The organism is Acinetobacter sp. YH16040_T (assembly GCF_024605785.1).
In the GTDB taxonomy this organism is placed as follows: Bacteria; Pseudomonadota; Gammaproteobacteria; order Pseudomonadales; family Moraxellaceae; genus Acinetobacter; species Acinetobacter amyesii.
The window spans coordinates 2940496-2997395 of record NZ_CP094541.1 but is presented as its reverse complement, the minus strand read 5'-3'; the positions used below and the strand labels follow the sequence as shown (position 1 = coordinate 2997395).

Here is a 56900-nt window from a genome sequence, read left to right as displayed (position 1 = left end):
TGACCAAAGCTTTAAATGAAGGCTATGAATTGTATGGCTCGCCAACCATGAGTTTTAATGGGACAGATGTGATCGTCGGGCAGGCGATCGTGAAAGACGTAGAAGACGCCAGCCAAGTGCCACAAGGTTTAAAAAATGCCATCGAGGCGCTTAATTAGTTGGTTTTGCTGCTCCTGTAACTTCACTGATGTTATGCCTGTAAAAGTAATTACGCATTTTTAAAAAGATTTTTAATTTTATTAGACGGAGTCTTTCATCTAGGGGTTGAATAAAGGGATTAGCCTTCAGCTGGAGGTACTTTTGTTTCGGCAAAAGTACCCAAAACCATTGTCATCCGCAAAACTCGTTCACTAGCGTCTAATTATTTAAAGTATTGCAAAAACATTTTTGTTTTGAGGTAGTCCTGTCTCAAACAATTGCGGATGACATTTCCGCGTATCGTTCTTTTATTTGAATCAAATTGTGCAACTGAAGTTACTGCGTAGCATTAGTTGCTTCAGTTTTTTCCAGTTCTAAATGTGGACTGAGATATTTACTGCATTGGTTATGGTGTAAATTTTCATTCAAGGTGATGAGGTTTTGCGTCACGATAAAATCCTGATCATCCGCAGAGGCAAACTTTTGATTGGCCTTGATGAAGTCCTGATAGGTATATGCCATACCAGACTGCTGACAACTTAATTTTAAACGTGCAGTATATGAGTCCGCTTGTTGTTCATGATAAAAGCGAAAGGCTGTCCAAAGTGCTTGATTGATGTAATCAAATTCGGGTTGTGATTGGACTTTAATGGGTGCGTGATATAAAGGAAATTCATGTCGGTTGATCGTTTGTTCAGCTTGTAGTGACATGGAAAAGCCTAAGCTCAGACAGAGACTGATCGAGCGAAATACATGGGACATGTTTATTTTCCTCTTCTTCATGCTTTTTATTTATGGCATTGCTATGCAGGGTGTTAATTTGCATTAATCTTCTGCATAGCGTAGCCGTATTTTTAAGTAACTTTTTAGATGATTTTTTAGGGCTTATCCCGCTTGAGCTAAACGTTTATTCATCATAAATAAACGTGTAAGTAGCAGTATACAGGCGACAGTCAGACCCACAATTAGGCCAATCCAAACGCCTGCAGCACCAGTCGTGGTGAAGCGTGCAAGATAGATCCCGACAGGGAAGGCAATGATCCAATACGCGATCATGGTGATCCACATTGGTCCTTTGGTGTCTTGCATACCGCGTAAGCACCCTGCGGCACTGACTTGCCATGCGTCCATCAACTGATAGGCAATCGCGAACAACACCAAGTACACCGCAAGCTGAGTCACATCATAGTCATTGGTATACAGTGACACAATTTCATTACGTAAAAGCCAAAGCAGCAACATGGTAATCAGGGCAAATACCGTCCCTGTCAACATACCGACTTTCTGGACTTTTCGCATAGCCAGCCAGTTCTTTTCCCCATAATAAGTACCGACCCGAATGGTCAGCGCAATCGCTAGTGACATTGGAATCATAAACAATTGCGAGGTAATCGAAATGGCGACTTGATGCGCTGCAATGGTGACTTCGCCCAAGGGACTCAACACAATAGCGGCTGTACTAAAAATACTGACTTCAAAGAAAATAGCTAAGCCAATCGGAAAGCCGAGTTTTAAAATACGTTTGATCCATTCACTGTTCATTTTTTCAAAAGCAGCGAAAGGTTGGGTTTTTTGATAGGCCGATCCTTTGAAAACGTACATCGCCAAAGCAAAGAACATTAACCATTGCAAAATCGCGGTGGCAAAACCACATCCTGCTGAACCCAGTTCAGGGACTGGGCCTAAACCATACATAAAAATAAAGTTCAGTGGAATTAACACCAATAAGGCCAGCAGACTCAGCACAGTGACTGGACGTGGATGCCCCAATGCTTCTGAGTAACCACGTAAAGCTGCGTACATGGTGACAGCAGGCATACCTAAACTAATGGCGTGTAAGAATAAGCTCGCCTTCGGAAGTAATACTTCAGGGACACCCAATAACGGTAAAAGCAGCGGCATAGCTTGTAAGACTAATGCGGCAATGATCCCTAAAAATAATGCGACCCACAAAGACTGACGGGCGATGGTGGCAATTTTTTCAGGCGTGCGAGCACCATTGGCTTCTGCCACTAATGGGGTGGTTGCAATCATAATGCCGCTGAACAGCAGCATGACCGGTATCCATAAACCGACCCCGACCGCAATGGCTGCAAGGTCATTGGCGGACATGTGTCCAGCCATGATGGTATCAATGAGACCAAATCCCGCTTGCGCAAACTGCGTGATCAATATCGGGATCATTAAATGAAACAGTTGTTTTAATTCATACTTGCTGCTTGTTACAGCCGTGACAGTAGACACAGAATGTACTCATTTCTTGTGAGGTGCTTAGGAATGAGGTCTTAGCGTTGGAAAGTGAGAAGCACACCAATAAAAATCACCACGCCACCCAATAAGCGTTGCCAGTTAATCGGGGTTTTTTCAGTGCCGAGCAAGCCAAAATGGTCAAATACCATCGACATTAAGATCTGTCCAAAAATAATCAGACCGGAGAGGGATAAAAAACCCAGTTTCGGTGCGGTATAAATACTGATACTGATGGCATAAACACCCAAAAATCCCCCCAACCATAAATACCAAGGGATTTGAGCAAAACTTGCAAAGTCCGGTTTTTCGGCCGATTGAAAAAACACCATAAAGGCGAGGACTATTGTACCAACCAAAAAAGAAAAAAGGGCAGCTTGCAGCGGTGAATATAAATATTCACGCAATTGGCTGTTGATCGCTGTTTGAATGGTCATGGCGATGCCAATACCCATCGCGAGCGGCAGTAAGTACAATAAATGGCTGCTTATTTTCATCTTGTTATCAGCAAATTCTTTTTTAATATGATCAGTCTACTGTATTCGATCAGAGTTTTCACAAGCACTCTGATGCAGTCATGTTAAAATAAACAGTATTCTTCAACGCATTTTGAGCAATCTCCTTGGCTGAATTAAATCCTGCACTCGTTCCTTTGTCTTTATACATTCACATGCCGTGGTGTGTGCGTAAATGTCCATACTGTGACTTTAATTCGCATGCGGTGCCGAATGGTGAATTGTCTCTGGACTTAGAACAAGAATATTTACAGGCGTTGGTTGAAGACTTTAAAACCCAAGTCGATTTTGCTCAGGGCCGCCTGATTCATAGTGTATTTATTGGTGGCGGTACACCATCTTTGATTTCTGCCCAAGGTTATCAATGGTTATTTACTCAGCTCAAAGCATTGGTGCCATTTGAAAAGGGCTGTGAAATTACCTTGGAAGCCAATCCCGGTACGGTTGAGCACGATCCTTTTTCAGGTTATTTAGAGGCAGGGATTAATCGTTTATCTATCGGTGTGCAGAGTTTTAATACCGAGCAACTGAAAAAACTGGGTCGGATTCACTCGAATGACGATGCCATTTCTGCCATTCAGCATGCACGGGAAGCAGGTTTTGAACGGGTGAATGTCGATTTGATGCATGGCCTGCCTGAACAAGCGATTGAGCAAGCACTGTTGGATTTAAAACTTGCTGTTGAAAATGGCGCAACACATGTGTCGTGGTATCAGTTGACGATTGAGCCGAATACGGTCTTTTTCCGCACCCAGCCGATTCTGCCTGTCGATGATGTGCTTGAAGAGATTCAAGCGCAGGGCGAAGCCTATTTAACAGCGCAAGGCTTTATCAATTATGAAGTGTCGGCATGGCGTAAAGAAAAGCCGTCGGCACACAATTTAAATTACTGGCAGTTTGGTGACTATTTAGCGATTGGCGCAGGCGCGCATGGTAAAGTGACCATGCCAGACGGGGTGTATCGTTTCCAAAAAACCCGATTGCCGAAAGACTATTTAGCCAAAGTACCTGCTGAACATCTTCAGTTTAAGCGCATCGAAGCAGCCGACATGCCTTTTGAATTTATGATGAATGCACTTCGTTTAAATCATGGGGTGGAAGCCAAGCTATATAGCGAGCGTACAGGGGAAAGTTTAGAGCCGATTGCCGAGTTATTGAACTCATTACGTGAACGTAAATTGATGGTGAATGATCCTGCGCGTTTGTCTTGTACCGAGCAGGGACATATCTTTTTAAATTCAGTATTGGAAGAATTCCTGTAATGAAAGCTATGTCAAACTTGTTTTAAAATTTGAGCGACAAGTAATTTTTCATATTTCGAATGTAATTTGCAGAATGTGTATGAAATTATTCAGTTGATAATTGAATTTACATGGCATAAAGGAACTTCAGAAAATGAAATATATTTTAACTGCGACGTTATTAACTATAGCTTTGGTGGGTTGCACCGATAAAAAAGCACCATCAGAACAAAATGTTGCAACAGAGGCAACGGCCACAACTGCACAAACAAACGATGTTGCAGTAGCTCAAGATGAGCAAGTGATTCACTTTACAGGGCCACAAGATCTAAGCCTTGAGTTAAAAACCAAAGATAATTTTGAAACCGCACAATTGACTGATAATTCTGATCGTGTGTATGAATTGAAACGAGGAGTTTCAGGAAGTGGTGTACGACTTGCCAACGACCAAGGTGTTTCAATTCACTTTAAGAACTTTAATGGTGTGAATGAAGGCACTGTTGAGTTGGTAAAAGATAAACCCATAGAGATTAAAGAATTTATTGCTGATAAAGCAAAGTAAATATTAAAAAAGACCGCATGAGCGGTCTTTTTTTAATTTAGCTTAACGATGTTTCGGTGGCATTGGCGGTAATTTATGCTGCGAAACAGGTTTGTGTTGATTGCCTTTAAAAGCTACTGCCTTATGATTTTGTTTGGCAAATTTTGCATGAGCGTGTTGATGCTCTTTTTTCACCATTTGCGGCCCAGCAGGTTTGTGATGTGTTGCTTTAGGCGGTACAGGTTTTTTTTCGAAGTGTGCAGCAGGTGGCGGATTTTTATGATCGAATGCAGGCGCTGCCATTGCAGACATTGTCGCAGTTGTTGCAATTAGACAAATCATTAATGAAGACATCAATTTTTTCATGGTTACGCTCTTTATGAATCAATGAAGTCATCATAGGGGGAGGCTATGGAGAAGATATGAAGTTGTATGAGATACAAATGTAAAGCTAAAATCATCGAGTGAAATTTACTTTAAGTATTTAATATTTAACCCGAATCCCGCTTAAGCCAATGATTCCATAATTTGAATTGTTGGTTTATTTTGATGATTAAGTTGATATGCACATAACGATGCGTAAATCCCACTCAGAAATCCATGAATACTACGAGCTTTACTCGTCACTAAATTGTATTGTCCTTTCAATAAGCTGAATAACGTTTCTATCTTATTTCGTTGTCTTAAGTGATATTCATCTGATGCAGATAGTTGGATGGATTGCATGTTTTTTCGATGGTAAGTAATTAAATCAATACCTTGATCTTTTAACCTGCTTTTTAGTTCCTGGCTGATATAACCACGATCTCCATATAGCTTTGCTTCTAAGCCGTCAGCCAATTGCTCAACCATTTTTATGTCAGCTATATGCCCATTTGATAAAGCAGAACAAGCGATTTCACCAAATGGGTTCATCGCAATATGTAGCTTACAGCCATAAAACCAGCCCATCGAGCTTTTACCACGAGATGCTATTTGAGCTAATGATTTATGGCGTTGAATACGTTGATTTTTACAGACTGGCAAAGTCGTTGAATCAATCCACAAATATTGGGTATTTTGACCTTTCATCAGAGCCACATGTAAAGCATGTATTGCTAATTGGTGCATATTGATCAGATGAATCATCCGTTGGTAACATGGTAAGCTTTTAAACAAATGTCTTTTATCTTCTTTTAACCATGTGAAAAAGGCTTTGAAATTGCTGAAATAAGAACATTTATACCAAATGGCAATAAAGCAGATTTCTGAGATCGTCAGATGAGCACGTCTGATTCTTAAAGAATGGCTATTTTGTTTGAGAAAGTTCCAATAAGTTGCTTCAAATTTAAGAAAGAAATCATCAATTACGCAGAATAATTCGGTACTATTGAACATTAGGACTAGAGTTGTGAGTTTTGTGTGGTAACTCAACTGATGGCTCTAGTCTTCTTATTTTCAAGTTTATTTCTTATCCGCGATTCGGGTTATTTATTAAATAAAATTATGTTTAGCGATAAGGTGTTCTATTTTTGTTGAAAAATACAACAATATTTCTCCATATAAAGTTCATCTTTATACATTGTTATTACCTCATGAAGAAATTAAGAATACTACTCGTAATTCCTATAGATCAAAATTAAAAGAGAAGACAAAAAAGACCGCCGAAGCGGTCTTTTTATAGAGTCATTTAACTCGGTTTAAAGCTTAGTAGTCAAAGCTAAAGTGTTCAGGAGCCAAAGAAGTCATGGTCTTCGATGGGTTAACCATTGCTTCAGCGTGACCTTGTGAGCGTGGTAATAGACGTTCAAAGTAGAAGTCAGCCACTTTGATTTTTGCTTTATAGAACTCAGGAACTTCTGCACCATTGCCTTCTGCTAATTTTTCAGAAGCTACGGCAGCTTGTTGTGCCCAGAAATAAGCCATCATCACGTAGCCAGAGAACATTAAGAAATCGACAGAAGCAGAAGATACGATGTCACGGTCTTTACGTGCTGCAAGCATGATACGAACCGTTAATGCATTCCACTGTGCGCAAAGCTTCGTTAAGTCCCACGCAAAACGACGCATGTATTTGTTACGTGCATGTTGACCACAGAACTTCAAGATTTCAGCTGTGTAGTCACGAATCACTTTACCTTTAGAGGTCAACAGAACTTTACGACCAATCAAGTCTAGTGCTTGAACGCCTGTTGTGCCTTCGTAGAGAGTAGAGATACGTGAGTCACGAACAATTTGTTCCATGCCCCATTCTTTAATATAACCATGACCGCCGTATACTTGCATACCATGGTTTGCAGCTTCATAACCCATTTCGGTTAAGAAACCTTTGAGAATCGGGGTGTAGAAGCCTAAGTGGTCATCATGTGCTTCAAACGCTGCTGTATCACCGCGGGTTAAAGCATCAGTCATTTTGTCCGCAATTTGAGCTGCATAGTAAATCATTGAACGGCCGCCTTCAGCGATCGCTTTTTGAGTTAAAAGCATACGACGTACGTCTGCATGGTGAATAATCGCATCGGCTACTTTTTCAGGATCTTTTTTACCTGAAAGTGCGCGCATAGACATACGTTCTTTGGCGTATGGAAGTGCGCCTTGGAATGCCAATTCAGCATGTGCAATACCTTGAATTGCTGTACCAATACGTGCAGTGTTCATGAAGGTGAACATTGCATGTAGGCCTTTGTGTTTTTCACCGATCAAGTAACCAATGGCATTGTCAAAGTTCAGCACAGCTGTTGCTGAAGCACGGATCCCCATTTTGTGTTCAATCGAACCACACGTTACAGGATTGCGTTCGCCCACAGTACCATCTGCATTCACAAGGAATTTTGGAACGATGAATAATGAAATGCCTTTTGTACCTGCAGGTGCATCTGGAAGACGTGCAAGAACGATATGTACGATGTTCTCTGTTAAATCATGCTCACCCGCAGAGATGAAGATTTTTGTACCAGAAATTGCATAGCTACCATCAGCTTGAGGTTCCGCTTTGGTTTTTACCTGACCTAAGTCGGTACCGCATTGAGGTTCAGTTAAGCACATGGTGCCTGACCAAGTTCCAGCAACAAGGTTCGGTAAATATTGGTTTTTCTGTTCTTCTGAACCAAATTGTAGAATGGTGTTGATACAACCTACGCTGAGACCCGGATACATTTGGAATGACCAGTTTGCTGTACCCATCATTTCAGATTTGATGAGATTCAACGACTGTGGCAAGTTTTGACCGCCAAATTCTTCAGGGAAAGACAGACCTTGCCAGCCACCCTGTACAAATTGGTCATAGGCTTCTTTAAACCCTTTTGGTGTTTTCACATCACCATTTTCAAAATGACAGCCTTCTTCATCACCCGTTTGGTTCAAAGGCGAAAGGATATTTTCACAAAAATCTGCTGCACCTTCTAAAATCATGTCGACAGTGTCTGCATCAGCAGCTTCACCATTAGACAAAGTTTTGTAATGTGCTGGGTAATCGAGCACTTCATTCATTAAGAAACGAATATCGTGTAAAGGCGCTTTATATGCAGGCATAGTCTTAATCCTAATATCTAAATTTTTTTGGATTATCTGTATTGATGCTTTGATTATTCATAATTTCATCAAAAAAACATTGATGAATACGCCCTTAAAAAATGTCAGAAAGGCGAATTGTAATATTTAACCAACATGTGAAAAATAAACTTCTGATAGACTTGATGTTGATCTTTTGATCATTTTTTTCTTTTAATAAATCATAAAGAACTTAGGTCTTTCGTACAATTATGCGATTAAAATATATAACACTTTGTTTACTGGGTTTGAGTATTACTGGGTGTGCTCAACATGTCATAAAAACCAATTCAACGGATCAGTCTCTCGGGCAACAAGCCACTCAAGGCTTAAACGCAATGTTTGAAAATGCCAGTTATGACATGAAAGGGCAATTTTCAATTCAAACCGATATTCAGTTCGATGAAAAAAAGCCTGAAACCAAGTCAAAACCTGCAACTAGTACACAGCCAGAGCTGGATCCTAAACTTAAAAAACAACTTGATCAGTTGATTAAAACCCAAAATATTCCGTTTAGCCAAAAAGAAAAGAAACAGCTCTATCAAGCCATTGCCAATGAATCGATCCCACCATCAGCGCGTTATAGCGATGAAGAGGATGGCGTTTCTCCGCAATCTAAAATTGCTCAATCACTGCTGAATGTGTTGAATGATTTACAGTTTAGCTATAGCGGTTCAGTACATTTTAGAGAAAAACTTGCTGCCTTAACCTTGCAATTGAGTTATCAAAAACCGACTTTGCAGGTCAATGCACAGTTGCCGATGATCATTGATTTTAATCAACATAAATTTTATACCAACTACTTTGCGTTCATGCCGTTTATGGTAAATCGTGAAAGCCAAAGCAGCTTGGCTTATGTGGATTTTTCAAAACATAAAGAGACGATTGCTCAGTACGATTTGAAAAAATTTGCTGACTATTTAAAACAAATGAATGCTTTGCCCTATGTCTTGGCAGAGCCGAATCAAGTGCAAAATATTGCTTTAACACGTGATGAAAAAAATGCAGGGCTGACTAAAAAAATCCGCTATGTGGGTGATCTTAATGCGCTTTACACCCAGCTTGAACTTTTTGATTTTGTGAACGCCAACTATTACATCACGCAAATCAAAGGTCAGCGTAATAGTGACGCCGAGCAAGATGAATCTGTGGACGCTGCTGTGCATCTTAGTGCTTCCGAAGAGGCGATGGCTGCGGCTGAAGCGGCGGGAGGGACTGCAGTAGCGGCAGCAGTTGAGGATGAAGACGATGATGCGGCTTATGCATCTGTAGAACGTGTGAATGAGCTGCTCAATGCGAAAATGCATGGCCTGATGTATCACCAACATGAAACGGAAGAAGAACAAACGTCTTCTGCAGCTGAATCTGCTGAGTACGCGATCGATACTGCAAGTGCATATGCGGAGGCGACCGCGGGTGATGACGAAGAAACCTATAGTTCGGATACTGAAGTAACCGAAGCTTATGCGGCTTCCGAAGAAGATGACGAAACAGCGAATTTATCTGAGGAAGTCTGTCAGGCCTTGATGAACACCAAACAGGTGCCGATTGGTAAAGTCACACTGTGTCAGGATTATCAAGATGTTCGGGTGATACCGCTGCAAGAAGATTCTGTACCATCGGCTTCTGATGCGGACACATCCAATACAGATTCAGAGATTTCGGACGCTGTTGAGCAGTTAAAACCAGTATTCCAGCAATATCAAAGTGAACAACTTGTCGATGTAAAACAATTCCAGCAATTATGGCAAAAGCATCAAGCTGAAATTGCGCAGGTGCTGAATGCACAGGATAAATCATCTTCGAATGTGGTGATGGATGTAGGCTTAGATCACAAAGGCCGCGTCCAAGTAATGGACTATCAATTGGCCTTTAATGAGCCACGTTTAGGTCAATTAAAGCTGAAAAGTAGCAACCAAATTTTGAATTATGGCAATGCGACTCCAATTGATCGTCAAGCCATGAAACAGGCAAAATCCATTGAGGAAGTCAGTAAAGATTCACTCTTTGAAAATATGTTGAAAGGCCTGCTTGCGCCAATCACGGGAAATGATCCTCTGCTTGTTGAAGCAGAAACTGCATCGGTCGATGATGTCCGTGCTGCAAATGAAGAAGTCGAACTTCCTGAATATCTCAGTACAGTTGCTTTGCAAAGTTATAAACGCCATCAATCTGAAGTGAAAGCCTATCAAGCGGCATTTGTCGTGGCATTTGCTAACTATCGCGCTCAGTATGTGCGTTATTACTCAGCCAATGATTTGAATGAAATTGCAGAAGTTTATGCATATCGATTTGTTGATGGCTTAAAAGAACCAACAGGCAATGCGCTGAAACGTTTAAATCAATTACGCGATAAGCATGCTTTGCATCGCTATCAAGACTTTGATGACTTAGGTTCTTCGGTCAACCATTATGTACAGTCAGGAATTGGCGAGTACAAAGCTCAGGTTGAATGGAAGCAGTTGCAAAAAACCTATAAAACTGATCAGGCGATTTTTGCACATTTATATCAACAAAACTTTTTAGCTAGCTATGAACTGGAAGGAACTGAAAAAGCGCATTTGGTGAAAGCATCAAAAATCTACGCGCAAGCCTTTGCTGATGATATCAAAGGAAAATTATCAGAAGCGTCATTGCAAGGCCTAGCAGCAGAACACAAAGAGTTGTTCAGCCAATCGGCTTATTATGAAACCTATAAGGCCATTCAAAAACACAAGAACTAAGTTGGATAAAAAAAGAACCTCAATCGAGGTTCTTTTTTTAGGTGTTTCGACTGCTCTGAAAGTAAATTGAGCAAATCATTTTGAATTATAGAAAGTCTTTTAGATCAGGTTTGACGCCATTCCAAATGGAAAAAGATTCGATCGCTTGACCAACCAACATGCCAAAACCTTCTGAGGTTGGAACATGGCGTGCTTTGGCTTGATCCAAAAATGTCGACGGCTTGCCATAGGCCATTTCATAGGCGTGCGTGAATTGTAATGCTTCAGGCAAAATTAGCGGATCACCCGTTAAGCTTGCCGATGTGGCATTAATCACCAGATCAAATTGACCTGCTAAGTCAGTGAGGGCAATGGCTACAAGTTCGGCATTGGGGACAGCAGTTTTTAAGTCAGCGACCAATTGTTCAGCACGCGCTAAAGTACGGTTGGCAATGACGATTTTTTTGGCCCCAGCTTGTACCAGCGGATAAATCACGCCACGTGTTGCACCACCTGCACCAATGATCAATATATCGCTCTGTTCTAAATTCCAATCTAAGGCATGAATGGCATTCACCAAGCCTTGACCATCAGTATTATCACCGTGTAATTGACCATCTTGCATCCAAAGTGTATTGACCGCACCTGCAATTTTGGCACGTTCAGTAAGCACGGTACATTGTGCATACGCTTGTTCTTTAAACGGAACAGTGACATTCATACCGATACCACCTTCGGCAAAGAAGGATTCGACACTGTGCTGAAAACCATCAAGTGGCGCAAGTCGTTTGCTGTACTGAATGTCGAGGCCTGTTTTTTCAGCGAAGGCATGATGAAGTTCAGGTGAGCGTGATTGTTCAATCGGGTTGCCAATCACGGCAAATTGTTTGCTCATTGCACAGCGTCCATGTAGATGTGAAAGAGCAGACAATATACGCCAAATCTGATGATGGCTAAAGTTCGGGCAGTCTTAAAATCGTGAAATAAAGGGGGAAAATTAAGGATTACAAATATCTAAGACGCTTTGAATCAAGATGCTGGCAGCACTAATGACTAAACCAATGAGGGCCACGACCATGAAGCCAATGGCCAAATTATCATTCAAAGACGTTTCGGAAAAAATATTAGTACTGATAGCGCTGATCAGCACAACAGCAAAGCTCCAAAACACCAAGGCAGTAAGACTGACTGCTTTTTTATTGAGTGTTTGATGTGTCATGTGCGTTGTACTCCGTACAAGAAAGTTACAGCCATGAGTTTATTGACACATTGTGCAATGACATAGCGTAAAGCTGTTTAAAAGATGTGTCATTGTTGAGCAATATGATTACAAAGTAAATGCTTAAAAAATTTATTTATGCATCAAGATATTACCTAGAAATACAAATACTTTAATTAAAAGGCAATCAAAAGCCCCTGATGGACAGAGGCAAATACATGTCTATCTATTTTATTTCAATATATTAAGCCAATCATGCGGTTTTAAATAAAAGTCGGTGAGCTTTTTCTCTGGAGAATTTTCTTCCCATTCAGGACGATACGACCAGCCCGCCAAAGGTGGCATACTTACTAAAATGGATTCAATACGCCCACCAGTTTGTAAGCCAAATAAGGTGCCACGGTCATACACTAGGTTATATTCAACGTAACGACCACGACGGTAAAGTTGGAAGTCTCGTTGTGCTTCGGTATAGGCTTTGTCTTGGTTTCTTTGGAAGATTGGTAAAATCGCCTCTAAATAACCATTACCGACGGCCTGCATATATTTGAAACAGGTTTCAAAGTCCCATTGGTTGAGATCATCAAAGAATAAACCACCCACACCACGTTGTTCATCACGGTGTTTTAGATAGAAATAGTCATCACACCATTTCTTATGTTCATCATAGAGTGTATCACTAAATGGGGCACAAAGATCATGGGCAGTTTGATGCCAAGACAAGACATCTTCATCATTTGGATAAAATGGAGTGAGGTCAAAACCACCGCCAAACCACCAAATCGGATCTTGTCCTTCTTTTTCGGCGACAAATAAACGCACATTGGCATGTGAGGTTGGGACGTTGGGGTTTTTCGGGTGAATTACCAACGACACGCCCATGGCTTGCGCTTTTGCACCTGCAATAGCGGGATGGCGTTCAGTCGCAGAGGCGGGTAATTTTGAAATGTTAATGTGCGAGAACATCACGCCGCCTTTTTCAATCACCGTTCCATTTTGAAGAACACGTGAGCGACCACCACCACCTTCAGGGCGTTCCCAGTCATCGATCGCAAATTCGGCACTTCCGCCACCAGCACGTTCTTGCTGTTCCAATGCGGCACAAATCTGTGCCTGTAAATCGCGAAGGAATTCATCTACACGTTGTATATCGGCTGAAGTTGGATTCTGCATGGTGACCTTTATTAAAATAATTTAAAGATAAGTGTCATCAAAGCATAAATTAGGTGAAAACTTAAGGCATTTTTCCCGATACTCAGCATCGGCTCTTTACTTTAAATCTGGAAATCTAGTGATTAAACCAAAAGATCATGCAAAGTTAGCAGCAATTGCTCAGACTGAAATTGGGACTATTCCGACAAATTTGCTAGGTTGAATTCACATCTGAAGCTCAGCACAATAATCATCAGGTAGATTTAAATTGAATCTCATTGATTGAAATGGTGCATCGATGTCTCAGCAGGCGAGTTCTTTAATTCAAAAATACAATGTACCGGGTCCACGCTATACCAGTTATCCAACCGTGCCGTATTGGGAGGAAGCTGAATTTTCATTGCAACAGTGGAAACAGGGATTGAAGCGTTCATTTGATGAGACTAATCACAGCGAAGGCATCAGTCTGTACATCCATCTACCATTTTGTGAAAGCTTATGTACGTTTTGTGGTTGCCATAAAAAAGTCACGAAAAAACATGAGATGGAGCTGCCTTATATTCAGGCGGTGCTGAAAGAATGGGACTTATATTGTCAGCTCTTGGTCGACCGGCCAATAATTAAAGAAATTCATTTGGGCGGGGGAACGCCTACTTTCTTTTCTCCTGAGCATCTCACCCAGTTGATTCAAGGCATTCTAGTGCATGCTGATATTGCTGATGCACATGAATTTAGCTTTGAAGGGCATCCGAACAATACCACACGTGAGCATTTACAAGCTTTGTATGATGTTGGTTTTCGACGCGTAAGTTATGGAGTGCAGGATTATAATGAGAAGGTGCAAAAAGCCATCCACCGTATTCAGCCCTTTGCACATGTTGAACAAGTAACACAGTGGGCACGTGATATTGGCTATACCTCTATTTCGCATGACTTGGTTTTTGGTCTGCCATTTCAGGATTTAAACGATGTGTTGCATACCATTGAACAGACCACTCGTTTGATGCCAGATCGTCTAGCCTTTTATAGCTATGCACATGTACCATGGATTAAGGGCAATGGTCAGCGTGGTTTTAAAGATGCCGATGTCCCGAAAGATGATTTAAAGCGTCAATGCTATGAAGAAGGTAAAAAACAGCTACTGGCGCAAGGCTATCATGAAATTGGGATGGATCATTTTGCATTAACCCAAGATCCGATGTATCAAGCTTTTCAGCAGGGCAGTTTGCACCGTAATTTTATGGGCTATACCGCATCGAAAACCCAAGTGATGATTGGTCTCGGCTTATCTTCGATCAGTGATAGTTGGTACAGCTTTGCACAAAATGAAAAGAAAATTGAAGACTATTATGCACGTTTAGAAGTGAATGAAATTCCAGTCTATCGGGGGCATGTGCTGACAGATGAGGACTTAATCATTCGTAAACATATTCTCAATTTGATGTGTACCTTCCAAACTTCTTGGGCAGGTCCAGAAATGCAATTTCCTGAGCTTGATGAAGTATTAGCGCAATTGGCTGAAATGCAAGAAGATGGCTTGCTCGAGATTTTTGATCAGCACATTCAGGTGAGTGATGCAGGCAAGCCTTTTGTCCGTAATATCTGCATGGCTTTTGATTTACGATTAAAACGTCGTGTTCCTGAAAATCGTATTTTTTCGATGACGATTTGAATCTCCCCTAACCCCTCTTTAATAAAGAGGGGGAAGCCTCCCTTTTGTAAAGGGAGGTTTGGAGGGATTAATTTATGGAGAATTTAAAGGATTTTTAAAAATCGTCCTTTTGATACATATGCGACATACGATCATGTTTGGTTTTTAAATATTGTTCGTTAAAGGGATTTAAACCCACAGTCAGCGGAACGCGATCAACGACATTCACGCCTTGCTCTTGTAGCGCTTCAATTTTTAACGGGTTATTGGTAATGAGACGCACCGCAGTAATGTTGAGATGATTCAACATGATAGGACACATATCATAACGACGTGCATCGGCAGGAAGATCCAATAATAAATTGGCATCCACGGTGTCATGACCTTGGTCTTGTAGGGCATAGGCACGGATTTTATTGGTTAAACCAATACCGCGACCTTCTTGGCGTAAATATAAAATCACCCCTTGACCCGCTTCATTAATTAATTTTTGGGTGGCTTGAAGTTGTGGGCCGCAGTCACATTTGAGTGAAGCAAAGGCATCACCGGTCAGGCATTCGGAGTGGATACGTACTAAAACAGGTTCAGTAGGAGCTTGTTCTAGTCCTTTAGAGAGTGCGACATGTTCTTCACCGGTTTCAGGATCCTGAAAAACCGTAATATTGAATTCACCAAAAGCGGTCGGTAATCTTGACGTTGCGACAAATTCTATAGGCACTGCTTAACCCGTTTATTCGATTATAAATTGGCTAAAGTATAGCGTAATGCTTGGACATTGGTAGAATTGCAACGACGAATTTATGCAGAACATTTTCTTTTTTGTATAAAGCGAACGATAATAGTTGATAAATAGGAAGATTATTCAGGATAATCTGACTCATTCAAAATCTCCCCAACGAGATCATTGCTAAAAATTACATCGCTACAAGTTTGGCTGATTGTAAGGTGATACAATTCGACGATATGATCGAGTTACCCATTTAGACCGAGCTTAGGAATTTGCCAGGCTTTAGAAGGCTTTGCCACATTATGCTGTATAAAGAAATACCATCTCAACGCCCTGTAACACCGTTGCTGGATACGATTAACCATCCTCAACAACTTCGTTTACTCGAGCGCAGCCAATTAGAGCAAGTGGCGGATGAGTTACGTCAATTTATTTTGTATGCGGCCGGACAAAGTGGTGGGCATTTTGGTGCCAATCTTGGGGTGATCGAATTAACCGTGGCATTACATTACTGTTTTGAAACGCCACGTGATCGTCTGATTTGGGATGTGGGTCATCAAGCCTATCCGCATAAAGCCTTGACCGGTCGTCGTGAACAATTAGTGACGATTCGTGCCAAAGATGGTTTGGCTGCGTTTCCTGCCCGTGAAGAATCTGAATTTGACACCTTTGGCGTAGGCCATTCATCAACAGCGATTTCTGCTGGTCTTGGGATGTCATTGGCACGTCGCTTCAAGCAAGATCCCTGTCATGTGGTTGCAATCGTGGGTGATGGCGCGATGACAGCGGGCATGGCTTTTGAAGCCATGAACGATGCGGTGGCACACAATGCTGACCTTATGGTGGTATTGAACGACAACGATATGTCGATTTCATGCAGTACCGGTGGTTTTGCCAAGCATTTGGCTGCGATTTGGGAAAGTGGTCAATCGGTTAATATTTCTGAAAGTGGCGAAGCCTATATTCAACCGCATCCTGAATGGGCGTATAACTCACGCCTACATTGTGCTGCGACCGATGCTGCAGATAACTTATTTAAAGCCATTGGCTTTGACTACTTTGGTCCTTTTGATGGGCACGATGTTGAACAATTAACAAATGTGTTTGAAGCCTTAAAAAAACGCACAGGCCCACGTTTAGTGCATGTCTATACCAAAAAAGGTAAAGGCTTTGCACCTGCCGAAGCAGATCAAATCAAATACCATGCCATCAGTAAAGTGAATGCACCCGTTGCAGTGGCAACTGCACCGAAATATTCAGATGTTTTTGGTCAGTGGTTATGTGATGAAGCTGCACAGGATGATCGTTTATTGGCGATTACCCCAGCGATGTGTGAAGGTTCAGGCATGGTGCAATTTGCCAAGCAGTTTCCTGAGCGTTTCTTTGATGTTGCCATTGCAGAACAACATGCGGTGACTTTGGCTGCGGGGATGGCCTGTGAAGGGGTAAAACCGGTTGTTGCAATCTATTCAACCTTCTTACAACGTGGTTATGATCAACTGATTCATGACGTCGCTTTGCAAAATCTTGATGTGACATTTGGTATCGACCGTGCAGGTTTGGTTGGTGAAGATGGCCCAACGCATGCCGGTGCATATGATTATGCCTTTATGCGTACCGTGCCAAACATGGTGATCATGGCGCCGAAAGACGAAAATGAATGTCGTCAAATGTTGCATACGGCTTATTTGTATAAAGGCCCAGCGGCGGTACGTTACCCACGTGGTAATGGACTGGGTGTTAAGATTCAGCAAGAGATGACCGAGCTTGAAATTGGCCGTGGTGAAATTCTTGCAAACTTCAATGATCAGCAAGATGACACCATTTCTATTCTGGCTTTCGGTAGTCGTGTTCAAGCGGCACTAGAGGCAGGACAGGCTTTAGCGACAAAGCTAGATGTGGCTGTACGTGTGATTAATATGCGCTTCGTGAAGCCATTAGATACACAGTTGATCGATCAAATCGCAGCAAGTACGCAACTGTTTGTGACAGTTGAAGAGCATGCAGTCATGGCGGGTGCGGGCAGTGCAGTAAATGAATATTTAGCCCAAGCAGGCGTGGTTAAGCCTGTGCTGAATTTAGGTTTGGCTGACGAGTTCATGCATCAAGCAACACATGCTCAAATGTTGCATCAGGCTGGACTGGATGCTGAAGGCATTAGCGCTTCAGTGACACAGAGCTGGCTAAAACATAAGCAAACCGTGGTTTGTTGAATTTCTAATTTTTAGAAACATTTTTTTCCCTAAAAGCCCTTATATTTGATAAGATATAAGGGCTTTTATGCATTATTCTTTATCAGTATCTTCAAATTTGTAGTGGGTGTTCAATGGAACCTATGGTGGTTATGGCTGCGCGTGCGGCTCAATTAGTTGGTCAAGAGCTTTTAAAAGCGCATCAAAATCGTCATAAACTCGATCTACAAGTCGAAGAAAAAGGAATTGATGGTCCAGTAACGCGTGTAGACCGTTATTTGGAACAATTGACTATCGATACCCTACGTAAAAGCTATAAAAATCACAGTTTCCTAGGCGAAGAGTTTGGTCTTCAAGAAGGCAAAGGTCACGACGCTGATTGGTGTTGGATCATCGACCCACTTGATGGCACATTAAACTTTGTCAATGGTGTTCCACATTTCTGTATCTCTATTGCAGTTCAACATAAAGGTGTAACTCAACACGGTGTTATTTATGACCCTGTGAAAGATGAGTTGTTCTCTGCAAGCCGTGGTCGCGGTGCGATGATGAACCAACGCCGTATTCGTGTAAATGTAAAAGACAGCTTAGAAAACACTTTCCTTTCAGTGGGTCATGCGTATCGTAAAATTCGTAATGGCGAAGTGGTTTCTTATGCGAAAAACCATTTCAACTCATTGTTAAATGTGACTGAAGCCGGTGCTCAATACCGTCGTTCAGGTTCTGCTGCTCTTGATCTAGCATATGTTGCTGCAGGTCGTTTCGATGGTTATTTCGAACTTGGTTTGAAACCTTGGGACATCGCTGCAGGCGAACTTATTGTGAAAGAAGCGGGTGGTACTGTGGTTGATGCTCGTGGTGGTAACGACTCAATGGACAATGGTCAAGTACTTGCATGTTCTATGAAAATGCTTAAACCGCTTATGCAAGCTGTAGTTCCAGCTTGGGGCGAAGCTGCTAAATAATAGAACGCTTAGTTCGAGTTTATTGACAGAATAATGAAATAAAGCCCTCTTTATGAGGGCTTTATTTTTGTCTAATCGGTCAAAAATAATGGCTTAAACACCTATAACTTAAAGCTTCTTACAAAAAATATTCTGAAGTTGACTAAAACAGGTGACATTTAAAAACTTTCTGTTATAATCCCCGCACGCACTAAATTTCGTTCATTACCTGAACATTCTCTTCTATCATTGTGTATGCGCGTTCCGGTCCAAAGAGAGGACGATATTTCGCGCCCCACCCAATCGCTAAGCGATTCCTTCAGGTTGCGGCTGTAATCATGTGTGCGTTATACGCATCGTCGTTCTCGGATCGCCGCTGATTCTATATTTTCAGCGTCTTTTGCTGTGCCGCTTTTTGCCGATGTCCATCTGAATTTATATTTTTAATGGAGCACCCATTTTTGGGGTGAAATACTCTATGAGCAAAACTTTTGCTGATTTTCCTTTACATGAATCTTTACAACTAGCATTACAAGGTCTAGGTTTTACAACTCCGACTCCAGTGCAAGAACAATCAATTCCAGCTGCATTGGATGGTAAAGACCTTCTTGTATCAAGCCAAACAGGTTCTGGTAAAACTGCTGCATTCTTACTCCCAACTGTGAATGCATTAGCTGGTCAAGACACATTGATGTCTTTCAAAGATCGCATGAAAGCGGTTACTGCACCTTCTATTCTTGTACTTTGTCCTACTCGTGAATTGGCTCAACAGGTAAGCCAAGACGCAATTGCTTTAGTACGCCACATGAAAGGTGTTCGTATTGCTGCAATCATGGGTGGTATGCCTTTCGGTAAACAAATCCAACAGCTTAAAGGTGCACAAGTTGTCGTAGCGACTCCAGGTCGTTTACTTGACCTTGTTAACCGTCGTCAAATTAAATTAGACAACGTTGATGCGTTAATCGTTGACGAAGCTGACCGTATGCTTGACTTAGGTTTCTCTGAAGACCTAGAAGCGATCAGCGACTTGGCTGCTAACCGTAAACAAACATTAATGTTCTCTGCAACATTTGCGCCGCGTATCATTACACTTGCAGAACGCATGATGAATGATCCACAGCGTATTGCGATTGAAACTGGTCACTCTACAAATACTGACATTGCTCAGACTCTTCACTGGACTGACGGTTTCGAACATAAGAAAAAACTTTTGACTCACTGGTTATCTGATGAGTCTGTAGATCAAGCAGTTGTATTCGCATCTACTCAAGAAGATACAGATATGTTGGCTGAAGAACTTGCAGAAGCAGGTCACTCAGTTGTTGCTCTTCACGGTGCAATGCCACAAACTGTACGTAACCGTCGTTTACGTAGCATTCGTGAAGGTCGTGCAAAAATCTTAGTTGCGACTGACGTTGCTGCACGTGGTCTAGACGTACCAACTATTTCTCACGTAATTAACTTCGGTCTTCCAATGAAGAACGAAGACTATGTACACCGTATCGGTCGTACAGGTCGTGCGGGCCGTACTGGTAACGCGATTACTTTAGCGACTTACCGTGAACGCGGTAAAATCCGTGCTTTAGAAGACTTCTTAGATGCACGTTTAAATGTATCTGAAATTGAAGGTCTTGAGCCATCTCCACCTCCTGCACGTGGTAGCCGTGATGGCGGTCGTGGTCGTCGTGATGGCGGTCGCGGTGGTCGTGGTGGTTTCGGTGGCGGTCGTCGTTTTGAAGGTGAATCAAACTTCAAACGTCGTGAAGGCAACCGTGATGGCGAACGTCGTTCATTCGGTGGCGAAGATCGTCCACGTCGCGAATACAACAACGATCGTCCACGTCGTGAAGGCGGTTTCGAAGATCGTCCACGTCGCGAATTTAACAACGATCGTCCACGTCGTGAAGGCGGTTTCGAAGATCGTCCACGTCGCGAATTTAACAACGATCGTCCACGTCGTGAAGGCGGTTTTGAAGATCGTCCACGTCGCGAATTTAACAGCGATCGTCCACGTCGTGAAGGTGGTTTTGACCGTCGTTCTAACGATGACAACCGTGGTAACCGTGTAGATTATAAACCAGCTCGTGAAGGTTATGGCGATCGTCCAAAACGTTCATTTGGTGAAGATCGTCCACGTCGTGAATTCAACGGTGACCGTCCTCAACGTTCATTTGGTGAAGATCGTCCAAAACGTTTCGGCGATGACCGTCCAAAACGTTTCGGTGATGATAAACCACGTGGCGAACGCACTTTCGGTGAAGACCGTCCACGTCGTAAATTCAATGACTAATTGAATTTCGAAAGAAATATCGAAAAAACCGGTGGAAACACCGGTTTTTTTTATGGATTTAAATTAGCTTTTTAATCAGAAAAATGTATACTTGATCAAACTTTATGTGTTTAATGATAATTAATATGAACGGAAACGCGTTGGCAAATATGCGTACAGTGATGATCGAGGTACTTATGCCTTATATCGGTTTGACACTCTTATTGTGTAATATCGTTTACTATATATACAATTATTTTAACTAAATTCTTCTTTTGGGTTGAAAACACCCTCTATAAAATCGCATTAATAATAAAAAACAATTTACCTGATGGAATGCAGGGATATGCGCTCATGCAATGGTAACATTTTAAACTTCAATCCTTTATAGTATGCATGCTGAAAAAAATGCAGGAAAATCCTCAGCTATGAATAATCAAACGTCTTCTCAGACTCAGGCACTGATCGAAGTGAAAAACCTGAGTTTTAAGCGAGGAGAGCGCGTCATTTATGACAATGTCAGTTTAAAAATTCGTCGTGGTCAGATCACTGCAATTATGGGTCCATCTGGTACAGGTAAAACGACTTTACTCCGTTTAATTGGTGGTCAATTGACTCCCGATAATGGAGAAGTGTTGCTTGATGGGCAAAACATTGCACAGATGTCACGTCAGGAGCTCTTCGCTGCGCGTGCGCGTATGGGGATGTTGTTTCAGAGCGGCGCATTATTTACCGATATGTCGGTATATGAAAACGTAGCCTTTCCAATTCGTGCGCATACCAAGTTGCCAGAGCATTTGATCGCTGAAATTGTTGCGTTGAAATTAGAGTCGGTTGGTTTACGTGGTGCAGAACAAATGATGCCCTCTGAACTTTCAGGTGGTATGAATCGTCGTGTGGCTTTGGCACGAGCTATTGCGCTTGACCCTGAGTTGATCATGTATGACGAACCCTTTGCAGGGCAAGACCCGATTGTGATGGGGGTATTAACTCGCTTGATTCGTTCGCTACGTGAAGCTTTAGATCTAACCACGATTATTGTTTCGCATGATGTGGCTGAAACATTATCAATTGCAGATTACATCTATGTGGTAGCTGAAGGGAAAGTGCAGGGCGAGGGAACACCTGAGCAGTTAAAAGCACATGCTTCGCCTTTTGTGAAGCAGTTCTTGACGGGTTCGGTAGAAGGTCCGGTCGATTATCAATTCAGTCATCAGCCCTATTTAAATCATGAGGTTCGTTCATGAATGCTATTGCCGCATTAGGTAGACGCGTCATTGAACGTGTTCGAGGAATCGGCGTAGCAACCATTATGTTGCTGCAGATTCTTTTTTCCATGCCGACTTTACTTGGCGTGAAATTGTTTATTTATCAGATGTACCGTGTTGGTGTGCTTTCATTACTAATTATTGTGGTATCTGGCTTATTTATTGGCTCGGTACTGGGTTTGCAGATGTATAGCATTCTGTCGACCTTTGGTAGTGAAGCGATGCTCGGCACCGCAGTTGCGCTGACTTTATTGCGTGAACTTGCACCTGTGGTTGCGGCTTTACTCTTTGCTGGTCGTGCAGGTTCTGCTTTGACGGCTGAAATTGGTTTGATGAAAGCCACTGAGCAGTTGTCGAGTATGGAAATGATCGGGGTCGATCCATTAAAACGTGTGATCTCGCCACGACTTTGGGCCGGTATTTTTAGCTTGCCAATGTTGTCGGTGATTTTCGCTGCGGTCGGCATCATGGGCGGTAAATTGGTGGGTGTTGATTTTCTAGGTGCAGATGAAGGCTCTTATTGGAGTGGCATTGAGAACAGTGTGCAATTCTTTAAAGACGTCTTTAATGGCACCATCATCAAAAGTTTTGTTTTTGCATTAATTTGTACTTGGATTGCGGTCTATCAGGGCTATGGCTGTGTCCCAACTTCAGAAGGTATTGCAACGTCGACCACACGTACTGTCGTGTATTCTTCGTTGTGTGTTTTAGGATCAGATTTCGTGTTGACTGCGGTCATGTTCGGAGGTATTTAATGAAATCACGTACGAGTGAACTGGCCGTCGGTTTTTTTGTCATTCTTTTTGCTATCGCTATTTTCTTCTTGGCGATGCGTGTGAGTGGTTTGGTCGGCAATAACATCGAAGACAGTTATGAATTGACCGCGACATTTGAAAATGTAAACGGGATTAAACCCCGCGCCAAAGTCACCTTAAGTGGCGTTAAAGTTGGTCAAGTGGAATCATTGAAACTCGATCCTGTGACGCGTTTAGTGACAGCACATCTGATTATGGATGGCTCATTAACCTCTTATAACGCAGAACAATTAAAAGAAGTGCAAAAGAATGCACTCGAAGAGCTGCGTTACACATCAGACTATGAAGCAGCAACACCTGCGAAACAAAAAGAAATGGAACAGCAACTGATTGCTAACATGAAATCCATCACCAATATCGATGAAGATGCTTACATTATGGTTGCAACCAATGGTTTATTGGGTGAGAAATATTTGAAAATTGTACCGGGTGGTGGTGTCAACTTCTTAAAACGTGGTGACCAAATTGGTAATACCCAAGGTACGATGGAAATCGAAGATTTGGTGTCTAAATTTGTGACCGGTGGTGCAGGGAACAAATCTGACAGCACAGCAGATACTGAACAAAAAACAGAAGCTGCTGACACAACAACGGCAGAAGAACCTGCATTTGTTGAATAATTTTTAGGAGAAATTAAGTGAACACATTGTTAAAACATACGCTTACAGCAAGTATCTTATCAACTATGATGGCAGGTACAGCTTTTGCTGCTCCAAGCGAAGCACCACCTGCATTTGTAAAACAAGTGGCTGATGGCCTCATTACACGTTTAAAAGCAGACCACGCAAAACTACAAAATAACCCTGCGGCTGTGAAAGCGATTGTTCGTCAAAACTTAGACCCGTACATCGATTCACAAGCGTTCACACGTATCGTGATGGGTACGTATGCAACGAATCAATACAGCTCAGCGGCTCAACGTGCACAGTTTGAACGTAACTTCCGTGCAACACTGATCGAAAACTATGGTTCAGCTTTTGCCAAGTTTAGTAACCAAACGTATAGCATGCGTCCATATAAGGCGTCGAACAGTAAGAACCCTGTTGTAACGATTGATTTCCATAACAACGGTGAAAAAATTCCAGTCTCTTTCCAGTTGGCGGATAAAGGTTCACAATGGAAAATCCGTAATATCAACGTTTCGGGTATCGACCTAGGCTTACAATTCCGTAATCAGTTTGCGGCAACTGTAAAACGTAATGGCGGTAACATTGATAAAGCAATTGCGAACTTCAAACCTGATGCTGACGCAGCATTGGACAAGAAAAAATAAGATAGGTGATGTGTGATTAAACTTCATCAACAAGAATTGATGGTTTCAGGCAAAATCGATTACAACAATGCCGAATTGTACTATCAAGACGGCTTGAAATTGATTCAACAACAGCAAACTTTTCCCTTAGTGGTCAATCTTGCTGAGCTTGAGCATGGCAGTACTTTGGCTTTAGCTGTTTTGGTCCGTTGGTTACGTCAAACGCCAAAAGCGCAAGGTTTGCAGTTTAAAGCAGTCCCTGAAAAAATGATGAAGATTATTCAAGCCTGTCATCTTGAGCATGACTTGCAATTGATCTAAATAAAAAAAGCACCGTAAGGTGCTTTTTTTATTTCAGTGAGAGAAGAAGTTCTCGCAAGTCTACGCAATAGGAACGGATTAAATCCATTTCTTCCAGCGAAAGTACATCAATGGACCAATAAAGAATGCCACGATGATTAAGCTGACCACGATAAAACTTGTTGTACCATGCGCGAAGGGCAGTACATCGGTGTTCATCCCATAGACGCTAGCCACTAACATCGGTGGCGCAAGCATACTTGGTAAAATCGAGAAGCGACGAATCGTATCATTCTGTTCGGTGTTAATGAATCCAGAGGTGGTATCCAGTAAGAATCGAACCTTTTGGAACAAGAAGGCATCATGCTCAACAAGTGAGCGTACGTCTTCACTGAGTTCTCGGATGTCGGCATCATAAATATGACTACCCAAGGCGCGAGGACGTGACAGGAAGGTGAGAACACGACGTAAGTCGATCAGACACAGCTGAGCTTTCCCGAGCATATCTTCTAAATGCGCAAGTCGGGTAATCATGTCATCTAAGTCTAAAATCATCTCACGATGACGGTTATTCAGTACTTCTGTGGAATACTTTTCTAAGTCCTTGTGGATATCTTCCAAGATATCCGCAAGTTCATCGAGTTTGGCTTCTAAAAGACCCAATAAAATCCAAGTTGGATCTTTATAGTCAATTTCATAATCGTTACGACGCGCGCGGGCACGAAAGGCACGGAAAGCCACCAGCTTTTCACCCCGTAAAGTGAATAAGCGTTCTTTATGCAAAATAAAGGCAACCGTTTGTACGGTAGCTAAGGTGCTGGCATTTTCTTCGGGTTCGCCATCGACCTGAAAATTTTTATTTTTCGTTAAAAAATAGGTGCTGATGTGCAAAATACCATCGTCATCACGGTAGAATCGTGCACTCGACGAAATATCTTCTAATGATTTTAATGTAGGTAAATTCTGATCATAGGCATCCATAATCCATTGCTGCTCTTCCTGAGACGGGGCAATGAGATCGAGCCAGACTAAATCCTGATGTAAATCGAAGTCACCATTGATGGTGACATCTTCCAGGCTACCGCGCTCTGTGGCGTAAAAGGCTTCAAGCATGTTGTCTTTTCCCCTTACGCAGTAAGTTAAAAATGAATGGGTGTATTTTAGACAAGGATTTGCTGAAAAACACTGTTCTAATGCTTAATTTATGAAAAAATCTGTTTAAAGTTGATTTTTCCAGCATAGCGTTCCTGATCTGATGGTGATTATAAATGAAATCTATCGCAATTTTCTGTGGTTCCGCCCTTGGTAACAATCCTGCCTATTTACAGGTGGCTGAAAATGTCGGTCGTCATTTGGCGGCACAAGGCATCACACTGGTCTATGGTGGTGGTCGTTCAGGTTTGATGGGTGTCGTGGCAGATAGTGCTTTGCGTGCAGGTGGGCAAGTCATTGGGGTGATTCCAAAAGTCTTGGTCGATAAAGAATTGGCACATCCAGATTTAACCGAATTGCATGTGGTAGAAAATATGCAACAACGGAAAACCAAAATGTCTGAACTCTCGGATGGTTTTGTGGCGATTCCAGGTGGAGCAGGGACTTTAGAGGAAATTTTTGAGCAGTGGACGTGGGCTCAATTGGGCATTCATTTAAAGCCATGTGCCTTTCTCAATGTAGATGGTTTTTATGACGATTTATTGAATTTTCTGAAAACAACTGCAGAAAAAGGCTTTACCCATCCACGTTTTATCGAATGCTTAATTGCAGAAGATAATATTGAAACGATTGTTGAAAAGTTTCAATATTTCACTGCGCCAGAGCCGAAGTGGGGCATGGTTGAACGTACAGCTTTTATTGCGGATTTGGAACAAAATTGATGAAAATCATAACCGTTGCCGCAGCCATTATTTTAAATGAACAGTATGAACTTTTAGTGGTTCGTAAAAAACACACGGCATTCTTTATGCAAGTGGGTGGAAAATTAGAACCCAATGAAGCTCCTGAAATTACCATGCTGCGTGAAATTCAGGAAGAAATTGGCTGCGCTGCGCAGATTGAGCAATTCATTGGTCGTTTTGAAACGGCTGCTGCGAACGAAGTCGATCATCTACTGGTGAGTTATGTCTATCTGGTCCAGTTGCAAGGTGAACCGAAAATTGATGCGGAAATTGCAGCGATGCAATGGGTCAGCTTGGATGATACACAAACAAAACTTGCACCTTTAACACGTGAGGTGGTGATTCCTTGGGTGAAGCAGCAGGCGCGATCTCTTGCTGAAAGCTAAACCGCTTCGCTTGCTCAGTTTCTTTATTAGTGGTTGATGTTTGAAACTAAGGCTGTGCCGCAGCAATGCATGCGGCATATACCTGCGTGCAATGTAGCTGATGTAACAGCTCACTTAATGCATGGATTGAACTCCCCGTGGTCACCACATCATCAATGATGAGGACTTTACGGAAACGGCGTTTTTCGGTTGGGTTGATAATAAATTGCTGTTCGATATTTTCTAGGCGTTCTAGCCGACTTAAACCTTTTTGAGCGTGCTGTGCTTGACGAATCACTGGTTGCCAAACAGGGATGCGCAATTGCTTTGCCATCATGTGTGCAACGAGCAGCATTTGGTTATACCCACGGTCTTTAAGGCGTTCTACTGAAATAGGCATGGGGACGATGGCTTGAACCCTAGCTAAGCGCAAGCTTAAAAGGCTCTGTGCCAGTAAATTTTGATAGTGCAATTGTTGCTCATACTTATAGCTTTGAATGATGCGATCTATAGGGAAATCATAGTAAAAGGCACAAGAGATGCTGTGTTCATGGCGATCAACCGCTTGTTTAAACCAAGGCAGTTGTGCCCAGCAGTCGGTACAAAGCGAATGATGTTGTTGTCGATCGATACCGCAGAGCAGGCAAGGGGAAACGCTCTGTATTCCTTTTTGGATGAGGTGTTGGATAGATTGGAGCATGTTTTTATTCTAATCATTCTTTTTTGAGTATTTTGCACAGTTCGTGGTGAAGTGCAATCACAACACCACAGCAACCTGTTCGACAAGCTTATTGGTTCAAGCCAATCTGTATAATTAGGATGATCGATCTGTCATCCTAATAATTATTATACATAGGCGTATCGAGGAGCTTCCGGCAGCCATCGTTTTAAAAGCGCTTGAGCCTGTGCAGGATAGTCATTCAGGACTTGTTGAGCCACATAGTGAGCCTGATTGAGTAAATGGTCATCGCGCTCTAATTTTGCTACACGAAAGCCCATATCGCCTGTTTGTTTAGTGCCGAGGAGCTCACCGGGGCCGCGAATTTCCAAATCTTTTTCAGCAATAATAAAGCCGTCATTGGTCTCTCGCATGATGCGTAAACGCTCTTGCCCATTTTGCGATAAGGGATTTTTATACAGCAAGGCACAGAAACTGGCTTTTGCACCACGTCCTACACGACCACGTAGCTGATGCAATTGTGAAAGCCCTAAACGCTCTGCATTTTCAATCACCATGATTGAGGCATTCGGGACGTCAACACCGACTTCAATCACTGTGGTTGCAATCAGTAATTGCAATTCATTATTTTTAAATTGCTGCATCACTGCTTGTTTTTCATCGGCCTTCATTTTGCCGTGAACCAGACCAATATTGAGGTCTGGAAAGCGTTCTTTAATTTCATTAAAAGTCGCTTCAGCGGCCTGAGCATCTAAAGTTTCTGATTGTTCCACTAAGGTACAGACCCAATAGGCTTGTTTACCTTCAGCACAATTGCTGGCAATCCGCTGTAGCACTTCTTCACGACGGTCAAGTGGAATAGTGACTGTTTGAATCGGTGTACGACCGGGTGGCAGTTCATCAATGACGGAGGTGTCTAAATCGCCATAAGCCGACATGGCCAAGGTACGAGGAATAGGGGTTGCCGTCATCACCAGTTGATGCGGTGTCATGCCATTGAGACCTTTGTTCCGTAGCGCCAAACGCTGATCGACGCCAAAACGGTGTTGTTCATCAATAATCACTAAACCCAATTTGGCAAATTGTACATTGTCTTGAAATAAAGCATGTGTGCCGACCACTAAATTGGCTGAACCATCTTGAATACTTTGTTCTGCAGCAGCTCGAGCTTTACCTTTTTGCTTGCCGGAAAGCCAAGACACGGTTAGACCCATAGGCTCAAACCATTTTTTGAAATTTAGATAATGTTGTTCGGCCAAAATTTCTGTTGGCGCCATCATGGCCACTTGCCAACCTTCCTCAAGCGCATGACAGGCTGCAACGCCTGCAACCAATGTTTTACCTGCACCTACATCGCCTTGTACGAGTCGCAGCATAGGTTTGTTCTTTTTCAGATCGACCGCAATTTCTTTGGATACGCGTTTTTGTGCACCGGTCATTTCAAATGGCAGCGTACTTAAAAGTTGTTTGGTGAAGTTCTTACTTGCAGAGAATGACGGTGCTTCGATTTGTTGAATATAAGCACGGCGGCTGAGCAAACTGACCTGATGGGCAACCAATTCTTCGAAAATTAAACGTTGCTGTGCAGGATGAGAACCTTGGCTGAGTTGCAACATATTGGCATCGACAGGGGGGTGATGAATATAGTCCAGCGCCTGTTTTAGGGCATAGCCATTGGTGAACTTTTCTGGCAGTAATTCAGGTAAGTCATCACTATATAACTGTAGGGCTTGTTTGACGTATTCACGTAGTTTGGGCTGTGTTAAGCCTTCGGTTGCAGGGTAAATCGCAGTGAGTTGGGTTTGTGGTAAAGGCGTGTGTTCAGTAATCACCTGTAGTTCAGGATGATACATTTCTAAGCCACGAGCACCAACACGGACTTCACCAAAAATCCGTAAACGATTCCCCGGTTTTACCCGATCAGTAATGCCTTTGTAGATATGGTAAAAACGTAAAGTAACTTTGCCACAGTCGTCATCCAGTAGGGCGGCCATCGATTTACGCTTACCGGGTGGGAAGTCGATACTTTTGACTGTACCTTCCAGTAAATAACTTCGACCCACGGTCAATTGGTTCATGGGGATGATCGTGCTACGATCTTCATAGTCGCGTGGCAGATGAAACAAAAGATCATCTGTCGTGAAAATATTTAGTTTTTCAAGTAAAGCAGCGGCGGCATTGCCAACCCCTTGCAATTGATGGACGGCAGCCATGTCCCCTCAACTTCGGTTTATATGATCTAAATGGATCAGTTCTGAGAATAGGTCGTTTGATGCATATTCTATTTATCGGTTATGGTAAAACATCGCAACGCGTTGCTAAACAATTATTTCAGCAAGGTCACCAAATTACCACAGTGAGTCGTAGTGCGAAAGAGGATGATTTTGCAGAACATTTAATCCAAGATGTTCACCAACTGGATTTGTCGCAGGTTCAACCGATTGATGTAGTCTATGTTCTTTTGGCTCCTGCACGTCATGCTCAACTCAATGCTGTGGATGCTTACCGACACACTTATGTCGATTCTGTACAGCCGATTGTTCAAGCATTAGCACATCATCCAATACAACGTTTAATCGTGGTGTCTTCCACTCGTGTCTATGGTGAACATGCGGGGGAGCGGATTGATGATGACACTGTGCCACATCCGATCGATGAGCAGGGGATGTTGTTACTCGAAATGGAGTATCGCTACTCACAAGCATTTCCTACCGAATGCGTGATTGTACGTCCATCTGGGATTTATGGCACATCGACAAAACGAATGCAGAAACTGGCAGAAACGACTCATCGCTATCCCAATATCCATTGGTCAAATCGAATACATATCGATGATTTGGCAAAATTTCTGTGTCATCTACTTCACGTGGAACATCATGAAAAATCATATATTTGCACTGATAATAAACCTCAACCTTTGCATAAGCGAATCTTGGAATTGCAAAGAGCCATGCATTTACCCGAATTGGTTTTAGAGAGCGACGCAGAAACAGGGAAAAAGATTTATGCAACGCGAATGATGGAGAGCAATTTTAAGTTGGTATACGATTGATTTTGATGTGTAGTGTAAAATTGGCGTGACGTATAAAATTTAGTGCAGCTTGGTGAGTATTAAAAGAAATTCTATAAATGAATAAGATAGGTCTTTTACAACATGTATTGTTCAAATTTTCGGATGGATCTCAAAGGATAAAAATTAAATAATGACAAAATCATTTGCAGAACTTACTCAGAATTTACCCCATAGACCGATTCTGGAAAAAGCTTTGAGTTATTTTGAAAATTTACCAAAGATCTCGATTGATTGTGGTTGTGGTGCAGGAAATGAATCATCATTTCTACTCCGTCATAATTTTAAAGTATATGCATTTGATCCAACTGTTGAAGCTAAAAATATCTGTCTAAGTAAATTTAAAGACAATAAGAATTTTTTATTTTCTAATCAGGCCTTTGAAGACTATAGCTTTCCTAAAGCTAGTTTAATTATTGCTTTATTCAGTTTATTTTTTTGTTCTACGGATTCGCTTGAAAGTGTTTTAAAGAAAATGCAGGAATCCTTAAGTGAGCAAGGCATTTTACTCATACAACTGTTAGGAAAAGATGATCATTGGGTAAATAATTTTTCTGAAAAATTTATAGGTTTTGAACAGGAAGAACTTAAACAATTGTTTGATGCGGACTTTGATATTATTTATATCAATGAATTTAAAGGCAATAAACCGCTAGCCAATGGAACTCCAAAATTTTGGAATGTACATACCTTAATTCTAAAAAAGAAAATATTAAATACTTTTGTATAGTCCAAAAAAAAAGAGACAAGCTTTTTACAACTTGTCCCTGATTTTGCTCATCTTCTTCCGCTTTTATGGTGAAAAAATCAGAACGGTTTATTTTTTCTTACGTTTCAAACGTTTTTTAGCTTGTTCAGCAGCAACTTTATCAAGTGCTTCTTTTAACTCTTCATCACTAAAGGTTGTAATGTGCTGCAACATTTGGAGTGTCACATCATCCAAAACGAGGTTGGCATACTGCGCAACATTTTGGAAATTTTCATCAAACACAATGGCGTTGTTTTCATTGGTGCTGATATAACCTTGTTGTGTTAAGACTTTAATAAAGCTTTGGAACAATGCCTTATCAAAGAACTCTGGCGAGTTAAATTCATATAACACAGATAGACGTTGACCAACCAAGTGGCTGAGTTCTTCAACCTGACGGGTTGAGATGTTGCCTGAACCACGTTGTGTGATTAAAGCCAAAGTCATGTAGTAACGCTCTAGACTTTGCATCACAGGTGCAGCCAAGACCACTAACTGATTGTGCTGCTCTGAGTTAGGCGCAGGGGAGATCAGGTTGCCTTCTGCATCTTCAGAAATTAGCTTGGCTTTGATCAGTACTTCAGCATACGCACAGATTTGATCTTTAAGTTCTTCATCATTCCATTTAAGGAATAACTCGGCTTTTAAGAACGGATACAGTGTACGAATGACATTAATCAAATCACCACGGCGAATAGAACCATTATGTTCAACCAAAGCGGCAATGAGTGATGGCAAAATAAATGCGTGCAGGATGTTGTTACGGAAGTAGGTTAACAGCACAGCTTGATTATCAGCAATGGCAATAATATCGCCAAGGACATGATGAACACGTTTAATCAGCTTGAGTTTTAAACCATAAGCAATGATTTCTTTACCTGACAGCGGTGTTACTTGCATGCGCTCATCGTAAGGTAAGGCAGTTAAAAGATCGCGATAGGTATCTAACTGCTTAATGCAAATCTCTTCATCTAAAGTATGTTTAGATGTAGCCAATAAAATCAGTGAAAGCAATGAAACTGGGTTCACCACTGCTGCACGGTTAATATTTTCTAAAATCACGTGTGCAGAGCTGTTAATGGCATCCGAAACCTCTGGTGGAATTGGATCGTCATTTTTCTCGATTTTGATGTTGCTTGCATTATGCTGTTTCAACATATCATCAAGGAAAACCGGCTCACCAAAGTTCAAATGAACTTTACCGAAAATACGTTCGATCTTACGCAGAGTTTTCATAATCCCAATGATCGATTCGCCTTCTTTCGGCTTACCATTCATTTCGCCAACGTAGGTCGCACCTTCCATTAAACGCTCATAACCAATATAGGTCGGTAAGAACACGATTGGTTTGGCTGGATTGCGTAAATGACCATGGACAGTCATGGCGAGCATGCCGGTCTTCGGTGGTAATAAACGACCAGTACGTGAACGACCACCTTCGATGAAGTATTCGAGCGGCGTATTACGTGCCAAAATACTATAGAGGTATTCTTTAAAAACAGTGGTGTAGAGACCATTGCCACGGAATGAACGACGAATAAAGAACGCGCCGCCGCCACGTAAAATTTGCCCGACAAATGGCATGTTTAAGTTATCGCCCGCAGCAATGTACGGCACCATCAAACCACGCTTATAGATCACATATGACAATAATAAATAGTCGATATGACTACGATGGCATGGGGTGTAAATGATCTCGTAGTCTTTGGCTAGTTCACGAACGGTACTGAAGTTATGCACTTCGACGCCATCATAAAGCTGTGTCCACAGACGAGTCAGGGCTAAGTCAGCAAAACGAACCGTTGAGGCTGAATAGTCAGAAACGATTTCATTTAAATAACCAATCGCACGACGTTCAGCTTCAACCATACTGATTTTACTGCGAATGCTTTCACGACGAATCGCATCTTGCACATCCGTAGATTTGATCAGGCCGTGCATCACATTACGACGGTCAGATAAATCCGGCCCCAAAACTACTTCACGCTGTGCATCTAAATAATCATTCAGTGTGCTGACAATATAAGTCGCAGGTGACAAGTTTGGATGTGTAGTTTTGGCATATTCAACCAAACGACGCAAAGACTGTGGTTCATGGAATTCAAGGTACGATTGACGACCGTGCAAACCAATATTGACCAACTGCTTCACTTTGCTTGGTGTAGACCATGTATCGGTAAATAATAATTTAAACCAAGAATCTTCTTTATCGGGTTCACGACCCCACAGCACGGTTACAGGAACGAGCTCAACATCCGCATCAGGATTTTTTTCCAAAACCTCAATTAAACGCAATAAACGAGGTGGAAAGGCATGTGGCGGTGGATTGAGTAAGTTGTCTTCATCATGATGTTGTAAAAACATCACAGAGGCTTTTTCTGTTTGCGTACCCACAGTCATTGGGTCGAGTGCAGGGTGTAGCTTTAAACGACGGGTTTCACCATCGACAATTAAAGCATTACTCCGTGAATGATTTTGCAGAACGTAGCAGGTAATTTTCGTTGTCTGTACGCCGGTATCTGTATCGGTTTCAGTCACTACAGGTTCTACAGGGACTTCACCTAAAACATGCGGTGTTACCACAAGGTCAAGCAGTTTACTCGAAAGCTTTCGATACATCTGACCAAAGCCGCTCTTGGACATACAAACTCCTACTTTTCATGACCAAACCACAGAGATTCTGAGGGGAATCTATTCTGCGTAATTGTACTTAAAAACTGTATGTCATTTTCTGACAAATTGCATAGATATTGTAAGATTTTATCGTTAAAAAACGTATTTTTAGCAGTTATATTGCATCAGCAAGGTGACAGATCAGTCAGCGAATCTTTAGGGTTTTAGTCTGGATTTATGGCAAAATGGAAAATATATTTAAACATCTGTTGATGTTGCCTGCGTTAGCTTAATCCCGAATGATAGATAGGTTTGTTATGAATGCCTTAACACAAGAGTTGGTTGATTTACTCAGTCTTGAAAAATTAGAAGAAAATATTTTTCGTGGGCAAAGCCGAAATTTGGTCGGGAAGCGTGTCTTTGGTGGACAGGTTTTAGGTCAGGCGCTCCGTGCGGCATCTTATACAACAGATCGACCTGCTCATTCCTTACATGCCTATTTCTTATTTGGTGGTGATATCAATGCACCGATCATTTATGAAGTAGATCGTATTCGAGATGGACGCAGTTTTGTGAGTCGTCAGGTTCGTGCGATTCAACATGGTAAAACCATTTTCATGTGTATGGTGTCATTTGCAGAGCAAGAAGAAGGTTTGAATTACCAAGTTGCAGAGCCAGAATATCCAGCCGTCGAAGATTTAAAATCTGAAGCTGAGCTAAAACGAATGATGGTGGAATTTGTTCCTGAAAACGTCCGTGCATCTTTTATGCGTGACCGTCATGTGGAAATTCGCCCGATTGATCCGCAAAACCCGTACCAACCGCAGCCTGCTGCGCCGTCGTATGCACACTATATTCGTACCCATGACACGATTGCAGCCGATGTTGATGACATCTCTTTACATCAGGCCATTGCAGCATTCTATTCAGACTTTACGCTGATGACGACTGCACTACGTCCACATGGTTTAAGTTATTTATCACCAAGTTTACAGTGTGCAAGTATTGACCATGCCATGTATTTCCATAAGCCATTCCGTGTGGATGAATGGATGCTTTATGACATGGATGCCACGGTCAGTGCTAGTTCACGTGGTCTAAATTTCGGTCGCATGTGGCAAAACGGTGAGTTGGTCTGTAGTACGACACAAGAAGGCTTGATCCGTTTACGCGAAATTGAAACCCAGTAAGCTTTGAGCACTATGTGTTAAGTCGTACATGGTGAATACTCAAAAAACCGAATCTTCTGATTCGGTTTTTTATGTCCGTCAATATTTGGTATGAAGCTACTCGCGGATTCGGGCTATCTAGTTAGGGGTACGGTACACGTTGAATGGAGCTGAATTCATGCTTTGCAGAATTGTAGCAGTATATGTGACAAAAAATTCCTCGATTCTCAATGGGTCGCATGGCATAGTGCCTGAATAAAGGATGATAAATGCAAGGCACAATGAGCTTAAATACGCAGATTTTAATTGCCGCAATATTGGGTGTGGCATTTGGGTTTTTATTAATTCAGTTTCCAGAGACGCAGTTTTTATCCGCCAGCCTGTATGGCTTGGGGATTGCCAGTAGTATTTTTATTGGCTTGCTGAAAATGATCTTGGTTCCGCTGATCTTTAGTTCGATTGTGGTGGGGGTATCGAATTTACAAGCGGGTGGTCAGCTGAGTCGAACGTGGAAAATTACCTTAGCGTGCTGTGTCACCACCACGACTTTGGCACTGATCTTAGGTCTAGCATGTGCGCATATTTTTAAAGTTGGGCAGGGCGTGGACATCATCATGTTCCAAGATGCAATGCAACAGCATCAGAGTCCTGACACCCTCACAGCAGGTTCATTCTTTACCAATTTTATTCAAAATACACTGATCAATCCGTTTAAAGCCTTTAGTGATGGCAATGTACTCGCTGTCGTGGTGTTTTCACTATTTCTCGGTGTGGCCTTGGTCAAAGGCGGTGAAAAGTTCCGAAGTGTGAGAAAGCTCAGTCAGCAATTTTTCGACATCATGATGATGATCATTGGTTGGGTGATGAAGCTTGCACCGATTGGTATTTTTGCATTATTGGCTAAATTGATTGCTACAGAAGATATTTCGGTGTTGAGTCGCCTCGCGGAGTTTGCTGCCGTAGTCACAGGGACCACGATTTTCCATGGGGCAGTGGTGTTACCTTTGCTGCTTTGGATCTTTGGGAAAATGAGTCCATTCACATTTTTTAGAGGAACACGAGCTGCCTTAATCACTGCTTTTGCAACCAGTTCAAGTTCAGCAACGATGCCACTGTCGATGAAATGTGCGCAGGAAAATTTAGGCGTCCGTCCTCAAACGGCAGGTTTTGTGATTCCATTGGGCACGCAGTTGAATATGGATGGTACTGCGCTATATGAAGCTGCTGCCGCACTTTTTATTGCAAATTTGATGGGACTAGATTTGAGTTTGGGGCAGCAGTTAATTGTCTGTGCAACCGCCATGATTGCGTCACTCGGCGCACCGGGTATTCCAAGCGCTGGAATGGTGACGATGATTATGGTTTTACAATCGGTTGGGCTTCCTGCAGAAGCGATTGCGATTTTACTGCCGATAGATCGACTCTTAGATACGGTACGGACTGTGGTGAACGTACAGGGCGATATGATGATTAGTGTGGTGGTGGATCGTCATACGCGAGATGTAGATGAACCAGCGTTGTCGAATTAAATAGATAAAGCACTAAAATGTGGGTTGTAGACGATCTCCCACAGATGCCCATCTAAGTCTTGAAAATAGCCTGCATAACCACCGTAAAACGTGGGCTGTGCGGGCTTAATTGGTTTTGCACCAGCGCGTTGGGCTTGTTGCATAATTTGATCGACGGCTGCGGGACTGTTAACGTTATGTCCGAGAGACATTTGAGTTGGACAAAACGCTGATGTACTGATTCCGGTGTCATGACTCAGGCTATCTTGTGACCAGAGTGCGAGCTTTAAACCGTGTTGTAAATCAAAAAATGCCACAGCGCCATGTTCAAACTCAGTCCCAATAATCCCTGCGCTATTTAGACCTAAACCCTCCTGATAAAACGCGAATGCAGCATGTAAATCTTTCACGGCCAGTGTAATGACGGAGATGTGAGCGTGCATGGAGATGCTCCTGAATGGCTTATTTTTATTTTAGGATGAGACTGAGTATAAATACATTTTAAAGAGAATAGGGAACTCGGAATAACTGTACTTTAAACCTCGAACTTATGACCTTTTCCATCTTGAGTGTGTTGATTGCTCAATAAAAAACGGAGCGTAATGGATGTGAGCACAAAAAAAGCAGGGCGAACCCTGCTTAATACAGATTTTAAAGTGGTGTTTAAGCGACTTTCAGTGCGGCACGTTTTGTAGCAGGAGAGTTGTCGAGGTATGCAATCGCATCTTCCGTTTTTGCTTCATGCACAGGATCGTACCAAGGCATTAAATACCCCAATTGCTGCGACACTAACCAAAGTGGATGTGGCAATAATCGATTATCTTTTTGCGCGATACGCGCCCATTCACGCCAAATCCACGGTTTATATACGGCAGGTTTAATCGATGCATAGCGCGAGTCTTGCTGCATGATATGTGCTGCACCATCGACCCATAGACCAAGTACGGCTGCAATTACGATCACACTTTGATAATAGCGAGAAATATAGCCCCCACCGAGATGACGATACAAATCAAAGGCCACGGTACGATGCTCTATTTCTTCTGCACCATGCCATTTTACTAGATCGAGCATATTCGGATCGGCACCGAGGCGTTCCCACTCTTTATTATATAAAGCATATTTGCCTAGTACACAGGTCATGTGTTCAACCGTTGCAATCACCCCTAAACGAAAGAGATCCCATTGATGATCTAAAGCTTTGGGTACGTTGAGCCCTAAAGGTTGGTCTGCAAGCAGTTTGCCAAAGAGAAAATCCATGATTTCAAGGTTGCGTTGAATACTGATATTGCGCTTCATCTCTAATTTGTGGCAATACTTTGTTATACAGACGGCAAAACCAAAACTCACCAGCCGGTAAGATCATGTTAATTTCATTAATAAAATAGCTGACAAAAGCTTGGTTGGGCACCCAGTCAACTTGGGTATCTTGCCACTCAAATTTCACTTTACGTGGTTTAATTTTATATTCGATTGATGATCCAAGTTTTGTGTTTTTCAAGCGGGAGAGTAATTTCATGACCTATCCTTGTTTTTATGTGATCGAGTGCACATCTGATGTATTCAGTATCCAAAAAAAATCCTGCATTGTGATTAGCAATACAGGACATTTCATTATCTTCAGAAGATACTTTTTGTCAGACAATCATTCTTGCGCTGACTTTAAAATTACTCGATTAGTGGTCTGAATTTTTGCCTTCAGTTTGGGGTAAGTCTTCAGATGTAGTGTGGAAGTCATCGAATGCTTCCGCGTCTGCATCGATTTCAATATCATCTTCTGATGCTTCAGGGATGCTGTCGAGATCAAACTCTGTCGATTGTTCTAGAGTGAAGTTGAGACGACCCGCCATGACACTCGCTAATTCTTCTAAACCTTGTTTATTCAATGATGAGAACAATTGGATAGAGAAGTTTAGCTTCATTTTTTTCAATGCTGCTTTCACTTCTTGTAGTGCTTTAGAGGCTGGGCCACGGTTTAATTTATCTGATTTGGTCAGGAGTACATGTACGAACAATTTACGTGAATGTGCCCATTCCAACATCATGACGTCAAAGTGTTGTAGTGGATGGCGGATATCCATCAACAGCACAAGACCTTGTAAACTTTCACGGTGTATCAGATAGTTTTCTAACTCTTTTTGCCACACGATTTTCATCGCTTCAGGTACAGCGGCATAGCCATAACCCGGTAAGTCGACCAAACGTTGATCAGGATTTCCTAAACTGAAAAAGTTGATCATTTGGGTCCGACCCGGTTTTTTCGACGCACGAGCCAATTGTTTTTGGTTGGTGAGCGCATTAATGGCACTCGACTTACCCGCATTGGAGCGACCTGCAAAGGCAATTTCATAGCCGGTATCTTCAACGCAGAGGTTGAGTTTAGGCGCACTCATTAAGAACTCAGCTTTGCGTAGCCAGTTGAGCGAGCGCACAGCATATTCAGTAATCGCAGAGTCTACTTTTTTCTCGTAAGTAATCTTTTGCTTCGGCGCATTGGCCGCTTTACTGTTTCGTGATTTTCCTCTGTGCTGATGCATAACCCAACTTCAATAACTGATTTAACAACACGCATTATAAAGGAAGTCGGGCAGGCAAGCGAATTTTGTCGCAGGCAAAGTGAAATTAGAGATTGATCATTTGAATTGGAGATTGTGTTGTAAATTTAGATGCGCTGCTTGGTTGCAAGACATCGGCAAGTTTGTACTGATCGAGACTTTGATAAAACTGTTCTAAAGCTTGGTCTAAGATGCTTTTTAAACCACACTGACTGCGCAGTACGCAGGGTGGGTCGTTGCATTCAACAATCTGGTGATTACCTTGCAAAATTCGCACAATTTGACCGAGCTGAGCCTCAAGTGCTTCAGGGTTTAGGCGAATGCCGCCACCTTTGCCGCGGCTGGTGATTAACCAGTTTTGCTTTGCCATAAAATGCACAATTTTCACCAAGTGATTACGCGAAACGTGCAGGTCTTCTGCAATTTCAGCAATGTTATAAGGCACATCACGAGGACGTGCGATATAGAGCAAAATGCGTAATGCATAATCGGTGAATTTATTGAGTTGCATGATAATACTGTGAGTCTGAGAGAAATAAATAAGGGCTAGTCTAGCATAACTAAACTAACCCTTTGTATTTCAGGTGAATAGCTTAGTTAGTGTTTTACACCACCAGTGCCGAAAGCTTCGCTGTGAATATTGCTAGCAGGAATACCACGAGCAATTAAAGCTTTCTGTTGTTCAGCCATAAATGGCATTGGACCGCAAAGGTAATAATCCGCATTGATCGGTAACAGTGCAGTATCCATGCTGCCTAAGTCTAGACGACCAGCAGCATCATAATCTTCACCTAACTTATCATTAGCATGAGGGAACTCATACGCTGTAAAGGTGCTAAGACGTGGGTATTTTGCTTCCAAATCCTGAATGTGTTTATGCATTGCATGCACTTGTTTGCTACGGCAGGCATGGATAAAGGTTACAGGTTGTGGCATGTCTAAAGTCACCAACTGATTCAGCATCGCAATCATTGGTGTTAGACCTACACCACCACTGATAAAGACATTGCGTTTTTGTGAATCAATCAGGAAGAAATTACCTGTTGGTGCAGACACTTCGATTTCTGAACCGATCTCCAAGCCATGCAGTGTATTTGATACCCAACCTGGAACCAAGTCACCTTTCTGATCTTCACGTTTTACAGAGATACGTAAGTAGTTGTCTTGTGGGCTGGTAGACAGTGTATATTGACGTGGTTGTTTTAGACCCAGCTCATCGACCAATACACGTACAGAGATGTACTGACCTGCTTCATATTTTGGTAAATCACCACCATCAGAAGGCTCAAGGTAGAATGAGGTGATTTCATCACTTTCAGCCACTTTTTTCGCGATTTTGAAATTACGCCAACCTAACCAACTGCCTTTAGTTTGCTGATGTTGCTCATAAATCGCTTTTTCAGTGCTGATAAACAAGTCTGCCAATTGTCCATATGCTGCTGCCCAAGCTGCAATCAGTGGATCTTCCATTGAAATGCTTAATACTTCACTGATCGAGTGCAGCAAATTTTCGCCGACAATATTATAGTCTGGCGCTTGAATGTTAAGACTCACATGTTTATGCGCAATTAATTCTACAACTGGTAAAAGTACAGATGGGTCCTCAATATTTTCAGCATAAGCCAATACAGCACCCGCCAAGGCTTGTGCCTGAGCACCGCTGCGCTGATGTCCCATGTTAAAGGTTTCTTTGAGGTCAGGGTTATTGCCCAACATACGATTATAGAAGTAACCAGTCAGCGCGACACCATTTTCACGTAGAACAGGAACAGTAGCTTTTACTAGGTCAATTTGCTGCGGAGTCATAGCTGATCTCTCATGGCTGTTATTTATAAGATGTATTTAAAATACATTTTAAAATACATCCGCGCAATACATGTTTTAGTAAAAACCATAAAAAAATTATGGAATATAAAAAGATTCCATAAATTTGTACTTTTTAATTGGGCTTTTAGATTATTTCTTGCCGAAGATAGAACCTAAGAGGCCACGGATAATTTTCTGACCTGTCGACCCACCCAAGCTGCGTGCTGCACTTTTTGCAAAAGTTCCTACAGTGTCTTGAATCAGTTTTTCACGTTGTTTGGCTGAGCGCTCAGCTTCTTTTTGTTGTTCGCGTGTAAGGCGTTCTTGTTCACGCGCTTGCTGTTTAGCGAGTGCATCTGCTTCCTTGGCTTGTTGTTTGGCCAACGCTTCTTGTTCTTTGGCTTCTATTTTATCTTGTTCCGCTTGGACGGCTTGTTGTTGGCGCTCCGCCACTTTATTTTGTAAAAGTTCATAGGCACTTTCACGATCTGCTTCGGTGTCATACACACCTGCGACAACGCTATTTGCCATCAGAGCTTTGCGTTCTTCTACAGCAATTGGGCTAAATGAAGAGTAGGGTGGCATCACCCAAGCACGTTCAACAATTTGAGGTGTGCCTTGTTCATCTAGACAGCTAATCAGTGCTTCACCTACAGCCAGTTCTGTAATCACTTGATCGACTTTAAACGCAGGATTGGCTCGAAAAGTATCTGCTGCCGTCTTAACAGCTTTCTGATCTTTCGGGGTAAATGCACGTAGCGCATGCTGAACGCGGTTACCCAGTTGTCCTAAAACACTCTCAGGTAGGTCAAGTGGATTTTGCGTTACAAAGTAAATGCCGACCCCTTTAGAGCGAATCAGACGAACCACTTGTTCAATCTTTTCTTGTAAAGCAGGGCTGGCGTTATCAAACAATAAATGTGCTTCATCAAAGAAGAACACCAGTTTGGGTTTATCCATATCTCCAACTTCGGGCAATTGTTCAAACAGTTCTGACAGCATCCAAAGTAAGAAAGTCGCATAGAGCTTAGGGGTATTCATTAACTTGTCGGCTGCGAGCAGGTTGATGTTGCCACGACCTTGTGCATCCGTTTGAATGAAATCCATGATATTGAGCGCAGGCTCACCAAAGAACTTGTCACCGCCTTGATCTGCCAAGGCAAGCAAATTACGTTGAATTGCACCTAAACTTGCAGGCGATAAATTGCCATATTCATTTTTAAATTCAGCTGCATGTTCACTGACGTAGCTAATCATGGCTTTTAAGTCTTTAAAGTCGATGAGCAATAAGCCCTGATCATCAGCAATACGAAAGACCGCAGATAACACACCTTCTTGCGTGTCGTTTAAATTCAGAATTCGGGCAAGGAGTAGCGGGCCAATTTCAGAAATGGTGGTGCGAATGGGGTGTCCTTGTTCACCAAACAAATCCCAAAACACCACAGGTGAGGCAGCAAAAGGAATGCTCTCGATATTTAAACTTTTAATACGCTCGTCAAACTTAGGATTACTTTCACCTGCTTTGGCAAGGCTAGAAACATCCCCTTTGGCATCGGCTAAAAATACGGGTACACCTAGCCGTGAAAAACTTTCTGCCAATACCTTCAACGTCACCGTCTTACCAGTACCAGTGGCTCCAGCAATCAAACCATGGCGGTTTGCAAATTGTGAATGAAGCACCACATCTTGTGTAGTGTCTTGTGTTTTTTTGCCAATAATAATTGGTGTACCCATAGATGTTCCTGTATTTATTCGAGTTGCTGTTTATTTAAATGTTGTAGTGCGTTTTCTATATCTTGTATTAAATCTGCAGGATGTTCTAGTCCTATACAAAAGCGAACCAGTAAGCCGGTTTGAATATGTGAATGTTCGAGTACACGCATATCTTTTAAGTTATATAGCATGACTAAACTGACTGGGCCACCCCAGCTAAAACCGAGTTTAAATAGTTTCAGCGCATCGCAAAAACGGCGTACATCTTGCAAGCTATATTTTTCATTAAATACCACGCTGACCAAGCCGGCACTGTGTTGTTCTGTACAAATTTCTTTCCAATACTGATGTCCTGCGGAAGCTTCATCGGCAGGATGTAAAACCTGTACAAAGGCTGGCTGTTGTTTTAGCCAATTCAATACAGTTAAAGCACTTTGGGACTGGTGTTCATAGCGCAGGCGCATTGAAGGCAGACTGCGTTGTATTTGCGCGGCATCATCACCAGAGATGCTAATGCCTTGAATGGCGTGCGCACGAAACAGTTTGTGATGAAGCTTTTTATCTCGTGTAATTACCGAGCCCATTAAAATATCGCCACCGCCACTTGGGTATTTGGTCAAGGCATGCACACTGATATCGACACCCAGGTGCTCAGCACTAAAATCAAAAGCATTAAAGGCAAGTCCTGCGCCCCACGTATTGTCCAGTGCAGTGAGAATGTTCTGCGCTTGAGCTTTTTTGACCAAGCCGACTAAATCTGGAAACTCTAAAGTGACAGAACCCGCCGCTTCTAACCAGATAAGCTTGGCTTGCGCTGAAGGGCTAAATGAATCGACATCAATAGGGTTATAAACCTTGACCACGATGCTATAGCAGGTTTCTAAATTGCGTAAATGGTCCATATTTGGGCCATAGATATTATCTGCGACCCACACTTCATCCCCTTGACTTAAAAAACATGAATTGACCAAATTAATTGCAGATAAACCGCTTGGTGCGAGTAAGTGATACAAGCCACCTTCAATCTGAGCAATCTGATCGCCTAGGGTAAATGTAGTGGGTGTGCCATGTGTTCCATAGCTATAGTCATAATCATCAGTCCAATGGCGATTAAATAGCGCATCTGTATTTTCGAAAATTATAGTGGATGCACGAAACAGGGGAGGTTGAACACTATTGATGTATTGCGGTGCCTTTCTTGGTGCATGAATGAGTTCGGTTTGAGGATTTTTTTTCACGTGGCGCTCTGAAATGATCAAAATAATAATGAATGTTCAAAAGAATACGACTAAAACGCATGGATTTACGATGCTTTTGTATAGAAAATTAAGTGAAAAGCAAAGTTGGCTTCATTCTTGCAAAACCGATATCAGAGCAACAACAATAGGTTTAGCGCATGAAGTCGCATTTAAAAGTACATTATTTTCAGCATATTGCTGGCGAAGGGTTCGGCAGTTGTTATGATTTTTTAAAACAGCATCAGGCCAAAATTACGGCCACAGAATTCTTTGCATTACCTGTCGATCAAGCCTTGGATCTCGAGGCTTTGCCGCATGTTGAAGATGTCGATTTACTTATCATCATGGGTGGGACCATGAGCGTAAATGATGAGGCAAATTTCCCATGGTTAAAAATAGAAAAACGATGGCTGCGACGCTATTTAGCACTCGGCAAACCCGCAATCGGGCTTTGTTTAGGTGGGCAATTGATTGCCAATGCTTTGGGTGGGGCGGTGAGCCGAAATGCACAACAAGAATTGGGTTGGACGACCATCCGTAAGGTCGCTAACGTACCGCATGACTGTTTCAAACTACCGGAAGAGTTTAAAGTCATGCAGTGGCACAGTGAAACATTTGAAATTCCGAAAGGAGCGGTATTGCTGGCGGAAAATGATGCATGTCGTAATCAAATGTATCAAATCGGGCAAAATGTTTTGGGCTTCCAATTTCATCCTGAAATTACCCCAGAAGTGCTCGATTTATTTTTGGAAAATGATGAAGAAGTGGCATTTTTTTCAGGAACACATGTACAGCCAGTACATGATCTACGGAAAAGCGCAAAGAACAAATTTATTGAGGGAAATCAAATACTAAACCAAGCAATAGAGTATGTATTAAGAAAAAACGCCTATTAATTAAAAGTTAAGCAATTGATCTTGCATAAAAAATGAAAAATATAAGAAAAACAGCAAAAGAGATTTGCTTATGCATTAAACAATAGCTATAATGGGCGACCCTTTGATGAAGGGGGTTAGCTACGAATAAAGTAGTTAACATCGTGACAGTCGCGGCATCGATCGTGACCTTAGTGATATTTCACTGCTCTTGACACTTGCCTCTTTTAAAGTGGGGTGAGATGCGTCAAGGGTGATTCTTTATATATTTGGCTTGGAGTTAACTGGTATGTCTAACCAGAGAATTCGTATCCGTCTTAAGTCTTTTGATCACCGTCTAATTGATCAATCAGCTCAAGAAATCGTAGAAACAGCAAAACGTACTGGTGCACAAGTTTGTGGTCCAATCCCGATGCCTACACGTATCGAACGTTTTAACGTTTTGACATCACCACACGTTAACAAAGATGCGCGTGACCAATACGAGATCCGCACTTACAAACGTTTGATCGACATCGTTCAACCTACAGATAAAACTGTTGATGCATTGATGAAGTTAGATCTTGCAGCTGGTGTTGATGTTCAGATCGCTTTGGGTTAAGGCTTTCGGTTAATTAACGCTCTAAGTTAATTAGGCCGCTTTTTTAGAGGTTTATGCACATGGCTATTGGTTTAGTCGGTCGCAAGTGCGGTATGACACGTATCTTTACAGATGCTGGTGTTTCTGTACCTGTAACAGTGATTGAGGTTGATCCTAACCGCATCACACAAATCAAAACGCTTGAAACTGATGGTTATCAAGCGATTCAAATCACTACTGGTGAACGTCGCGAATCTCGCGTAACTAACGCTCAGAAAGGTCACTTTGCGAAAGCTGGTGTTGCTGCTGGTCGTCTAGTTCAAGAATTCCGCGCTACAGAAGCTGATCTTGAAGGTCGTGAAGTTGGCGGAACTATCGGTGTGGATGTGTTCACAGTGGGTCAAATCGTTGACGTTACTGGTACATCTAAAGGTAAAGGTTTCCAAGGTGGTGTTAAGCGTTGGAACTTCCGTACTCAAGACGCTACACATGGTAACTCTGTATCTCACCGTGTTATCGGTTCTACAGGTCAAAACCAGACTCCTGGTCGCGTGTTCAAAGGCAAAAAAATGCCTGGTCACTTAGGTGCTGAACGTGTAACTACACAGGGTCTTGAAATCGTTGCTATCGACGCAGAACGTTCAGTTCTAGTTGTTAAAGGCGCGGTTCCTGGTGCTACTGGTGGCGACGTTACTGTTCGTCCTACTATCAAGGCCTGAGGGGAAATAACGTGAATTTAAATACTGTTTCCGGCTCTGCTGTTGAGTTATCTGAAGTTGCGTTTGGTCGTGATTTTAACGAAGCTCTTGTACACCAAGTTGTTACAGCTTACTTAGCTGGTGGTCGTCAAGGTTCTAAAGCGCAAAAATCACGTGCTGACGTTTCTGGCGGTGGTAAAAAACCTTTCCGTCAAAAAGGTACTGGCCGCGCTCGTGCTGGTTCTATTCGTAGCCCAATCTGGGTTGGCGGCGGTAAAACTTTTGCTGCTCGTCCACAAGACTGGTCTCAAAAAGTAAACCGTAAAATGTATCGCGGTGCTATGCAATGCATCCTGGCTGAGCTTGTTCGTCAAGATCGCCTTGTTTTAGTTGAAGAGATTGCTGTTGCAGCTCCAAAAACTAAAGAATTGCTTGCAAAACTTAACGACTTGAATGCACCTCGTGCATTAATCGTTACAGATGCTGTTGATGAGAACTTGTATCTTGCTGCTCGCAACATTCCACACGTTGATGTGGTTGATGCTGCTGCAATCGATCCTGTTAGCTTGATCGCGTTCGATAAAGTTGTTATGTCTGTTGCTGCTGCTAAGAAAATTGAGGTAGAACTCGGATGAACAACGAACGTATCTATCAAGTCCTACAAGGACCTGTATTCTCAGAAAAAGCACAAGTTTTAGGCGAAACTGCTGGTGTTCAAGTGTTCAAAGTTGCACTAGATGCAAACAAACTTGAGATCAAAAAAGCTGTTGAGCAACTATTTGGTGTTCAAGTTGTTAAAGTTAACACAACGATCACTAAAGGTAAGACTAAACGCTTTGGTAAAACATTAGGACGTCGTTCTGATGTTAAAAAAGCATACGTCACCCTGAAAGCTGGCCAAGATGTTGAAATGGCTGACTTGGGCGATACCGCTGAAAACGCAGCGGAATAAGGACGAAAATTATGCCGATTCAAAAATGTAAGCCAACGTCTCCAGGACGTCGCTTTGTAGAGAAAGTGGTTCATAACCACCTTCACAAAGGCGCGCCATATGCTCCGTTGGTTGAAGCTAAAAAACGTACTGGCGGTCGTAATAACAACGGTCACATTACAACTCGTCACGTTGGTGGTGGTCATAAACAGCACTACCGTATCGTAGACTTCAAACGTAACAAAGACAGCATCCCTGCTGTAGTTGAGCGTATTGAATACGATCCAAACCGTACAGCTCATATTGCTTTATTGAAATATGCTGACGGTGAACGTCGCTATATTATTGCACCTAAAGGCCTTCGCGCTGGTGATCAAGTTCAATCTGGTAACGATGCTCCAATCCGTCCAGGTAACTGCTTGCCACTTCGCAACATGCCTATCGGTTCTACTCTTCACAACATCGAGCTTAAAATCGGTAAAGGCGCACAATTAGTACGTTCTGCTGGTACATCTGCTCAATTGTTGGGTCGTGACGGTTCTTACGCTATCATTCGTCTTCGTTCAGGCGAAATGCGTAAAGTACACGTTGAATGCCGTGCTGTGTTAGGTGAAGTTTCTAACTCAGAAAGCAACCTTCGTTCACTTGGTAAAGCAGGTGCATCACGCTGGCGTGGCGTTCGTCCTACCGTACGTGGTATGGCGATGAACCCAGTAGACCATCCACATGGTGGTGGTGAAGGACGTAACAAAGGTATTCAACCTGTAAGTCCATGGGGTCAAAAAGCTAAAGGGTACAAAACACGTACCAACAAGCGTACGACTAAGATGATCATTCGCGACCGTCGCGTTAAGTAACAAGTAAAGGAATCTGACAATGCCTCGTTCTCTGAAAAAAGGCCCATTCGTCGATGCGCACTTGTTCGCTAAGGTTGAAGCGGCTATCGCGGCTAATAACCGTAAGCCGATCAAAACTTGGTCGCGTCGTTCGATGATCTTACCGGATTTTGTTGGTCTAACAATTTCTGTACACAATGGCCGTAACCATGTTCCAGTGATCGTATCTGAGCATATGGTTGGTCATAAATTAGGTGAATTCGCGCCAACTCGTACCTATCGTGGTCACGGTGTTGACAAGAAGTCTAAACGTTAATAGGTGCTATGATGGAAGTAACTGCTAAATTACGCGGTGCCGCTATCTCGGCACAAAAAGCACGTTTGGTTGCAGACCTAATTCGCGGCAAATCTGTTGCGCATGCTTTAAATATCTTAAACTTCAGCAACAAAAAAGCTGCAGTTTTAGTTAAAAAAGCATTGGAATCTGCGATTGCAAACGCTGAACACAATAACAGTTTAGATGTAGACGACCTTAAAGTTTCTACGATCTACGTTGATGAAGGCATGAGCCTGAAACGTATTTTGCCACGTGCTAAAGGCCGTGCAGATCGTATTACTAAGCGTACTTGTCACATTACCGTTAAGGTAGGGGTTTGATATGGGTCAGAAGGTTCATCCAATCGGTATCCGCCTAGGTGTTGTGAAACGTCATAACGCTAACTGGTATGCGAATCCGAAACAATATGCTGAATATTTGCTAAAAGATCTTCAAGTTCGTGAGTTTTTAACTAAAAAACTTAAGAATGCGATGGTAAGCAATATTCTTATCGAACGCCCTACAGGCGCAGCTAAAGTAACTATTAGCACTGCACGTCCTGGTATCGTGATCGGTAAAAAAGGCGAAGACATTGAGAAATTACAACGCGAATTAACAGCCATTATGGGTGTTCCTGCGCAAGTAAGTATCAACGAAATCGATCGCCCAGATTTAGACGCTCGTTTAGTTGCTGAAGCAATCGCTTCTCAATTAGAAAAACGTGTAATGTTCCGTCGTGCTATGAAGCGTGCGGTTCAAAACTCTATGCGTGCTGGTGCTAAAGGTATCAAAGTAGAAGTTTCAGGCCGTCTAGGTGGTGCTGAGATTGCTCGTACTGAATGGTATCGTGAAGGTCGTGTACCTCTTCATACTCTTCGTGCTGACATCGACTATGCTACTATGCGTGCTGAGACTACTTACGGTACGATCGGCGTTAAAGTATGGATCTTCCGTGGTGAGATCTTGGGCGGCATGAAACAAGTCATGAACCCAGCTCCAGCTGAAGAACGTCCAGCTAAACGTGGCCGTGGTCGTGGTGAAGGTCAAGAGCGTCGTGGTCGTCGCAATGATCGTTCTGCTGAAAAAGGAGAATAATCCATGTTACAACCTAAACGTACTAAATTCCGTAAAGTGCAAAAAGGCCGTAACACTGGTCTAGCACATCGCGGTAGCTCAGTATCTTTTGGTACTATTGCACTTAAATCAGTTGAACGTGGTCAAATGACCGCACGTCAAATTGAAGCAGCGCGTCGTACAATCAGCCGTCGTATTAAACGTGGTGGTAAGATCTTTATCCGTGTTTTCCCAGACAAACCAATTACTGAAAAACCATTAGAAGTTCGTATGGGTAAAGGTAAAGGTTCTGTGGAATACTGGGTTTGCCAAATCAAACCAGGTAAAGTCTTGTACGAAATTGATGGTGTTAACGAAGAACTTGCTCGCGAAGCGTTTACGCTTGCTGCTGCAAAACTTCCGTTTAAAACCACTATCGTGACTCGGACGGTAATGTAATGAAAACTAATGATCTACGTGAAAAGTCGGTAGAAGAGTTGACAGCTTTGCTTGATGAGCAACAGCTTAACCAATTCCGTCTTCGTATGGCGAAAGCAACTGGTCAATTGGGTAAATCGCACGAAGTTGCGCTTACTCGTAAGACAATTGCTCGTATTAAGACCCTCCTTACCGAAAAACAGGGGAACGGACAATGAGTGAACAAACAGTTCGCACGTTAACCGGTAAAGTAGTTAGCGACAAGATGGACAAGTCTATCGTTGTTCTTATCGAACGCCGCGTTCAACACCCGTTGTATGGCAAATCAATCCGCCGTTCAACTAAATTACACGCTCATGATGAAAACAATGTTGCTAAAGTTGGCGACGTAGTAAGCATCAAAGAAAGCCGCCCAATTTCTAAAACTAAGTCTTGGACTTTAGTTGAAGTTGTTGAAGCTGCTGCTGAGTAATTAAACGTTCTTGCATCATCGGTCAATTTCGAGTACTCTTTGAGCCTTTCGAAATTGCGACCGGTGATGCTCGGTTTTGGAGTAGGGCAATGATTCAAACCGAAAGTATGCTCGACGTAGCAGACAACAGTGGTGCTCGCCGCGTACAATGTATTAAAGTACTTGGTGGTTCACATCGTCGTTATGCTTCTGTTGGCGACATTATTAAAGTTACTGTAAAAGAAGCTATTCCACGCGCACGTGTTAAAAAAGGTGACGTGATGAATGCTGTAGTTGTACGTACAAAATTCGGCATCCGTCGTGCAGATGGTTCAGTTATTCGTTTCGACGATAACGCAGCTGTTATTTTGAACAACAACAAAGCGCCGATTGCAACTCGTATTTTCGGACCAGTGACTCGTGAACTTCGTACTGAACAGTTCATGAAAATTATTTCATTGGCTCCTGAAGTTCTATAAGAGGCACTCATGGCTAAGATTAAAAAGGGCGATCAAGTAATTGTTATCGCAGGTAAAGAAAAAGGCAAACAAGGTACTGTTTTGTCTGTTTCAAATGACCGTGTTAAGGTTGAAGGCCTTAACTTGGTAACGAAGCATCAAAAGCCTAACCGAGCTACTGGCGCTGAAGGCGGCATCGTAACTCAAGAAGCTGAGCTTCATATCTCTAACGTGGCAATTTTTAATGCTACAACCCAAAAGGCTGACCGTGTTGGTTACCAAGTGATTGAAGGCGTGAAAACTCGCGTATTCAAATCTAATGGTGAATCAGTGGCGGTAGCGAAGTAATAGGTTGACTAGGCAATGGCCAGACTTAAAACGCGTTACAACGACGAACTTAAGGCTCAATTAAAAGAAACATTGGGCGTTAAGAATGTGATGGATATTCCTCGCATTACAAAAATCACCATCAACATGGGTGTTGGTGCTGCATCAGCTGACAAGAAATTGTTAGATGGCGCTCTTTCTGATATGCAAGCAATTGCTGGTCAAAAACCAGTACTTACTTTAGCTCGTAAATCTATCGCTGGTTTCAAAATCCGTGATGGTTGGCCGATCGGCTGTAAAGTTACTTTACGCGGCGAACGTATGTACGAATTCTTAGACCGTTTGATCTCTATCGCGATCCCTCGTATCCGTGACTTCCGTGGTTTCTCTGCGAAATCATTCGATGGTCGTGGTAACTACTCAATGGGTCTTAAGGAACAAATCATGTTCCCTGAAATCGATTTTGATAAGATTGATCGTATTCGTGGTATGGACATTACCATCACTACGACTGCTCGCACCGATGACGAAGGCCGTGCGCTTATGCGTGCATTCGGCTTCCCGTTCAAATAAGAGGTCGATATGGCTAAGAAAGGTATGATTAATCGCGAATTGAAACGCGAAGCTACTGTTGCTAAATACGCTGCGAAACGTGCTGAATTAAAAGCAATTATCGCAAACGTTAATGCATCAGACGAAGAACGTTTCGAAGCGATGATGAAATTTCAAGCATTACCACGTAATGCGTCTCCAGTACGTCTACGTAACCGTTGTGGTTTAACTGGTCGTCCTCATGGTTACTTCCGTAAGTTCGGCTTAAGCCGTAACAAATTACGTGAAACAGTAATGCAAGGTGATGTACCGGGCGTTGTTAAGGCAAGCTGGTAAGGAGCACTATAAATGAGTATGCAAGATACCGTTGCCGACATGCTAACACGTGTTCGTAACGCACAAATGGCAAAGAAACAAACTGTTTCTATGCCAAACTCAAAGTTGAAAGTTGCGATTGCTAACGTACTTCAACAAGAAGGTTATATCGCTGATGTAGCTGTTGCTGACAATGAAGGCAAAGCGACTTTAACGATTACTTTAAAATATTTCGAAGGCAAACCAGTTATCGATACTGTGAAACGCGTAAGCCGTCCTGGTCTACGTCAATATCGCGGTAAAGATGCACTTCCTAGCGTTAAGCAAGGTTTAGGTATTGCAATTGTTTCTACAAGCAAAGGCATCATGACTGATCGCGCTGCACGTGCTGCAGGTATCGGTGGTGAAGTTATTGCTTTTGTTTCTTAATAGGTGATTCCTCATGTCTCGTGTGGCTAAAGCCCCAGTAACTGTACCTAACGGTGTTACAGTTACTCAGAACGGCCGGCAGGTCGAAGTGAAAGGCAGCAAAGGTACATTGTCTTTCAACCTGCATGCGCTGGTCGAGCTAAAACAGGAAGACGGTACTCTAGTTATTGCTCCTAAAGCTGAATCTAAAGATGCTTGGATGCAAGCTGGTACTGCTCGCGCTGTGCTTAACAACCTTGTAAAAGGTGTTAACGAAGGTTTCGAACGTAAGTTACAGCTTATCGGTGTTGGTTATAAAGCTGCGGTTAAAGGTAACATTGTTAACCTTAACCTTGGTTTCTCTCACCCGATCGACTACAACCTTCCTGAAGGTGTAACTGCAGAAACTCCTACTGCAACTGAAATTGTACTTAAATCTGCTGATAAAGCTAAATTAGGTCAAGTTGCTGCAGAAATCCGTGGTTACCGTCCGCCAGAGCCTTATAAAGGTAAAGGTGTTCGTTATTCTGACGAAGTTGTACTTCGTAAAGAAGCTAAGAAGAAATAAGGCGCGAGGTTCTTATGAACGAAAAGAAACAATCCCGTTTGCGTCGTGCGAAAAGCACACGCTTGCACATCCGTGCATTGGGTGCGACTCGTTTGTGTGTAAACCGCACTCCGCGTCACATCTATGCTCAAGTTATCTCTGCAGATGGTGGCAAAGTATTAGCGCAAGCTTCTACTTTAGACGCTACTCTACGTGCTGGTACTACTGGTAACGTTGAATCGGCTCAGAAAGTTGGTGCTTTAATTGCAGAACGTGCTAAAGCGGCTGGTGTAACTAAAGTTGCATTTGACCGTTCTGGTTTCAAATATCATGGTCGTATCAAAGCCTTGGCTGATGCTGCTCGTGAAAACGGCTTGGAGTTCTAATCATGGCTAAAGTTGAACAAAACGAAGGTCTTGTTGAAAAGCTGGTTGCCGTTGATCGTGTAGCCAAAGTTGTTAAGGGTGGTCGTATCTTCTCTTTCACAGCATTAACTGTTGTGGGTGATGGTAATGGTCGCGTAGGTTTTGGTCGTGGTAAAGCACGTGAAGTTCCAGCTGCTATTTCTAAAGCACTTGAAGCTGCTCGTCGCAACATGATTACTGTTGACCTTGTTGACGGTACTGTTCAGCACCCTATCAATGCTCGTCACGGTGCAAGCCGCGTTTACATGCAACCTGCTTCTGAAGGTACTGGTGTAATTGCTGGTGGCGCTATGCGTGCAGTTTTAGAAGCTGTAGGTGTACGTAACGTATTAACTAAGTGTTATGGTTCTACTAACGCTGCTAACGTAGTAAACGCAACTTTTAACGGTTTGCGTGATATGACTTCTCCTGAGAAAGTTGCTGCGAAACGTGGTTTATCAGTAGCACAAATTCAAGGGTAATCAATCATGAAAACGATTAAAGTTACCCAGACTAAATCTTCATCGCACCGCTTGAAAAATCACAAGCTTAGCCTTAAAGGTTTAGGTCTGCGTCGTATTGGTCATACAGTTGAAGTGCAAGATACGCCTTCTAACCGTGGTATGATCAACCAAGTTTACTATATGGTTAGTGTAGAGGAATAAGCCATGACTCTGCGTTTAAATACAATTGCACCTGCAGAAGGTGCTAAGCGTGACAACCTTCGTTTAGGCCGTGGTATCGGTTCTGGCGTTGGTAAGACTGGTGGCCGTGGTGTCAAAGGTCAAAACTCACGTAAGAGCGGTGGTACACGTCCTGGTTTCGAAGGTGGTCAAACTGCGTTATACCGTCGTTTACCTAAATTCGGTTTCACTAGCCAAATGGCTTTGAAAACTGCTGAAGTACGTTTATCAGAACTTGCTAAAGTTGAAGGCGACATCGTGTCTCTTGAAACTTTAAAAGCTGCTAACGTTGTACGTAAAGATATGTTGCGTGCACGCATCGTACTTTCTGGTGAAATTACTCGTGCATTCACTGTTCAAGGTGTTGCATTGACTAAAGGCGCTAAAGCTGCTGTTGAAGCTGCTGGCGGTAAAGTCGAGGAGTAATCCCCAGTGTCTATGACTCCTAGTTCGACAGGTCATGTTAACATGATGAAAGGCCAACCTTTTCATGTGAAATATCGTGAAATTATTCGCCGTATGATGTTCCTCATCGGGGCGTTGTTGGTTTTTCGACTGGGAGCACATATTCCAGTACCGGGCATTAACAATGCCGCACTAGAGAATCTGTTTAATGCAAACCAAGGTACGATCCTTGGTTTGTTTAACATGTTCTCAGGTGGTGCATTAGAGCGTATGTCAATTCTTGCTCTTGGGATTATGCCGTATATCTCTGCATCGATTATCGTGCAGTTAATGTCTACGGTTGTTCCTTCGCTGGAAGCTTTAAAGAAAGAAGGCGAACAAGGTAAGCGTAAGATCAATCAATATACGCGACAAGGCACATTGTTTCTTGCACTTGTGCAAGCCGTTGGGATGTGTGCAGGTCTGATTAGTCAAAATATTACTTTGACTAGTGGACTTGCTTTTTACGTTCCTGCTGTAACTTCTTTGGTTGCAGGTACAATGTTCCTGATGTGGTTAGGTGAGCAAATTACTGAGCGTGGAGTAGGGAATGGTATTTCCATGATCATCTTCGCTGGTATCGTTGCTGGTTTGCCGAACTTGGTTCTGCAATCTTTAACCTCAGTAGATAATGGCCAATCAAGTTTAATTGGTCTTGCAATCTTTGCATTGCTATCTGTTGCAGTGTTAGCAGCAATTGTGTTTATTGAGAAGGCGCAGCGTCGCATTCCAGTAAACTATGCTCAAAAACAGCAAGGTCGTCGTGTATTTACTGCTCAGCAAACACATTTGCCATTAAAAATTAATATGGCGGGTGTGATTCCTGCAATTTTTGCGAGTTCATTGCTATTGTTCCCAGCGAGCTTAGGGCAATGGGTTGGCAGTGCAGACCCAAATGCTGGCGTGATTAAACGTGGCCTACAAGATTTGGCACTCGTATTGTCGCCGGGTCAACCGATGTATTTGGTGCTATTTGGTGCATTAATTATCTTCTTCTGTTACTTCTATACTGCGCTAGTATTTAGTCCGAAAGAAGTGTCAGAGAATTTAAAACGTAGTGGTGCTTATGTACCGGGTATTCGTCCTGGTGAGCAAACTGCACGCTATTTAGATCATATTTTGAATCGTTTGACTTTTATTGGCGCGGTTTATATCACAATCATCTGTTTAATGCCGATGATTCTACAAAGCTCATTTGGTATTCCATTTAGCTTAGGTGGTACGTCTTTACTGATCGTAGTGGTGGTGGTGATGGACTTTATGGCTCAGCTCCAAGCTCATCTCACATCGCATCAATATGACAATCAATCGTTAATGCGTAAAACGACTGCTCATCCGAAAGGATAAGCGCACTTAGAGGTTTCATTATGAAAGTTCAAGCTTCTGTAAAGAAAATTTGTGGTAGCTGTAAAGTTATCCGTCGTAATGGGGTTATTCGCGTAATTTGCAGCGCAGAACCTCGTCATAAGCAGCGTCAAGGTTAATCTGATCAAGACCTGTTGATTTCAGTAGGCTAATTAGGTTATTATCCGCCCCTCAAAGATTTTGTCGGGCGGTTGATTATCTTAACTGCCTTTTTGGAGAAAATTGAATGGCTCGTATTGCCGGTGTAAACATTCCGGATAACAAGCATGCTGTTATCTCTCTAACGTACATTTTTGGTATTGGTCGCCACACTGCAAAAGCTATCTTAGCTGCTGCTGGTATTGCACCAACAACTAAAATTCGTGAATTAGATGACGCTCAGCTTGATGCGATTCGTGCAGAAGTTACTAAGGTTCCTACCGAAGGTGATTTACGTCGCGAAATTTCCATGAACATTAAACGTTTAATGGATTTAGGCTGCTACCGCGGTCTTCGTCATCGTCGCAGCTTGCCTGTCCGTGGTCAACGCACCAAAACTAACGCACGTACCCGTAAAGGTCCGCGCAAACCTATTAAGAAATAAGATTTCTGGAAGCTAAAAGATGGCTAAAGATACTCGCACACGCAAGAAGGTCACTCGTACCGTCTCTGAAGGTGTTGCACACATTCACGCTTCTTTTAATAACACCATTGTGACTATTACCGATCGTCAAGGTAATGCACTGGCTTGGGCTACCTCTGGTGGACAAGGCTTCCGTGGATCACGTAAATCAACTCCGTTTGCTGCTCAGGTAGCTGCTGAAGTTGCTGGTAAAGCTGCTTTAGATTACGGTTTGAAAAACTTGGACGTCCTTGTAAAAGGTCCTGGTCCAGGTCGTGAATCTGCGGTTCGTGCTTTAGGTGCAGTGGGTTATAAAATTAACAGCATTACCGATGTGACGCCAATCCCGCACAACGGTTGCCGTCCACCTAAAAAACGTCGCGTGTAAGGAGAAACATTCATGGCTCGTTATATTGGTCCAAAATGCAAACTCTCTCGCCGCGAAGGGACAGACCTGCAATTAAAATCTGGCGTTAAACCATTTGACGTCAAAACAAAAAAAGCTGCTAAAGCACCTGGCCAACATGGTGGCGCTCGTGGCGGCAAACAATCTGAGTA

The 56900-nt window shown here is 42.5% G+C and carries 65 protein-coding genes and 2 pseudogenes (2 of these 67 only partly in view); 46 read left to right on the top strand and 21 right to left on the bottom strand.

What is annotated here, in order from left to right:
* On the top strand, nt 1-158 hold the 3' portion of the coding sequence (locus tag MST16_RS14770) for a DUF1737 domain-containing protein (RefSeq protein ID WP_180064830.1). It extends 55 nt beyond the left edge of the window; only the last 158 of its 213 coding nucleotides appear in the window; its start codon lies beyond the left edge, outside the window; its stop codon occupies nt 156-158.
* Between the two features lie 316 nt (nt 159-474).
* Here MST16_RS14770 and MST16_RS14765 read toward each other — a convergent pair whose 3' ends face one another.
* The 3 genes from MST16_RS14765 to MST16_RS14755 form a co-directional block, all read right to left on the bottom strand.
* Nucleotides 475-900, bottom strand: a complete 426-nt coding sequence (locus tag MST16_RS14765) for a hypothetical protein (protein ID WP_168379838.1) — start codon at nt 898-900, stop codon at nt 475-477.
* 123 nt (nt 901-1023) lie between these two features.
* Nucleotides 1024-2382, bottom strand: a complete 1359-nt coding sequence (locus MST16_RS14760) for an MATE family efflux transporter (RefSeq protein ID WP_306670494.1) — start codon at nt 2380-2382, stop codon at nt 1024-1026.
* 41 nt (nt 2383-2423) lie between these two features.
* Nucleotides 2424-2882 carry a DMT family transporter gene (locus MST16_RS14755; protein WP_180064829.1) on the bottom strand — a complete coding sequence of 153 codons (459 nt, stop codon included), beginning with the start codon at nt 2880-2882 and terminating at the stop codon, nt 2424-2426.
* Between the two features lie 125 nt (nt 2883-3007).
* Here MST16_RS14755 and hemW point away from each other — a divergent pair, with 125 nt between their 5' ends.
* Both hemW and MST16_RS14745 read left to right on the top strand, forming a co-directional pair.
* The gene (gene hemW, locus MST16_RS14750; protein ID WP_180064828.1) at nt 3008-4162 is read left to right on the top strand and encodes a radical SAM family heme chaperone HemW; all 1155 of its coding nucleotides are present in this window, start codon (nt 3008-3010) and stop codon (nt 4160-4162) included.
* Nucleotides 4163-4295: 133 nt separating this feature from the next.
* Nucleotides 4296-4703 (top strand): hypothetical protein, encoded by a 408-nt coding sequence (locus MST16_RS14745; RefSeq protein WP_111884191.1) that lies wholly within the window; start codon nt 4296-4298, stop codon nt 4701-4703.
* Between the two features lie 42 nt (nt 4704-4745).
* Here MST16_RS14745 and MST16_RS14740 read toward each other — a convergent pair whose 3' ends face one another.
* The 3 genes from MST16_RS14740 to MST16_RS14730 form a co-directional block, all read right to left on the bottom strand.
* Nucleotides 4746-5048: a hypothetical protein gene (locus tag MST16_RS14740; protein ID WP_168379843.1), complete on the bottom strand. Its 303-nt coding sequence runs from the start codon at nt 5046-5048 to the stop codon at nt 4746-4748.
* A gap of 141 nt (nt 5049-5189) precedes the next feature.
* Entirely contained in the window at nt 5190-6059 is an 870-nt protein-coding gene (locus tag MST16_RS14735) for an IS982 family transposase (RefSeq protein ID WP_180011947.1), read from the bottom strand.
* A 309-nt stretch (nt 6060-6368) separates the two neighbouring features.
* Nucleotides 6369-8192, bottom strand: a complete 1824-nt coding sequence (locus MST16_RS14730; protein ID WP_180003419.1) for an acyl-CoA dehydrogenase C-terminal domain-containing protein — start codon at nt 8190-8192, stop codon at nt 6369-6371.
* A 230-nt stretch (nt 8193-8422) separates the two neighbouring features.
* On the opposite strand from MST16_RS14730, the gene MST16_RS14725 reads away from it, so the two are divergent.
* Nucleotides 8423-10933 (top strand): hypothetical protein, encoded by a 2511-nt coding sequence (locus MST16_RS14725; protein ID WP_180064827.1) that lies wholly within the window; start codon nt 8423-8425, stop codon nt 10931-10933.
* Nucleotides 10934-11018: 85 nt separating this feature from the next.
* Here the strand turns inward: MST16_RS14725 and aroE are convergent, their stop codons facing one another.
* From aroE to hemF, 3 genes are all read right to left on the bottom strand, one after another.
* Entirely contained in the window at nt 11019-11807 is a 789-nt protein-coding gene (gene aroE / locus MST16_RS14720) for a shikimate dehydrogenase (RefSeq protein ID WP_180003421.1), read from the bottom strand.
* 102 nt (nt 11808-11909) lie between these two features.
* Nucleotides 11910-12131 (bottom strand): hypothetical protein, encoded by a 222-nt coding sequence (locus tag MST16_RS14715; protein ID WP_078189308.1) that lies wholly within the window; start codon nt 12129-12131, stop codon nt 11910-11912.
* A 231-nt stretch (nt 12132-12362) separates the two neighbouring features.
* A complete protein-coding gene (gene hemF / locus MST16_RS14710) occupies nt 12363-13304 on the bottom strand; it encodes an oxygen-dependent coproporphyrinogen oxidase (RefSeq protein ID WP_180003423.1) in 942 nt (313 codons plus the stop codon).
* Nucleotides 13305-13581: 277 nt separating this feature from the next.
* On the opposite strand from hemF, the gene hemN reads away from it, so the two are divergent.
* On the top strand, nt 13582-14955 hold the full coding sequence (hemN, locus tag MST16_RS14705) for an oxygen-independent coproporphyrinogen III oxidase (RefSeq protein ID WP_180064826.1): 1374 nt from the start codon (nt 13582-13584) through the stop codon (nt 14953-14955).
* A 94-nt stretch (nt 14956-15049) separates the two neighbouring features.
* Here the strand turns inward: hemN and ribA are convergent, their stop codons facing one another.
* A complete protein-coding gene (gene ribA / locus MST16_RS14700; protein WP_168379100.1) occupies nt 15050-15652 on the bottom strand; it encodes a GTP cyclohydrolase II in 603 nt (200 codons plus the stop codon).
* 311 nt (nt 15653-15963) lie between these two features.
* On the opposite strand from ribA, the gene dxs reads away from it, so the two are divergent.
* The 8 genes from dxs to MST16_RS14660 all read left to right on the top strand — a co-directional run bounded on the left by dxs (nt 15964) and on the right by MST16_RS14660 (nt 24722).
* Nucleotides 15964-17874: a 1-deoxy-D-xylulose-5-phosphate synthase gene (gene dxs, locus MST16_RS14695; protein WP_180092109.1), complete on the top strand. Its 1911-nt coding sequence runs from the start codon at nt 15964-15966 to the stop codon at nt 17872-17874.
* A gap of 113 nt (nt 17875-17987) precedes the next feature.
* Entirely contained in the window at nt 17988-18818 is an 831-nt protein-coding gene (locus tag MST16_RS14690) for an inositol monophosphatase family protein (protein ID WP_078189303.1), read from the top strand.
* A 457-nt stretch (nt 18819-19275) separates the two neighbouring features.
* Entirely contained in the window at nt 19276-21087 is a 1812-nt protein-coding gene (locus MST16_RS14685) for a DEAD/DEAH box helicase (RefSeq protein ID WP_180092107.1), read from the top strand.
* Nucleotides 21088-21494: 407 nt separating this feature from the next.
* Nucleotides 21495-22313 carry an ABC transporter ATP-binding protein gene (locus MST16_RS14680; protein WP_168379103.1) on the top strand — a complete coding sequence of 273 codons (819 nt, stop codon included), beginning with the start codon at nt 21495-21497 and terminating at the stop codon, nt 22311-22313.
* Nucleotides 22310-23089: a lipid asymmetry maintenance ABC transporter permease subunit MlaE gene (gene mlaE, locus MST16_RS14675; RefSeq protein ID WP_180064825.1), complete on the top strand. Its 780-nt coding sequence runs from the start codon at nt 22310-22312 to the stop codon at nt 23087-23089. Before MST16_RS14680 ends, mlaE begins: the two co-directional genes overlap by 4 nt.
* Complete coding sequence (locus tag MST16_RS14670) at nt 23089-23769, top strand: outer membrane lipid asymmetry maintenance protein MlaD (RefSeq protein ID WP_168379104.1); 681 nt, start codon at nt 23089-23091, stop codon at nt 23767-23769. The genes mlaE and MST16_RS14670 overlap by 1 nt, the downstream gene beginning before the upstream one ends.
* Before the next feature lie 17 nt (nt 23770-23786).
* The gene (locus MST16_RS14665) at nt 23787-24422 is read left to right on the top strand and encodes a phospholipid-binding protein MlaC (RefSeq protein WP_180064824.1); all 636 of its coding nucleotides are present in this window, start codon (nt 23787-23789) and stop codon (nt 24420-24422) included.
* Nucleotides 24423-24461: 39 nt separating this feature from the next.
* Nucleotides 24462-24722, top strand: coding sequence for a lipid asymmetry maintenance protein MlaB (locus tag MST16_RS14660; protein WP_171525932.1), 261 nt, complete (start codon nt 24462-24464; stop codon nt 24720-24722).
* Nucleotides 24723-24800: 78 nt separating this feature from the next.
* Here the strand turns inward: MST16_RS14660 and MST16_RS14655 are convergent, their stop codons facing one another.
* Nucleotides 24801-25814, bottom strand: a complete 1014-nt coding sequence (locus tag MST16_RS14655) for a CorA family divalent cation transporter (protein ID WP_078189297.1) — start codon at nt 25812-25814, stop codon at nt 24801-24803.
* Nucleotides 25815-25969: 155 nt separating this feature from the next.
* On the opposite strand from MST16_RS14655, the gene MST16_RS14650 reads away from it, so the two are divergent.
* Nucleotides 25970-26575: a TIGR00730 family Rossman fold protein gene (locus MST16_RS14650; protein ID WP_180064823.1), complete on the top strand. Its 606-nt coding sequence runs from the start codon at nt 25970-25972 to the stop codon at nt 26573-26575.
* Nucleotides 26575-26982 carry an NUDIX domain-containing protein gene (locus MST16_RS14645; protein WP_180064822.1) on the top strand — a complete coding sequence of 136 codons (408 nt, stop codon included), beginning with the start codon at nt 26575-26577 and terminating at the stop codon, nt 26980-26982. The genes MST16_RS14650 and MST16_RS14645 overlap by 1 nt, the downstream gene beginning before the upstream one ends.
* Before the next feature lie 46 nt (nt 26983-27028).
* Here MST16_RS14645 and MST16_RS14640 read toward each other — a convergent pair whose 3' ends face one another.
* On the bottom strand, nt 27029-27661 hold the full coding sequence (locus MST16_RS14640) for a ComF family protein (RefSeq protein ID WP_180064821.1): 633 nt from the start codon (nt 27659-27661) through the stop codon (nt 27029-27031).
* A gap of 146 nt (nt 27662-27807) precedes the next feature.
* Nucleotides 27808-29853: an ATP-dependent DNA helicase RecG gene (gene recG, locus MST16_RS14635; RefSeq protein ID WP_078189293.1), complete on the bottom strand. Its 2046-nt coding sequence runs from the start codon at nt 29851-29853 to the stop codon at nt 27808-27810.
* Nucleotides 29854-29912: 59 nt separating this feature from the next.
* Between recG and MST16_RS14630 the strand changes: the two genes are divergently transcribed.
* Both MST16_RS14630 and MST16_RS14625 read left to right on the top strand, forming a co-directional pair.
* Nucleotides 29913-30692: an NAD-dependent epimerase/dehydratase family protein gene (locus MST16_RS14630; protein WP_180064820.1), complete on the top strand. Its 780-nt coding sequence runs from the start codon at nt 29913-29915 to the stop codon at nt 30690-30692.
* A 151-nt stretch (nt 30693-30843) separates the two neighbouring features.
* Nucleotides 30844-31440 carry a methyltransferase domain-containing protein gene (locus MST16_RS14625; protein ID WP_180010516.1) on the top strand — a complete coding sequence of 199 codons (597 nt, stop codon included), beginning with the start codon at nt 30844-30846 and terminating at the stop codon, nt 31438-31440.
* Between the two features lie 87 nt (nt 31441-31527).
* Here the strand turns inward: MST16_RS14625 and plsB are convergent, their stop codons facing one another.
* On the bottom strand, nt 31528-34101 hold the full coding sequence (gene plsB / locus MST16_RS14620; RefSeq protein WP_180092105.1) for a glycerol-3-phosphate 1-O-acyltransferase PlsB: 2574 nt from the start codon (nt 34099-34101) through the stop codon (nt 31528-31530).
* Nucleotides 34102-34388: 287 nt separating this feature from the next.
* On the opposite strand from plsB, the gene MST16_RS14615 reads away from it, so the two are divergent.
* Complete coding sequence (locus tag MST16_RS14615) at nt 34389-35261, top strand: acyl-CoA thioesterase II (RefSeq protein WP_180026061.1); 873 nt, start codon at nt 34389-34391, stop codon at nt 35259-35261.
* A gap of 248 nt (nt 35262-35509) precedes the next feature.
* Nucleotides 35510-36769, top strand: coding sequence for a dicarboxylate/amino acid:cation symporter (locus MST16_RS14610; protein ID WP_180092103.1), 1260 nt, complete (start codon nt 35510-35512; stop codon nt 36767-36769).
* Here the strand turns inward: MST16_RS14610 and MST16_RS14605 are convergent.
* The 7 genes and pseudogenes from MST16_RS14605 to MST16_RS14575 all read right to left on the bottom strand — a co-directional run bounded on the left by MST16_RS14605 (nt 36766) and on the right by MST16_RS14575 (nt 44060).
* Nucleotides 36766-37191: a VOC family protein gene (locus tag MST16_RS14605; RefSeq protein ID WP_180092101.1), complete on the bottom strand. Its 426-nt coding sequence runs from the start codon at nt 37189-37191 to the stop codon at nt 36766-36768. The two genes, MST16_RS14610 and MST16_RS14605, sit on opposite strands and share 4 nt — an antisense overlap.
* A gap of 220 nt (nt 37192-37411) precedes the next feature.
* Nucleotides 37412-38267, bottom strand: a pseudogene (locus MST16_RS14600) (metal-dependent hydrolase).
* 157 nt (nt 38268-38424) lie between these two features.
* Nucleotides 38425-39285, bottom strand: a complete 861-nt coding sequence (gene yihA / locus MST16_RS14595) for a ribosome biogenesis GTP-binding protein YihA/YsxC (protein WP_180039474.1) — start codon at nt 39283-39285, stop codon at nt 38425-38427.
* Between the two features lie 85 nt (nt 39286-39370).
* Nucleotides 39371-39814, bottom strand: a complete 444-nt coding sequence (locus MST16_RS14590) for an Rrf2 family transcriptional regulator (RefSeq protein WP_078192461.1) — start codon at nt 39812-39814, stop codon at nt 39371-39373.
* Between the two features lie 86 nt (nt 39815-39900).
* The gene (gene hmpA / locus MST16_RS14585) at nt 39901-41109 is read right to left on the bottom strand and encodes an NO-inducible flavohemoprotein (RefSeq protein ID WP_078192460.1); all 1209 of its coding nucleotides are present in this window, start codon (nt 41107-41109) and stop codon (nt 39901-39903) included.
* A 150-nt stretch (nt 41110-41259) separates the two neighbouring features.
* Nucleotides 41260-42843 (bottom strand): helicase HerA-like domain-containing protein, encoded by a 1584-nt coding sequence (locus MST16_RS14580; protein ID WP_180064818.1) that lies wholly within the window; start codon nt 42841-42843, stop codon nt 41260-41262.
* Between the two features lie 14 nt (nt 42844-42857).
* On the bottom strand, nt 42858-44060 hold the full coding sequence (locus tag MST16_RS14575) for a PLP-dependent transferase (protein ID WP_180064817.1): 1203 nt from the start codon (nt 44058-44060) through the stop codon (nt 42858-42860).
* A 158-nt stretch (nt 44061-44218) separates the two neighbouring features.
* On the opposite strand from MST16_RS14575, the gene MST16_RS14570 reads away from it, so the two are divergent.
* The 27 genes and pseudogenes from MST16_RS14570 to rpsD form a co-directional block, all read left to right on the top strand.
* Nucleotides 44219-44956 (top strand): type 1 glutamine amidotransferase, encoded by a 738-nt coding sequence (locus tag MST16_RS14570; RefSeq protein ID WP_180008436.1) that lies wholly within the window; start codon nt 44219-44221, stop codon nt 44954-44956.
* Between the two features lie 268 nt (nt 44957-45224).
* Nucleotides 45225-45536 (top strand): 30S ribosomal protein S10, encoded by a 312-nt coding sequence (gene rpsJ / locus MST16_RS14565; protein ID WP_000070912.1) that lies wholly within the window; start codon nt 45225-45227, stop codon nt 45534-45536.
* A gap of 59 nt (nt 45537-45595) precedes the next feature.
* Nucleotides 45596-46234: a 50S ribosomal protein L3 gene (gene rplC, locus MST16_RS14560; RefSeq protein WP_078189280.1), complete on the top strand. Its 639-nt coding sequence runs from the start codon at nt 45596-45598 to the stop codon at nt 46232-46234.
* 11 nt (nt 46235-46245) lie between these two features.
* Entirely contained in the window at nt 46246-46848 is a 603-nt protein-coding gene (gene rplD, locus MST16_RS14555) for a 50S ribosomal protein L4 (RefSeq protein WP_078189279.1), read from the top strand.
* On the top strand, nt 46845-47165 hold the full coding sequence (gene rplW, locus MST16_RS14550; RefSeq protein WP_005012992.1) for a 50S ribosomal protein L23: 321 nt from the start codon (nt 46845-46847) through the stop codon (nt 47163-47165). Before rplD ends, rplW begins: the two co-directional genes overlap by 4 nt.
* Before the next feature lie 11 nt (nt 47166-47176).
* A complete protein-coding gene (rplB, locus tag MST16_RS14545; protein ID WP_078189278.1) occupies nt 47177-48001 on the top strand; it encodes a 50S ribosomal protein L2 in 825 nt (274 codons plus the stop codon).
* A gap of 19 nt (nt 48002-48020) precedes the next feature.
* Nucleotides 48021-48296: a 30S ribosomal protein S19 gene (gene rpsS, locus MST16_RS14540; protein WP_004281508.1), complete on the top strand. Its 276-nt coding sequence runs from the start codon at nt 48021-48023 to the stop codon at nt 48294-48296.
* 11 nt (nt 48297-48307) lie between these two features.
* The gene (rplV, locus tag MST16_RS14535; protein ID WP_035265103.1) at nt 48308-48637 is read left to right on the top strand and encodes a 50S ribosomal protein L22; all 330 of its coding nucleotides are present in this window, start codon (nt 48308-48310) and stop codon (nt 48635-48637) included.
* Between the two features lies 1 nt (nt 48638).
* A pseudogene (gene rpsC, locus MST16_RS14530) lies at nt 48639-49455 on the top strand (30S ribosomal protein S3).
* Nucleotides 49395-49808: a 50S ribosomal protein L16 gene (gene rplP / locus MST16_RS14525; RefSeq protein ID WP_068909575.1), complete on the top strand. Its 414-nt coding sequence runs from the start codon at nt 49395-49397 to the stop codon at nt 49806-49808. Before rpsC ends, rplP begins: the two are co-directional and overlap by 61 nt.
* Entirely contained in the window at nt 49808-50005 is a 198-nt protein-coding gene (gene rpmC / locus MST16_RS14520) for a 50S ribosomal protein L29 (RefSeq protein ID WP_005012982.1), read from the top strand. The genes rplP and rpmC overlap by 1 nt, the downstream gene beginning before the upstream one ends.
* Nucleotides 50002-50259, top strand: a complete 258-nt coding sequence (gene rpsQ / locus MST16_RS14515; RefSeq protein ID WP_078189275.1) for a 30S ribosomal protein S17 — start codon at nt 50002-50004, stop codon at nt 50257-50259. Before rpmC ends, rpsQ begins: the two co-directional genes overlap by 4 nt.
* 89 nt (nt 50260-50348) lie before the next feature.
* Complete coding sequence (rplN, locus tag MST16_RS14510; RefSeq protein ID WP_005012978.1) at nt 50349-50717, top strand: 50S ribosomal protein L14; 369 nt, start codon at nt 50349-50351, stop codon at nt 50715-50717.
* Nucleotides 50718-50726: 9 nt separating this feature from the next.
* The gene (gene rplX / locus MST16_RS14505) at nt 50727-51044 is read left to right on the top strand and encodes a 50S ribosomal protein L24 (protein WP_078189274.1); all 318 of its coding nucleotides are present in this window, start codon (nt 50727-50729) and stop codon (nt 51042-51044) included.
* Between the two features lie 15 nt (nt 51045-51059).
* On the top strand, nt 51060-51596 hold the full coding sequence (gene rplE, locus MST16_RS14500; RefSeq protein WP_067762907.1) for a 50S ribosomal protein L5: 537 nt from the start codon (nt 51060-51062) through the stop codon (nt 51594-51596).
* A gap of 9 nt (nt 51597-51605) precedes the next feature.
* A complete protein-coding gene (rpsN, locus tag MST16_RS14495; protein WP_067762906.1) occupies nt 51606-51911 on the top strand; it encodes a 30S ribosomal protein S14 in 306 nt (101 codons plus the stop codon).
* Between the two features lie 12 nt (nt 51912-51923).
* Entirely contained in the window at nt 51924-52319 is a 396-nt protein-coding gene (rpsH, locus tag MST16_RS14490; protein ID WP_078189273.1) for a 30S ribosomal protein S8, read from the top strand.
* A gap of 13 nt (nt 52320-52332) precedes the next feature.
* A complete protein-coding gene (gene rplF, locus MST16_RS14485) occupies nt 52333-52866 on the top strand; it encodes a 50S ribosomal protein L6 (protein WP_078189272.1) in 534 nt (177 codons plus the stop codon).
* Between the two features lie 14 nt (nt 52867-52880).
* Nucleotides 52881-53231, top strand: coding sequence for a 50S ribosomal protein L18 (gene rplR / locus MST16_RS14480; protein ID WP_067762903.1), 351 nt, complete (start codon nt 52881-52883; stop codon nt 53229-53231).
* 2 nt (nt 53232-53233) lie between these two features.
* Entirely contained in the window at nt 53234-53731 is a 498-nt protein-coding gene (rpsE, locus tag MST16_RS14475) for a 30S ribosomal protein S5 (protein WP_067762902.1), read from the top strand.
* 6 nt (nt 53732-53737) lie between these two features.
* Complete coding sequence (gene rpmD, locus MST16_RS14470) at nt 53738-53914, top strand: 50S ribosomal protein L30 (protein ID WP_005012961.1); 177 nt, start codon at nt 53738-53740, stop codon at nt 53912-53914.
* Between the two features lie 3 nt (nt 53915-53917).
* Nucleotides 53918-54358, top strand: coding sequence for a 50S ribosomal protein L15 (gene rplO, locus MST16_RS14465; protein WP_078189271.1), 441 nt, complete (start codon nt 53918-53920; stop codon nt 54356-54358).
* 45 nt (nt 54359-54403) lie between these two features.
* Nucleotides 54404-55723 carry a preprotein translocase subunit SecY gene (gene secY / locus MST16_RS14460; protein ID WP_171263746.1) on the top strand — a complete coding sequence of 440 codons (1320 nt, stop codon included), beginning with the start codon at nt 54404-54406 and terminating at the stop codon, nt 55721-55723.
* A 20-nt stretch (nt 55724-55743) separates the two neighbouring features.
* Entirely contained in the window at nt 55744-55860 is a 117-nt protein-coding gene (gene rpmJ / locus MST16_RS14455) for a 50S ribosomal protein L36 (RefSeq protein WP_000867907.1), read from the top strand.
* Between the two features lie 107 nt (nt 55861-55967).
* Nucleotides 55968-56324: a 30S ribosomal protein S13 gene (rpsM, locus tag MST16_RS14450; protein WP_078189269.1), complete on the top strand. Its 357-nt coding sequence runs from the start codon at nt 55968-55970 to the stop codon at nt 56322-56324.
* A gap of 19 nt (nt 56325-56343) precedes the next feature.
* Nucleotides 56344-56730: a 30S ribosomal protein S11 gene (gene rpsK / locus MST16_RS14445; RefSeq protein WP_001040166.1), complete on the top strand. Its 387-nt coding sequence runs from the start codon at nt 56344-56346 to the stop codon at nt 56728-56730.
* Nucleotides 56731-56742: 12 nt separating this feature from the next.
* Nucleotides 56743-56900, top strand: partial view of a 30S ribosomal protein S4 gene (gene rpsD / locus MST16_RS14440; RefSeq protein ID WP_078189268.1) — the 5' end (the start) only. Its footprint extends 469 nt past the window's final position; 158 of the gene's 627 nt are visible here — the first part of the coding sequence; it begins with the start codon at nt 56743-56745; its stop codon lies beyond the right edge, outside the window.

Coding starts and splice junctions, on each gene's coding strand:
- MST16_RS14765 (WP_168379838.1), bottom strand. CDS start 900: ATGTCCCATGTATTTCGCTCGATCAGTCTCTGTCTGAGCTTAGGCTTT.
- MST16_RS14755 (WP_180064829.1), bottom strand. CDS start 2,882: ATGAAAATAAGCAGCCATTTATTGTACTTACTGCCGCTCGCGATGGGT.
- MST16_RS14745 (WP_111884191.1), top strand. CDS start 4,296: ATGAAATATATTTTAACTGCGACGTTATTAACTATAGCTTTGGTGGGT.
- MST16_RS14740 (WP_168379843.1), bottom strand. CDS start 5,048: ATGAAAAAATTGATGTCTTCATTAATGATTTGTCTAATTGCAACAACT.
- MST16_RS14735 (WP_180011947.1), bottom strand. CDS start 6,059: ATGTTCAATAGTACCGAATTATTCTGCGTAATTGATGATTTCTTTCTT.
- MST16_RS14730 (WP_180003419.1), bottom strand. CDS start 8,192: ATGCCTGCATATAAAGCGCCTTTACACGATATTCGTTTCTTAATGAAT.
- MST16_RS14725 (WP_180064827.1), top strand. CDS start 8,423: ATGCGATTAAAATATATAACACTTTGTTTACTGGGTTTGAGTATTACT.
- aroE (WP_180003421.1), bottom strand. CDS start 11,807: ATGAGCAAACAATTTGCCGTGATTGGCAACCCGATTGAACAATCACGC.
- MST16_RS14715 (WP_078189308.1), bottom strand. CDS start 12,131: ATGACACATCAAACACTCAATAAAAAAGCAGTCAGTCTTACTGCCTTG.
- hemF (WP_180003423.1), bottom strand. CDS start 13,304: ATGCAGAATCCAACTTCAGCCGATATACAACGTGTAGATGAATTCCTT.
- hemN (WP_180064826.1), top strand. CDS start 13,582: ATGTCTCAGCAGGCGAGTTCTTTAATTCAAAAATACAATGTACCGGGT.
- dxs (WP_180092109.1), top strand. CDS start 15,964: ATGCTGTATAAAGAAATACCATCTCAACGCCCTGTAACACCGTTGCTG.
- MST16_RS14690 (WP_078189303.1), top strand. CDS start 17,988: ATGGAACCTATGGTGGTTATGGCTGCGCGTGCGGCTCAATTAGTTGGT.
- MST16_RS14685 (WP_180092107.1), top strand. CDS start 19,276: ATGAGCAAAACTTTTGCTGATTTTCCTTTACATGAATCTTTACAACTA.
- MST16_RS14680 (WP_168379103.1), top strand. CDS start 21,495: ATGAATAATCAAACGTCTTCTCAGACTCAGGCACTGATCGAAGTGAAA.
- mlaE (WP_180064825.1), top strand. CDS start 22,310: ATGAATGCTATTGCCGCATTAGGTAGACGCGTCATTGAACGTGTTCGA.
- MST16_RS14670 (WP_168379104.1), top strand. CDS start 23,089: ATGAAATCACGTACGAGTGAACTGGCCGTCGGTTTTTTTGTCATTCTT.
- MST16_RS14660 (WP_171525932.1), top strand. CDS start 24,462: ATGGTTTCAGGCAAAATCGATTACAACAATGCCGAATTGTACTATCAA.
- MST16_RS14655 (WP_078189297.1), bottom strand. CDS start 25,814: ATGCTTGAAGCCTTTTACGCCACAGAGCGCGGTAGCCTGGAAGATGTC.
- MST16_RS14650 (WP_180064823.1), top strand. CDS start 25,970: ATGAAATCTATCGCAATTTTCTGTGGTTCCGCCCTTGGTAACAATCCT.
- MST16_RS14645 (WP_180064822.1), top strand. CDS start 26,575: ATGAAAATCATAACCGTTGCCGCAGCCATTATTTTAAATGAACAGTAT.
- MST16_RS14640 (WP_180064821.1), bottom strand. CDS start 27,661: ATGCTCCAATCTATCCAACACCTCATCCAAAAAGGAATACAGAGCGTT.
- recG (WP_078189293.1), bottom strand. CDS start 29,853: ATGGCTGCCGTCCATCAATTGCAAGGGGTTGGCAATGCCGCCGCTGCT.
- MST16_RS14630 (WP_180064820.1), top strand. CDS start 29,913: ATGCATATTCTATTTATCGGTTATGGTAAAACATCGCAACGCGTTGCT.
- MST16_RS14625 (WP_180010516.1), top strand. CDS start 30,844: ATGACAAAATCATTTGCAGAACTTACTCAGAATTTACCCCATAGACCG.
- plsB (WP_180092105.1), bottom strand. CDS start 34,101: ATGTCCAAGAGCGGCTTTGGTCAGATGTATCGAAAGCTTTCGAGTAAA.
- MST16_RS14615 (WP_180026061.1), top strand. CDS start 34,389: ATGAATGCCTTAACACAAGAGTTGGTTGATTTACTCAGTCTTGAAAAA.
- MST16_RS14610 (WP_180092103.1), top strand. CDS start 35,510: ATGCAAGGCACAATGAGCTTAAATACGCAGATTTTAATTGCCGCAATA.
- MST16_RS14605 (WP_180092101.1), bottom strand. CDS start 37,191: ATGCACGCTCACATCTCCGTCATTACACTGGCCGTGAAAGATTTACAT.
- yihA (WP_180039474.1), bottom strand. CDS start 39,285: ATGCATCAGCACAGAGGAAAATCACGAAACAGTAAAGCGGCCAATGCG.
- MST16_RS14590 (WP_078192461.1), bottom strand. CDS start 39,814: ATGCAACTCAATAAATTCACCGATTATGCATTACGCATTTTGCTCTAT.
- hmpA (WP_078192460.1), bottom strand. CDS start 41,109: ATGACTCCGCAGCAAATTGACCTAGTAAAAGCTACTGTTCCTGTTCTA.
- MST16_RS14580 (WP_180064818.1), bottom strand. CDS start 42,843: ATGGGTACACCAATTATTATTGGCAAAAAAACACAAGACACTACACAA.
- MST16_RS14570 (WP_180008436.1), top strand. CDS start 44,219: ATGAAGTCGCATTTAAAAGTACATTATTTTCAGCATATTGCTGGCGAA.
- rpsJ (WP_000070912.1), top strand. CDS start 45,225: ATGTCTAACCAGAGAATTCGTATCCGTCTTAAGTCTTTTGATCACCGT.
- rplC (WP_078189280.1), top strand. CDS start 45,596: ATGGCTATTGGTTTAGTCGGTCGCAAGTGCGGTATGACACGTATCTTT.
- rplW (WP_005012992.1), top strand. CDS start 46,845: ATGAACAACGAACGTATCTATCAAGTCCTACAAGGACCTGTATTCTCA.
- rplB (WP_078189278.1), top strand. CDS start 47,177: ATGCCGATTCAAAAATGTAAGCCAACGTCTCCAGGACGTCGCTTTGTA.
- rpsS (WP_004281508.1), top strand. CDS start 48,021: ATGCCTCGTTCTCTGAAAAAAGGCCCATTCGTCGATGCGCACTTGTTC.
- rplV (WP_035265103.1), top strand. CDS start 48,308: ATGGAAGTAACTGCTAAATTACGCGGTGCCGCTATCTCGGCACAAAAA.
- rplP (WP_068909575.1), top strand. CDS start 49,395: ATGTTACAACCTAAACGTACTAAATTCCGTAAAGTGCAAAAAGGCCGT.
- rpmC (WP_005012982.1), top strand. CDS start 49,808: ATGAAAACTAATGATCTACGTGAAAAGTCGGTAGAAGAGTTGACAGCT.
- rpsQ (WP_078189275.1), top strand. CDS start 50,002: ATGAGTGAACAAACAGTTCGCACGTTAACCGGTAAAGTAGTTAGCGAC.
- rplN (WP_005012978.1), top strand. CDS start 50,349: ATGATTCAAACCGAAAGTATGCTCGACGTAGCAGACAACAGTGGTGCT.
- rplX (WP_078189274.1), top strand. CDS start 50,727: ATGGCTAAGATTAAAAAGGGCGATCAAGTAATTGTTATCGCAGGTAAA.
- rplE (WP_067762907.1), top strand. CDS start 51,060: ATGGCCAGACTTAAAACGCGTTACAACGACGAACTTAAGGCTCAATTA.
- rpsN (WP_067762906.1), top strand. CDS start 51,606: ATGGCTAAGAAAGGTATGATTAATCGCGAATTGAAACGCGAAGCTACT.
- rpsH (WP_078189273.1), top strand. CDS start 51,924: ATGAGTATGCAAGATACCGTTGCCGACATGCTAACACGTGTTCGTAAC.
- rplF (WP_078189272.1), top strand. CDS start 52,333: ATGTCTCGTGTGGCTAAAGCCCCAGTAACTGTACCTAACGGTGTTACA.
- rplR (WP_067762903.1), top strand. CDS start 52,881: ATGAACGAAAAGAAACAATCCCGTTTGCGTCGTGCGAAAAGCACACGC.
- rpsE (WP_067762902.1), top strand. CDS start 53,234: ATGGCTAAAGTTGAACAAAACGAAGGTCTTGTTGAAAAGCTGGTTGCC.
- rpmD (WP_005012961.1), top strand. CDS start 53,738: ATGAAAACGATTAAAGTTACCCAGACTAAATCTTCATCGCACCGCTTG.
- rplO (WP_078189271.1), top strand. CDS start 53,918: ATGACTCTGCGTTTAAATACAATTGCACCTGCAGAAGGTGCTAAGCGT.
- secY (WP_171263746.1), top strand. CDS start 54,404: ATGAAAGGCCAACCTTTTCATGTGAAATATCGTGAAATTATTCGCCGT.
- rpmJ (WP_000867907.1), top strand. CDS start 55,744: ATGAAAGTTCAAGCTTCTGTAAAGAAAATTTGTGGTAGCTGTAAAGTT.
- rpsM (WP_078189269.1), top strand. CDS start 55,968: ATGGCTCGTATTGCCGGTGTAAACATTCCGGATAACAAGCATGCTGTT.
- rpsK (WP_001040166.1), top strand. CDS start 56,344: ATGGCTAAAGATACTCGCACACGCAAGAAGGTCACTCGTACCGTCTCT.